55 protein-coding genes and 2 pseudogenes (2 of these 57 only partly in view) are annotated in these 57,671 nt (G+C 44.1%); 35 read left to right on the forward strand and 22 right to left on the reverse strand.

What is annotated here, in order from left to right; all coding sequences use genetic code 11:
- Positions 1–587, reverse strand: the 5' portion of a protein-coding gene (locus ACLD71_RS01655; protein WP_411992638.1) for a metallophosphoesterase. It extends 214 nt beyond the left edge of the window; the window shows 587 of its 801 coding nt (coding positions 1–587); the start codon lies at positions 585–587; the stop codon falls past the left edge of the window.
- A gap of 262 nt (positions 588–849) precedes the next feature.
- Here ACLD71_RS01655 and abiEi point away from each other — a divergent pair, with 262 nt between their 5' ends.
- Complete coding sequence (gene abiEi, locus ACLD71_RS01660) at positions 850–1,374, forward strand: type IV toxin-antitoxin system AbiEi family antitoxin (RefSeq protein ID WP_411992640.1); 525 nt, start codon at positions 850–852, stop codon at positions 1,372–1,374.
- A gap of 104 nt (positions 1,375–1,478) precedes the next feature.
- Here abiEi and ACLD71_RS01665 read toward each other — a convergent pair.
- From ACLD71_RS01665 to ACLD71_RS01695, 7 genes and pseudogenes are all read right to left on the reverse strand, one after another.
- Positions 1,479–2,580, reverse strand: a pseudogene (locus ACLD71_RS01665) (IS3 family transposase).
- 164 nt (positions 2,581–2,744) lie between these two features.
- On the reverse strand, positions 2,745–3,149 hold the full coding sequence (locus ACLD71_RS01670) for a hypothetical protein (protein WP_411992642.1): 405 nt from the start codon (positions 3,147–3,149) through the stop codon (positions 2,745–2,747).
- A 12-nt stretch (positions 3,150–3,161) separates the two neighbouring features.
- Positions 3,162–5,396: a hypothetical protein gene (locus ACLD71_RS01675; protein WP_411992644.1), complete on the reverse strand. Its 2,235-nt coding sequence runs from the start codon at positions 5,394–5,396 to the stop codon at positions 3,162–3,164.
- A complete protein-coding gene (locus ACLD71_RS01680) occupies positions 5,393–7,006 on the reverse strand; it encodes a hypothetical protein (RefSeq protein WP_411992646.1) in 1,614 nt (537 codons plus the stop codon). Before ACLD71_RS01680 ends, ACLD71_RS01675 begins: the two co-directional genes overlap by 4 nt.
- Positions 7,007–8,254 carry a site-specific integrase gene (locus ACLD71_RS01685; RefSeq protein WP_411992648.1) on the reverse strand — a complete coding sequence of 416 codons (1,248 nt, stop codon included), beginning with the start codon at positions 8,252–8,254 and terminating at the stop codon, positions 7,007–7,009. It lies immediately after the preceding gene.
- A 153-nt stretch (positions 8,255–8,407) separates the two neighbouring features.
- Positions 8,408–8,491: pseudogene (locus tag ACLD71_RS01690) on the reverse strand (aminoacyl-tRNA hydrolase); the annotation flags it as partial.
- A gap of 65 nt (positions 8,492–8,556) precedes the next feature.
- Positions 8,557–11,001, reverse strand: coding sequence for an EAL domain-containing protein (locus tag ACLD71_RS01695; protein ID WP_411992650.1), 2,445 nt, complete (start codon positions 10,999–11,001; stop codon positions 8,557–8,559).
- A gap of 296 nt (positions 11,002–11,297) precedes the next feature.
- Here ACLD71_RS01695 and ACLD71_RS01700 point away from each other — a divergent pair, with 296 nt between their 5' ends.
- The 6 genes from ACLD71_RS01700 to ACLD71_RS01725 are packed head-to-tail and all read left to right on the forward strand — an operon-like array spanning position 11,298 to position 16,186.
- Positions 11,298–12,047: a DUF3450 domain-containing protein gene (locus ACLD71_RS01700; RefSeq protein ID WP_411992652.1), complete on the forward strand. Its 750-nt coding sequence runs from the start codon at positions 11,298–11,300 to the stop codon at positions 12,045–12,047.
- Positions 12,034–13,353 carry a MotA/TolQ/ExbB proton channel family protein gene (locus ACLD71_RS01705; protein WP_411992654.1) on the forward strand — a complete coding sequence of 440 codons (1,320 nt, stop codon included), beginning with the start codon at positions 12,034–12,036 and terminating at the stop codon, positions 13,351–13,353. Before ACLD71_RS01700 ends, ACLD71_RS01705 begins: the two co-directional genes overlap by 14 nt.
- Positions 13,350–13,898 (forward strand): MotA/TolQ/ExbB proton channel family protein, encoded by a 549-nt coding sequence (locus ACLD71_RS01710; RefSeq protein ID WP_411992656.1) that lies wholly within the window; start codon positions 13,350–13,352, stop codon positions 13,896–13,898. The genes ACLD71_RS01705 and ACLD71_RS01710 overlap by 4 nt, the downstream gene beginning before the upstream one ends.
- A 1-nt stretch (position 13,899) precedes the next feature.
- Entirely contained in the window at positions 13,900–14,310 is a 411-nt protein-coding gene (locus ACLD71_RS01715; protein WP_137674031.1) for an ExbD/TolR family protein, read from the forward strand.
- A complete protein-coding gene (locus ACLD71_RS01720; RefSeq protein WP_411992658.1) occupies positions 14,310–14,993 on the forward strand; it encodes an energy transducer TonB in 684 nt (227 codons plus the stop codon). The genes ACLD71_RS01715 and ACLD71_RS01720 overlap by 1 nt, the downstream gene beginning before the upstream one ends.
- On the forward strand, positions 14,990–16,186 hold the full coding sequence (locus ACLD71_RS01725; RefSeq protein ID WP_411992660.1) for a hypothetical protein: 1,197 nt from the start codon (positions 14,990–14,992) through the stop codon (positions 16,184–16,186). The genes ACLD71_RS01720 and ACLD71_RS01725 overlap by 4 nt, the downstream gene beginning before the upstream one ends.
- On the opposite strand, the gene focA is transcribed toward ACLD71_RS01725, so the two are convergent.
- Entirely contained in the window at positions 16,183–17,709 is a 1,527-nt protein-coding gene (gene focA, locus ACLD71_RS01730) for a formate transporter FocA (protein WP_137674028.1), read from the reverse strand. The two genes, ACLD71_RS01725 and focA, sit on opposite strands and share 4 nt — an antisense overlap.
- A gap of 189 nt (positions 17,710–17,898) precedes the next feature.
- On the opposite strand from focA, the gene ACLD71_RS01735 reads away from it, so the two are divergent.
- Positions 17,899–18,804, forward strand: a complete 906-nt coding sequence (locus ACLD71_RS01735; RefSeq protein ID WP_137674027.1) for a LysR substrate-binding domain-containing protein — start codon at positions 17,899–17,901, stop codon at positions 18,802–18,804.
- 87 nt (positions 18,805–18,891) lie between these two features.
- Positions 18,892–19,143 carry a hypothetical protein gene (locus tag ACLD71_RS01740; protein WP_411992662.1) on the forward strand — a complete coding sequence of 84 codons (252 nt, stop codon included), beginning with the start codon at positions 18,892–18,894 and terminating at the stop codon, positions 19,141–19,143.
- Positions 19,144–19,145: 2 nt separating this feature from the next.
- Here the strand turns inward: ACLD71_RS01740 and ACLD71_RS01745 are convergent, their stop codons facing one another.
- The gene (locus ACLD71_RS01745) at positions 19,146–20,237 is read right to left on the reverse strand and encodes a glycosyltransferase family 4 protein (protein WP_411992664.1); all 1,092 of its coding nucleotides are present in this window, start codon (positions 20,235–20,237) and stop codon (positions 19,146–19,148) included.
- A gap of 113 nt (positions 20,238–20,350) precedes the next feature.
- Here ACLD71_RS01745 and ACLD71_RS01750 point away from each other — a divergent pair, with 113 nt between their 5' ends.
- Both ACLD71_RS01750 and ACLD71_RS01755 read left to right on the forward strand, forming a co-directional pair.
- Positions 20,351–21,448: a glycosyltransferase family 4 protein gene (locus ACLD71_RS01750; protein ID WP_411992666.1), complete on the forward strand. Its 1,098-nt coding sequence runs from the start codon at positions 20,351–20,353 to the stop codon at positions 21,446–21,448.
- Positions 21,449–21,459: 11 nt separating this feature from the next.
- Positions 21,460–22,464 (forward strand): glycosyltransferase family 2 protein, encoded by a 1,005-nt coding sequence (locus ACLD71_RS01755; RefSeq protein ID WP_411992668.1) that lies wholly within the window; start codon positions 21,460–21,462, stop codon positions 22,462–22,464.
- A gap of 41 nt (positions 22,465–22,505) precedes the next feature.
- Here ACLD71_RS01755 and ACLD71_RS01760 read toward each other — a convergent pair whose 3' ends face one another.
- The 3 genes from ACLD71_RS01760 to ACLD71_RS01770 form a co-directional block, all read right to left on the reverse strand.
- Positions 22,506–22,841 (reverse strand): DUF3634 family protein, encoded by a 336-nt coding sequence (locus ACLD71_RS01760; RefSeq protein ID WP_161985173.1) that lies wholly within the window; start codon positions 22,839–22,841, stop codon positions 22,506–22,508.
- Between the two features lie 318 nt (positions 22,842–23,159).
- Positions 23,160–23,738 (reverse strand): YceI family protein, encoded by a 579-nt coding sequence (locus ACLD71_RS01765; RefSeq protein ID WP_137674021.1) that lies wholly within the window; start codon positions 23,736–23,738, stop codon positions 23,160–23,162.
- Between the two features lie 21 nt (positions 23,739–23,759).
- Complete coding sequence (locus tag ACLD71_RS01770; protein ID WP_411994818.1) at positions 23,760–24,311, reverse strand: cytochrome b; 552 nt, start codon at positions 24,309–24,311, stop codon at positions 23,760–23,762.
- Positions 24,312–24,723: 412 nt separating this feature from the next.
- On the opposite strand from ACLD71_RS01770, the gene ACLD71_RS01775 reads away from it, so the two are divergent.
- Positions 24,724–24,891, forward strand: coding sequence for a PA3496 family putative envelope integrity protein (locus ACLD71_RS01775; RefSeq protein WP_411992670.1), 168 nt, complete (start codon positions 24,724–24,726; stop codon positions 24,889–24,891).
- A gap of 64 nt (positions 24,892–24,955) precedes the next feature.
- On the forward strand, positions 24,956–25,369 hold the full coding sequence (locus ACLD71_RS01780; RefSeq protein WP_137674020.1) for a VOC family protein: 414 nt from the start codon (positions 24,956–24,958) through the stop codon (positions 25,367–25,369).
- Positions 25,370–25,374: 5 nt separating this feature from the next.
- Here ACLD71_RS01780 and ACLD71_RS01785 read toward each other — a convergent pair whose 3' ends face one another.
- Complete coding sequence (locus ACLD71_RS01785) at positions 25,375–25,806, reverse strand: DUF3859 domain-containing protein (protein ID WP_411992671.1); 432 nt, start codon at positions 25,804–25,806, stop codon at positions 25,375–25,377.
- A 167-nt stretch (positions 25,807–25,973) separates the two neighbouring features.
- Here ACLD71_RS01785 and ACLD71_RS01790 point away from each other — a divergent pair, with 167 nt between their 5' ends.
- Positions 25,974–26,423, forward strand: coding sequence for a DUF2059 domain-containing protein (locus ACLD71_RS01790; protein ID WP_137674018.1), 450 nt, complete (start codon positions 25,974–25,976; stop codon positions 26,421–26,423).
- Positions 26,424–26,468: 45 nt separating this feature from the next.
- On the opposite strand, the gene ACLD71_RS01795 is transcribed toward ACLD71_RS01790, so the two are convergent.
- Positions 26,469–27,122, reverse strand: coding sequence for a 7-cyano-7-deazaguanine/7-aminomethyl-7-deazaguanine transporter (locus tag ACLD71_RS01795; protein WP_137674017.1), 654 nt, complete (start codon positions 27,120–27,122; stop codon positions 26,469–26,471).
- A 277-nt stretch (positions 27,123–27,399) separates the two neighbouring features.
- Between ACLD71_RS01795 and ACLD71_RS01800 the strand changes: the two genes are divergently transcribed.
- From ACLD71_RS01800 to ACLD71_RS01820, 5 genes are all read left to right on the forward strand, one after another.
- Entirely contained in the window at positions 27,400–31,125 is a 3,726-nt protein-coding gene (locus ACLD71_RS01800; RefSeq protein ID WP_411992673.1) for an ATP-binding protein, read from the forward strand.
- Positions 31,122–31,781, forward strand: a complete 660-nt coding sequence (locus ACLD71_RS01805) for a condensin complex protein MksE (RefSeq protein WP_411992675.1) — start codon at positions 31,122–31,124, stop codon at positions 31,779–31,781. Before ACLD71_RS01800 ends, ACLD71_RS01805 begins: the two co-directional genes overlap by 4 nt.
- Entirely contained in the window at positions 31,778–32,992 is a 1,215-nt protein-coding gene (locus tag ACLD71_RS01810; protein ID WP_411992677.1) for a phosphoenolpyruvate carboxylase, read from the forward strand. The genes ACLD71_RS01805 and ACLD71_RS01810 overlap by 4 nt, the downstream gene beginning before the upstream one ends.
- Positions 32,993–33,169: 177 nt before the next feature.
- The gene (locus ACLD71_RS01815) at positions 33,170–33,850 is read left to right on the forward strand and encodes a MaoC family dehydratase (RefSeq protein ID WP_137674013.1); all 681 of its coding nucleotides are present in this window, start codon (positions 33,170–33,172) and stop codon (positions 33,848–33,850) included.
- Between the two features lie 56 nt (positions 33,851–33,906).
- Positions 33,907–34,905 (forward strand): alpha/beta hydrolase-fold protein, encoded by a 999-nt coding sequence (locus tag ACLD71_RS01820; protein WP_411992679.1) that lies wholly within the window; start codon positions 33,907–33,909, stop codon positions 34,903–34,905.
- Here ACLD71_RS01820 and ACLD71_RS01825 read toward each other — a convergent pair.
- Positions 34,902–35,243, reverse strand: a complete 342-nt coding sequence (locus tag ACLD71_RS01825; RefSeq protein ID WP_137674011.1) for a 5-carboxymethyl-2-hydroxymuconate Delta-isomerase — start codon at positions 35,241–35,243, stop codon at positions 34,902–34,904. The genes ACLD71_RS01820 and ACLD71_RS01825 overlap by 4 nt on opposite strands.
- 184 nt (positions 35,244–35,427) lie before the next feature.
- Here ACLD71_RS01825 and ACLD71_RS01830 point away from each other — a divergent pair, with 184 nt between their 5' ends.
- Entirely contained in the window at positions 35,428–36,036 is a 609-nt protein-coding gene (locus ACLD71_RS01830) for an acetate uptake transporter (protein ID WP_137674010.1), read from the forward strand.
- On the opposite strand, the gene ACLD71_RS01835 is transcribed toward ACLD71_RS01830, so the two are convergent.
- Positions 35,966–36,919: a DUF6279 family lipoprotein gene (locus ACLD71_RS01835; protein WP_411992681.1), complete on the reverse strand. Its 954-nt coding sequence runs from the start codon at positions 36,917–36,919 to the stop codon at positions 35,966–35,968. The genes ACLD71_RS01830 and ACLD71_RS01835 overlap by 71 nt on opposite strands.
- A gap of 153 nt (positions 36,920–37,072) precedes the next feature.
- Here ACLD71_RS01835 and ACLD71_RS01840 point away from each other — a divergent pair, with 153 nt between their 5' ends.
- Genes ACLD71_RS01840 through ACLD71_RS01850 form a run of 3 tightly spaced genes read left to right on the forward strand, consistent with a single transcriptional unit; the run spans position 37,073 to position 38,595 of the window.
- Positions 37,073–37,528: a hypothetical protein gene (locus tag ACLD71_RS01840; RefSeq protein WP_137674008.1), complete on the forward strand. Its 456-nt coding sequence runs from the start codon at positions 37,073–37,075 to the stop codon at positions 37,526–37,528.
- Complete coding sequence (locus ACLD71_RS01845) at positions 37,525–38,136, forward strand: SCO family protein (protein WP_411992683.1); 612 nt, start codon at positions 37,525–37,527, stop codon at positions 38,134–38,136. The genes ACLD71_RS01840 and ACLD71_RS01845 overlap by 4 nt, the downstream gene beginning before the upstream one ends.
- A 12-nt stretch (positions 38,137–38,148) precedes the next feature.
- On the forward strand, positions 38,149–38,595 hold the full coding sequence (locus tag ACLD71_RS01850; protein WP_411992684.1) for a copper chaperone PCu(A)C: 447 nt from the start codon (positions 38,149–38,151) through the stop codon (positions 38,593–38,595).
- A gap of 35 nt (positions 38,596–38,630) precedes the next feature.
- On the opposite strand, the gene ACLD71_RS01855 is transcribed toward ACLD71_RS01850, so the two are convergent.
- Positions 38,631–39,824: an HD-GYP domain-containing protein gene (locus tag ACLD71_RS01855; protein WP_137674005.1), complete on the reverse strand. Its 1,194-nt coding sequence runs from the start codon at positions 39,822–39,824 to the stop codon at positions 38,631–38,633.
- Positions 39,825–39,985: 161 nt separating this feature from the next.
- Positions 39,986–40,408, reverse strand: a complete 423-nt coding sequence (locus ACLD71_RS01860) for a GAF domain-containing protein (RefSeq protein ID WP_137674004.1) — start codon at positions 40,406–40,408, stop codon at positions 39,986–39,988.
- A 256-nt stretch (positions 40,409–40,664) separates the two neighbouring features.
- Between ACLD71_RS01860 and ACLD71_RS01865 the strand changes: the two genes are divergently transcribed.
- Positions 40,665–41,309, forward strand: a complete 645-nt coding sequence (locus ACLD71_RS01865; protein ID WP_411992685.1) for a sterol desaturase family protein — start codon at positions 40,665–40,667, stop codon at positions 41,307–41,309.
- 99 nt (positions 41,310–41,408) lie between these two features.
- Entirely contained in the window at positions 41,409–42,317 is a 909-nt protein-coding gene (locus ACLD71_RS01870; protein WP_411992687.1) for a lysine exporter LysO family protein, read from the forward strand.
- 41 nt (positions 42,318–42,358) lie between these two features.
- Here ACLD71_RS01870 and arcB read toward each other — a convergent pair whose 3' ends face one another.
- On the reverse strand, positions 42,359–44,704 hold the full coding sequence (arcB, locus tag ACLD71_RS01875; RefSeq protein ID WP_411992689.1) for an aerobic respiration two-component sensor histidine kinase ArcB: 2,346 nt from the start codon (positions 44,702–44,704) through the stop codon (positions 42,359–42,361).
- 176 nt (positions 44,705–44,880) lie between these two features.
- Here arcB and folE2 point away from each other — a divergent pair, with 176 nt between their 5' ends.
- On the forward strand, positions 44,881–45,807 hold the full coding sequence (gene folE2, locus ACLD71_RS01880; RefSeq protein WP_411992691.1) for a GTP cyclohydrolase FolE2: 927 nt from the start codon (positions 44,881–44,883) through the stop codon (positions 45,805–45,807).
- A gap of 58 nt (positions 45,808–45,865) precedes the next feature.
- Here folE2 and ACLD71_RS01885 read toward each other — a convergent pair whose 3' ends face one another.
- Together ACLD71_RS01885 and ACLD71_RS01890 are read right to left on the reverse strand one after the other, a co-directional pair.
- On the reverse strand, positions 45,866–47,680 hold the full coding sequence (locus ACLD71_RS01885; RefSeq protein ID WP_411992693.1) for a diguanylate cyclase domain-containing protein: 1,815 nt from the start codon (positions 47,678–47,680) through the stop codon (positions 45,866–45,868).
- Between the two features lie 110 nt (positions 47,681–47,790).
- The gene (locus ACLD71_RS01890; RefSeq protein ID WP_411992695.1) at positions 47,791–48,696 is read right to left on the reverse strand and encodes a TIGR01212 family radical SAM protein; all 906 of its coding nucleotides are present in this window, start codon (positions 48,694–48,696) and stop codon (positions 47,791–47,793) included.
- Positions 48,697–48,869: 173 nt separating this feature from the next.
- Between ACLD71_RS01890 and ACLD71_RS01895 the strand changes: the two genes are divergently transcribed.
- The 9 genes from ACLD71_RS01895 to ACLD71_RS01935 form a co-directional block, all read left to right on the forward strand.
- A complete protein-coding gene (locus ACLD71_RS01895; protein WP_411992697.1) occupies positions 48,870–49,247 on the forward strand; it encodes a DUF2750 domain-containing protein in 378 nt (125 codons plus the stop codon).
- 122 nt (positions 49,248–49,369) lie between these two features.
- Positions 49,370–50,656, forward strand: coding sequence for a tyrosine--tRNA ligase (gene tyrS, locus ACLD71_RS01900; RefSeq protein WP_137673996.1), 1,287 nt, complete (start codon positions 49,370–49,372; stop codon positions 50,654–50,656).
- A 225-nt stretch (positions 50,657–50,881) separates the two neighbouring features.
- Positions 50,882–52,210, forward strand: coding sequence for an RICIN domain-containing protein (locus ACLD71_RS01905; RefSeq protein ID WP_137673995.1), 1,329 nt, complete (start codon positions 50,882–50,884; stop codon positions 52,208–52,210).
- A 60-nt stretch (positions 52,211–52,270) separates the two neighbouring features.
- Positions 52,271–53,716 (forward strand): aldehyde dehydrogenase, encoded by a 1,446-nt coding sequence (gene aldA / locus ACLD71_RS01910; protein ID WP_411992699.1) that lies wholly within the window; start codon positions 52,271–52,273, stop codon positions 53,714–53,716.
- A 502-nt stretch (positions 53,717–54,218) separates the two neighbouring features.
- On the forward strand, positions 54,219–54,647 hold the full coding sequence (locus tag ACLD71_RS01915) for a GNAT family N-acetyltransferase (protein WP_137673993.1): 429 nt from the start codon (positions 54,219–54,221) through the stop codon (positions 54,645–54,647).
- A 63-nt stretch (positions 54,648–54,710) separates the two neighbouring features.
- Positions 54,711–55,409: a 5'-methylthioadenosine/S-adenosylhomocysteine nucleosidase gene (gene mtnN, locus ACLD71_RS01920; RefSeq protein ID WP_137673992.1), complete on the forward strand. Its 699-nt coding sequence runs from the start codon at positions 54,711–54,713 to the stop codon at positions 55,407–55,409.
- A complete protein-coding gene (locus tag ACLD71_RS01925) occupies positions 55,409–56,356 on the forward strand; it encodes a cobalamin biosynthesis protein (RefSeq protein ID WP_137673991.1) in 948 nt (315 codons plus the stop codon). Before mtnN ends, ACLD71_RS01925 begins: the two co-directional genes overlap by 1 nt.
- Positions 56,357–56,402: 46 nt before the next feature.
- Positions 56,403–57,242 carry a cobalamin-binding protein gene (locus ACLD71_RS01930; protein WP_411992701.1) on the forward strand — a complete coding sequence of 280 codons (840 nt, stop codon included), beginning with the start codon at positions 56,403–56,405 and terminating at the stop codon, positions 57,240–57,242.
- Positions 57,243–57,579: 337 nt separating this feature from the next.
- Positions 57,580–57,671 carry the 5' portion of a peptidoglycan DD-metalloendopeptidase family protein gene (locus ACLD71_RS01935; protein WP_411992703.1) on the forward strand. Its footprint extends 1,558 nt past the window's final position, so the window shows 92 of its 1,650 coding nt (coding positions 1–92); the start codon lies at positions 57,580–57,582; its stop codon lies beyond the right edge, outside the window.

Below are 57,671 nucleotides of genomic sequence, written 5' to 3' on the forward strand. Positions count from 1 at the left end.
ACATAGTGATTTTTTCTCTGTTTGAAATCTTTCCTCCCAGCTAATAAGGCTTTCTGCTCATCTGAACTTAACGTTTTACTCTCGAGAGAGCTGATTAATTCTTGCCAGTTGTAGGGTGACGGTACCTCTGCATGGCATACACCAATTTTGTGCATAGAAGTATGGATAGTCAGTGCTAACGGTCTATTAGCAGCAAAATCAACCATGTCTTTTAGGTGATACTTGTCAACTTTATCTGACCATTCACCACCATTGTATTGCCACAAAATGGCTTGTTCTTTATTTCCTCGACATGCTGCACTTGCCATAATTTCATGGTTACCGGCAATACTAATAAAGGCAGGGTTGAAACGAGCGGCTCCTAGCATCTCCAACGATTGGTCACCGCGGTCAATTAAATCCCCACCGATAACCAAAATATCTCGAATTACCCCACCTAAAGGAAAACGAAAGCCTAATTCAATTAATGCCTTCATTAGAAGTGCATATTCACCATGAATGTCAGAGACAAAGTACAATTCGAATTGCTCATCGAAGTAGATATCCTGATGCAATGGACTAACTGAAGTCTGTGATTTAATCTGCATGCTTCCCTCATTACCGCACCAAGAACACAATACCAGCACGCCATTCAATTAACTGAGTTGAGCTCCTGTTGGGAGCGATACACTAACTATTGTTCCAATATACTGATTCACGGACTTTAAATCATTTTTCCTAACGGATTATTGTATCTAATAAGGAGTTTAAAATAGCTATGTCTATCGTCACTTTATAGCACGACATTGATTTGAAAATACGTAAGGTCTACAATTTATTACTTAATGGGTAATAAATTGTAGACCTTACGTGAATAAGAAAGAGCGATTATTATTGGTATTTGCTAGTGCGGTTAAAGCTGGGGCCGGTATTCACACCGCACCAGAGTTGGCCTTTATGCTCAAGGAACAACACACTCCCGCATTCACTAAATTTCTCGCCGATTGCGTAAATAAAGGCCTGCTACGTAGAGATGCAGCTGGGATATTTGAAAGTGTACTCACACCGCCTGAGCAGGCCACAGCAATCTATGACATAATTGGTAAGCTCCGCGGAGATGTTCTTAGTTACATTAGCTTAGAAAGTCAGCTGAGCTATACGGGGGAGATATCTCAGGTACTCATGGACAGACTAACGGTGATGACAAAAGGGCGAAGTGGAACTTTTTCGACACCCTATGGCGTTATTGAATTTACACACACAAAAAAATCTATCCACAAGATTGCCCCAAATCTGTATTTCGATTTCGATATTAAGATGTTTCGAGCCGAAACTGCACAGGCTATTATTGACCTAAAAGACTGTAATAGAAATCTACATCTACTGAAGAGTTAGAATGTGAATACGTCGGCTATAGGCCTTAATAAGACGAGAACATCTAATGCAAATAGCCCTAACGGATTTTAATACCTCACTTGTGGTTAGGCATAGTGTAGTGGTCAACTAAATTTGGCCACTCCGTTATAAGTTCCAAAGTATTGTTGCTCAGCTTTTAAGGGGGACGCTCCACTATTACGCTGATGCGGCCTATGCTGATTGTAATAGCCAACAATGTACTGCGTTATTGAACTTGCTGCCTCAGTAAATTTCTTATATCCAACTCTTGGCATCCATTCTGTTTTGAAGCTGCGAAAGAACCTCTCCATGGGGCTATTATCCCAGCAATTACCTCGTCGACTTAAGCTCTGGCGTATGCCATAACGCCAAAGCTGCTGCCTGAATGATTGACTAGTGTAGTGACAACCCTGGTCACTATGAAATATCAGCTTACTTGGGCGTTGTCGGCTTTCGAATGCCATCCTCAATGCCTTTTTCGTTAACTCACTGTTAGGACTTGAAGAGGTTGCCCAACCAACCACCTTGCGAGCATATAAATCCAGTACTACCGCAAGATAAAGCCACTTTGAACCCGTCCATACATACGTAACATCACCGCACCATACTTGGTTGGGTGCGTCTGGAGTAAATTGACGCCCCAACACGTTAGGGATACTCAAGTGCGCTTTCTCTGCTTTAGCGTATTTGTGAGTAGGTAATTGTCGACTCACAAGTCCTTCTTGTTTCATCAGCTTGTTGACCAACCATCGGCTCACCTTGAAACCTGATACCGCCAATAACGACACTAAGGTTCGTTCACCAGCTGAATCATGACTAATACCAAACCATCGCTTTAATTCAGCAATCAGCTTCACACGCTGAGGTTGTAGCGTTGGTGGGTGCTTGTGCCAATATTTGTAGCTACTGCGATGAACGCTAAACAGATGACATAACCGCGCTACACCCCAGCTCTCTTGAAGGTTGCTAACTAGCGAATACCTTTGATGGAGTCCTGCATCAAGAGAGCTGGGGTGTAAGAGGGGTTGCAGATGAGAGTTTACCGCTACGCTCATCACGTAACTGGCGAGCCCATTTATCGATAGTGGATTTACCTAGCCCTAGACTCTCGGCAACATCTCGAATGGTACGCCCTTCATCCACGACCTGTTGAGCCACTTCCAATCGGAACTCAAGTGAATATGTTGGTCTTATTCGTTTTGTCATAAATTTCCCTACCTAATAATGGTGATGATATCACCTCTAATTAGGTGGCCAAATTCAGTGCGTCACTACAGATGTCATCATCGGTGATGAGTGGACATATAAACTTCATATAATCGGAAATTTTTTCACCGAATGTTTCCATTTTTTTTCTTTCGTCGGCCATATCAAGAATCTCTAACTTTCAGTAGTTCTGATATATCTAGGTTCGGAATTTCTCTTGCATTTTCCATTATTCGTTCAATCATAGCTAACTGCTTTATTTTTGTTCTTTCAAGCATTTCCACTTCTTTCTTAAGCTTATAAATCTCATTCTGTAGGTGTGTAACAGGTGCTGGATCTGCTGTTCTTGATACGACAGTAGCTCCTCGCAGCTCGGACTTCTTAAGATCGTATTCCTGTTTAATGGCAAAGTATTCCGATAGGGTCTGGCGCGTGGTCCTAATCCCCAGGTCATCATTAATTGCGTCGACGAGTCTTTTCCATGTAAGCTTATTTTTCCAGCCTACAATCAGCTTACAGATATTTCTTATATCTCGATTATTTAAGCTTTTTTTTCCAGTGTTTTTCATTGGTAGTCGCCGTTAATATTTTTCTAGTAAATTAATCATGTCTAAAACATCAGCATCTACTTCAGGTGGTTTAATTGTTTTTGTAGTATCAATGTTTGAAGGCAACGATTTTATTGGTACGTACTCTATTGAATTTGATCTCATATCTGATATTAGGAGCCTGTTAGATGATCCTTCATATCTAATTATGCTTCCGTTTGGAATTTTTTCATCTTCCATGAGATCAATTAAATTAATATACATCTCAACTTTTTTACTATGAAGGTCGAACCATCGTTTAGATATAACATTAGTATCTGTATGAATAAGTAGTGGAGCTTGTTTAAGCCTGAGTTGTTGTGATTTTAAATCGGCCTTCATTAATGATAGAGCGTTGTTATCCCCTTTTATATGGCATGACTGGTGACAGCCAATGCAGTGTTCTTCACAGTCTGATAAGTGAGTGCAAGGTGACTGATGAAGTGGCTGAACACAAATTCCAGTTGCCATTTGTGTAGCGCACCTGCCTGTTTGCTTCTCGTACTCTTCAGCTGTTATAGGGTTAATGCTAGTAGTGTAATCGCCTTGATAGATCTCTGAAAGACGTGCGTGTTTTTGATCTTCAGTTGTATGATCATAAACGGCATTTTCGTTAACTGATTCTCGTCCAGACCAATGTGCTATAACGGTGTCAGATAATCTTAACTCTTGAGCGGAAGTGTTTAGGTAGTGCCTTGGCTGGTGAGGTGTTAATCTAAATATATCTGAAAATCCATGTCTTGAAAATATCGATGTGCCATTATTTGAACGAGCTAAATCTTTTTGGAATACCTCTCCTAAATCACATGACTCTACTGAAAATGGCGAACCTCCAAAAGAAAATCTAGAACCAGCGGACCCTAACTGATCTCCTCTGAAAACGATCAAAGCAGTAGACAACCTAACTTTATTCGTTTCTGTTGTATATCTATACGGAAACTCTTTTAAGTTTTTAAGAAGATATTCAATCCAATATTTTTCATAATCCCTTAATGTTAAATTTTCTTTTCTGAATGATTCAGGTAGACGAATACTATCGCGATGAAGAAGCCCAAAAAGAGAGCTTTTTAAAACATTCGATGTGGGTATATAGCTCATATCTGGATTAAAAGGGAATCCATCTATTTTCTTGTGGCATATATTGTCACCATTATAAAGTTCTAATATTCCTCCAAGCTGGTATATATTCACGGGGTTATCTAGAGATAGATTGTGCGTATCTAAATATTTCAGCTTTCCCAAAATCGATGACAAAGGTGCGTTTGGGTTCTCATAAAATCTACATAAGGCCCTTGCAGGTTCGCATACATCAGAAAACCACCTCATGGATCTATCTACATAAGGAGCCATTTGAGAAAGTATGTGATTCCTATTGTCCTTATAACCCTTAGATCCCTGCCAATTAATCCAGTATATATTTTTAGCATTATCCCCGATATTTACTGTCTTCTTTTTTAGCTTTTCAATAACAATCAAAAATGCTTCAGCCTGCATTCTATTTGGGCTTGCAAATGCAATTGAGAGTAGCCCCGCAGTAAATCTATCTCGAACTTTCGTCGTCAGATCAGTATCGTCTCCAATAGCGGGCATTACCACGTTAAATATCGAGCCGCAGGCTTTTACAATATCATCTTCAGGGAGTTTCTTTTTCCTATTTGCTAAAGCGTTAGCGGTTGATTCACTGGCTTTTCTTTCTTTGCTAAATGGGTGATATATTTTAAATTTTGATTGAAGGTACTTATTGTCATTACACCATTCTAAGAACTTACATGCCTCTTGAGCATGGTGGATTATGGATTTACCGTTATAGTTATGCTTAACATAATCATAATAAGAGAACAATGAATCACTACAAACAGCTGACAGCAATATATTTTTTTGCTCAATAAAGCCAATAAACGGTCTAATATTTACTACTGCTCTTATTTTTCCTTTCGTTGTATGTGGGTCAAGCAAAGTGTTTATGATGTAAGCTTTATAGATATCGCAATAGTATTCGCCTAAGAGATATTTATTTTCTAAGGGTCTATTACGAGGTGGTTGTTTAGGCGCCAAAAGATTGGAGAAGTAAAAAGACATGTGTCCAATTTTTAGATTAACTTTCCATTTGTAAGAATCATAATTTTCATTAATCTGGTAGATCACACCCTTAGAATACGATTCAGTAAAGAGTTTTTTATTTTCCTCTATTAATTTTGATAGTTTTCTTTCTAGGTAATTAATAGTCACTTACCTCTCCCCATTAGAGACGTTCTCGCTTGCGAACAGGCTTGAATGGTTGCCTTTATTTTGATGATTGTTCTTCTAAGCCCAGATAGCGCGATAATAGAATTGCCTGATTTCTTTCTCTTTTCGTAAAGGTTTTCCACTTCTAACAATTTGGATTTATGGTCAGCTGTAATTAGCGGCCTAAACGAATTGCATCCATAACAACCGATAGGCCTAGCTTTAGTGCATTTCTCACAGGTATCTGCCCTTGTTGATTTACCTAGCTCCCTAAGAGACATGTCTTCAATAGCCACCTCTCCAGCAGTTATTTCGGAAGTCAGCGAGCCAGAGAAGGATTTTGACAGGAGTGTATTAGCCTTAAAGGCTTCATCTATACTTACTCTAACTTCGTCAGACATATCCACATAAAACCTAGCTGAATAAGGAGTATTACCAAGTGACTGCGCGATTGATAATGCGTCGTAACCTTGCATCGCAAGAGTTGTCCCCGCTGTATGCCGAAGTCGATTATTGCCAATTCGGTAGTTTTCAGGCGATAGCCTGTCGCTTTCGGGTCTAATAATATCCATCATTCTGTTAAATCTAGTCTTAATGTTGTCGCTAGTTAAATGAAATGATGGGGATTTTTCACCGAAAGAGGTTAGAAATTTCTCTTTACTTTTAACTTCAAGATCGAATAGTTTTTTTTCTGGAAATAAAGGAAGGAGAGACATGATCTTATCTAAATCTACCTCTTTAATATTGTTTCTCTCAAGCATTGTCTTTAATTCTTCGAGGTAAAATTTTCGATAATTAAACACCTCTATGGCCAGATCGTGAAGAAGTTTGAGGGGGGTTACTTCAAATGCCTCTCTGAAATCATCACCCTGCTTTATCATAGGGACTGATAGCTCAAGCTCATCCCCAAGCTCAGTTTGTGTGATTGATAAATCGCACCACTTAATAGCAGCAATTTGACTAGGGCGGCGAGAAAATATCACCGTAAACCTAGCCACCAATAATCTTTCACGCGTTGAAAAACTTGTGTGGTGCCTACTAGTTCTGAGGCTATCGGCTTCATCATGCCATGTATCCACATTGCTGCTATAAATGTTTAATTTTTCTGTTAGATCTCCAAATTCATATTCACTTAACGCACCTGTTTCAACATCATAGATTGAAGATACGTCGTATCCTTCGCTAATTCTCAATGAGAAAATTTCATCATGAAAGTTAGCGTAATAATCTTTATCAATCTTTTTCAGCTCTCTCGCTATAGCTTTAAGGCTATCTACTTGTGAGACTCCAATTTCTGACTTTATGTTAGTTACACCTCCTGATGTTAAAGACTGAATGTTGCTATTTATTACGCCGGATAGAAACTTATTTACTGAGCCATAAGGCCTAGTTGTAGCAATGACGGCAAAAGCGTACCTAAGATCAGTCAACTCTCTTTCAGTTAGTTTCAGGTGGTCTAGTCTTGAAATCGTTAGGGTTCTTTTTCTGTCGACATCCCAGTTAGGCGTATCGATATTAAAAGTAAACCCTGACTTTGCCGTGAATGATGATTCGCGAGAGGGATTGTTGCTAGCCCCTCTTTCTCTATGAACTCTTCTGCTGTGCGTAACCATTTACGTCGTCCTGCTCATTATTTCAGCTTGTCGCTTCTGTTGAACCTCACTCACTTTTTGAGCCATTTTGAATCGGTTGTATAACTCAGCCATGTCACTATTACGACCCCACCCCATTGCGTATTTTCTAAGCGAAGATGCTTCTTCGCTTGACAGGTCGCTAGTGTCTTCTGAAAACATCTCGTTCCATTTGTGCCTTAACAAGTGTGGGTGTACATTGAAATTTATGGCTCTAGATAAAACTTTAAAGAGGTAATTAATTGAGCTAAGAGATAATGGATCACCGTCTGTTCCTCGCGAGTCCATTTCAGAAATGAATACAAATTCATGCTTCGCTGATTCAGGGTATCTAGATCTCTTGCTACTTATGTAATAATCAATCTTCCCCATTAGTTCTGGATCAACATACGAAGTGTGCTGAACAGTTTTTTGTGACGGTTTTACAGTCCTGAAATCCTCTTTATCATCGGGAGTTCTAGTAATCCGTATACGATTAGAGTCCCCAGTAAATACGCAGTCACTAATTTTGAGCTTTGCGACAGCTCCTCTTCTTATACCAGTTACAACAAGTATCTTAATGATCAATGAATTTCGAAGCTTCGAGTGCTTGAATGGGTTCTCCGGTGACTCAGGATTTATAATGTCTAAGAATTTATAAAATATTTCATTCGGAATTGGGGATTCTGCTCTTTTAGCTTGCTTACTTGCTCTCGCAGCTGAAGAGTGCTTTCTTTTACCCTCCATGAGCTTATCAATTGTGCTATTCAGATTTGACTCTACAAAATCTGGAGTCCTGCCTAGACCGTGTACTTCCCTACTAATAAAATCTATATACTCAACAGTTGTGATGATTCTACTGTTTGTAACGGATGGCGCTACTCTCGCTCTTTCGATTGATTCAGCAAATATTGCATTACTTAAGTGCTTGTCTGACAAAGGATTCATCATGCTTACTTTCTCAGAAAGAACAGTATCCGCTCTTATTTTTGCAGCCTGATTGAAGGCGTTACATTCAGCTAGTGATAGATACTCGCCTTGTTCTACTCGCTCAACAAGATCAATCTTCTTTAGTTTTAGCCAGCTGAGAAAAAACTTCAGCTCATAAGCAATTTTTTGCTTGGTGTTAGTCGAACTACCAGACTTGGATATGTTTAAAAATATCGTGGAGTGATAGGAAATTGGAATCCAGCCTTTATCAACTAAAGAAATCCTTGTGCTACCATTATTAAGGTACCGAACAACTTTCAATCCATTTTCCTTTACAAATTAGATTACCTACATATAAACTATGCAGGTAGAGATCCTCTGTCAATTTTTTTTGAGCTTAAAGGTAGGAAAAATAAAGGGTGTGGCGCTTTATTGGGATGATTAGCCTTTACAAAAAAAAGTTTCATCTCTTTTTTGGCCACCCGCGCCCTGAGCACGAATAGCAGTGAGTTCGATTTCCCAGTCGGCAAGGCTAACACTATTAGAGATTTCGAGCATAACTGCAGATTACCAAAATGAATGAAGATTTAGTGTAACAAACTCAAGCCAGCTTATTAACTGGCTCAGGCATTATGAGGTAACAACATCGCCTCGCCGTTCAGCAATGCTTCAAAGTCATCTTTAGCTAAAGGCTTGGCAAACCAATAGCCCTGAGCAAAATCACAGCCTGCTTCGCGCAGCAAACGGGCTTGATGTTCAGACTCAATGCCTTCAGCAATTACCTGAATACCCAACTTATGAGCCATCACAATAATCGCCTTACACACAATCAAATCATCACCATCTTCAGCCAGATTGTGAATAAACATACGGTCAATTTTTAGGTATTCAATGTCAAATTTCTGCAAATAAGCTAGCGATGAATAACCAGTACCAAAATCATCAAGCGCCACTTCTACCCCGGCTTCACTAAACGCTAAAAGTTTTGCGTTTACCACAGGGCTGTTTTCCATCAGCAGTCCTTCGGTGATCTCCATCACCACATCTGCGCTTGATAAGCCCGCCTCAGCCAACTGGCTCAACCAATGATTCACATCACACTCGGCTTCATAATATTGTTTTGGAGAGGTATTAATACTGAGCTGGATAGGTCGTAGGCCTTGTTCTTTCCAGTGTTTAAGTTGCGCTACAGCGCTGCTGAATACCCAGTTACCAATTTCTACAATCACACCTGTTTCTTCGGCAACATGAATAAAGTCATGCGGGCTAATCCAGCCTTGAGTAGGGTGATTCCAACGCACCAGAACTTCTGCTTTAATCATTTCGCCAGAGGCTAAATCCACAATCGGTTGGTAATGCACACATAGCTGTTTTTTGGCGACGGCTTGACGTAAATCGTTCGCCAACAAACGACGCACCTGAGCTTGTTCTTGCAAGGACGCAGTAAAGTAACTGAGTCGATTTCTCCCCTGCTGCTTGGCAACATACATAGCTTGGTCTGCATGTTTTAGTAGATCATCTATTTTATCGCCGTCTTGCGGGGCAAACGCCACCCCAATACTAGTAGAAATGTAAACCCGCTCTATGCCCAGTTGAAATGGTGTACTTAAGGTTTTAAGCACTGCGTCGCCTAACTCGGCGACCCGCGAGCCTTCTTGGTTTTCACTCAGCAAGATAATAAACTCATCGCCTCCCAAACGGGCAACATGTTCGCCTTGCAAAATACAATGCTGAATACGCTGGGCGGCAATTTGTAACAACATATCACCCATGTCATGGCCAAGCGTGTCGTTAATGCCTTTAAATTGGTCTAAATCCAATAGCATTAAACACACGCGCTCTTCAGCAAGGCGAGTCGCCAAGGCATCGCTGAGCAAGCGGTTTAACATTCTCCGATTAGGTAAACCGGTGAGTGGGTCAAAGTTGGCTTGTTGCCATACTTGTTCTTCCGCTTTTTTACGCACAGCTACTTCCTTGCTTAGCGCAGCGGTGCGCTGCTTAACGCGCTGTTCGAGTAGGGTTCTACTGGTATAAACCTCGCCAGCCATGGCATTGAACTGCCCAACCAAGCTGTCCATTTCAATAGAAACAAAGCGCCGTTTCGGTGTGATAAACTTGCCCATTTCACCATGAGAGATCCCTTGAGCAGCCTCTACTACTTGGCTTATTGGTCGCACGATAACGCAAGACAAATACCAAGTAATCACCCCTACTACCATCACACACAATATGCTCACCAAAAAGGCGTACTCTTGTAAGCGCATTGATTGAGATTGCAACTCAGCAATGGGCTGTGGAACAATCACGCCCCAACCTGGTCCCTCTACTCTTGAGTAACCGGCGATCATATCGGCCTGCAAAGCCGGTGAATAAAACTGACTGACCCCAAAAGGTTGGTCACGCATTTGCACAATAGGGTCCAGCCCAGATAAATCTTTAGCCCGGGTTGCCCATTGTTGATTAGGATGAGCCAGCACTCGGCCAAACTGATCAAATAAAGCAACATGTCCTTGGTCACCAAAGCGCACTTCAGACTGGCTTTCTAGCAGGTAATCGGTTGTTAGCGCCGCCAACAAATAGCGGTCTTGACCCTGATAAGTGGTTAGAAATAGAGTGGGCTTGGTTACCCCTTCTATAACAACACCGCTGTAAAATGCTTGGTCTTTGTATACTCTAGCCAACTCCATGGCCACCTGGATTTGCGCAGGAATAGTTTCAAAAGGCGTGATATCTTGCTCAGAGAAATAAAATCGCTGACCACGGCCTACCTGCCATTCAAATAGGGCATAAATATTGATGCTTTTTAATAAAGGTCTAAGTTCGGAGTGGAAGCCATGATGCGAGATTTGTTGGTTTACGTTGTTAAAAATGGCCGAGGTATCAGCCGCATAACGCGATAACGCGGTGCTTAAGTTACGGGCAATCAAAAGGTGTTTATCTTGCACCAAGGCGGTTTCGTTTTGTTGTACTTGATGCTTCAGCCACGAGCTAACCATTAGAGCAGGCAGCAGTGCAGCAGACATGCAAATAACAAACAATATGTAACGTAAAGAGATCCGCCTATTCATCCTTGAGCCAGAACTTTAAAAAAACAAGCGGCGATTTTACATCATATTCACTGGCTTATGAGCTTAATTTTGTAAAAACAGTAATAAATCACCTAACAATCTTTATAGGCTTAAACACACTTAAAACTTAAGTACTTAATCATGCAACGAATTCACTTTGCTATTTTGCTTTTGCCTTATAATAAGCCTTAGTTAAAATAAACTAGGCAGAACAACCAGTGATAAACGGCTACTCTCAATATAATAAGTATGCCGCTTAGCTTAGTGTTTCATCAGCATCAGGAAGCTTCTACACAATGCGGCGTTACTTACTTCTGACAATATTGGCGCTAATCAGCCTTAGCACCAATGCCAATCAAAGCATCGAACAACAACTTCAACGTCAAGCGCTTAACCAGCAATCTCAGCAGCGTATTGATGATCTCGATGCTAAGCGCCAACAAGCCAGCCAACAAACCCGAGGAGTTAAGCAGCAACTCGCCTTAGTGGAGCAATACAATCAACATCTTGGTGCCATGGTGGCGCAACAGCAGCAAGAGCTCAGCCAGCTACAGCAAGATATAGCCTCTTTAGATGACACCGAGCAACAAGCACTGCCGCTGGTTCACTCCATGTTGCAAGAACTTAAGCTTTTCATTACTCAAGACTTACCTTTTTTACACCAGCAACGCCTGCAAAGCATTGCCCGCCTTGAATTACTGTTAGATCGCGCCGATGTCAGTTTGGCAGAGAAGTATCGCCAAGTGCTCGAAGCCTATCAAATTGAAATGGAATACGGTGAAAGCATTGCCGCTTACCAAGGGCCTTTAGCCGAACAACAAGTTAATTACTTTCGCTTAGGCCGCACCGCTTGGTATTACCAAACCTTGAACGGCCACACCTCTGCACTTTGGAACCCTAAGCAGCAACAATGGCAAACCCTAAACCAAGCCGACAATTTAGCATTAGCAGACGCCTTGGCGATAGCTTGGCAACAGCAAGCCCCGCGCTTATTGAGCTTGCCGTTAAATCTGCTTGAACAAGGAGCGACCGATGCAAATCCTTAAGTATTTGTGTTTTAGCCTTTGCGCTTGCCTGGTTAGCAGCCTGAGCTGGGCAAGTGAATTAAACACAATTGAGCAAACACAGCTAAGCAATCAGCAGCGCGAGCAAGGCTTTATTGATGCACTGCAACAGCAGCAGGTCGCTTTGAAGCAACAACAACAGGCTCTGACTAATGCGCAAAATCAGCAACAAGAGCTCAAGCAACAGTTTAGCGACTACGAACAAGCGCTAGTTAAGCAATACCAGCAACTACAACAGCGCAGTGGGCAGTTAGGGCAAGTGCTAGAGGTAGTGAAACTGAAAGCACAAGAAAGCCAGCAAACCATTGCTAGCTCTATTCTCAGCGCTCAGTACCCAGAATCGGGGACTCAATTAGCCTTTGCCGAACAAGCGGCTCAGCCTAGCGCCACTAACATTCAAGACTTAGCCGCCGCTTTGCTCAATAATTTACAGCAATCTTCAACTATCAGTTTTTTTGATGCGAAAGTAATAGATAAACAAGGTGACCGCCAAACCTTGCCGTTAATGCGAATAGGTAGCTTCAATATTATTAGCGAACAAGGCGAGTATGTAGAATGGTTACCGGCTAACCAACTACTCCAGTTATATGCGACTCAACCTAGTGAAACCAGTGCTGCAGAGGCTTTTTTTAAGGGCCAACAAACTCGTTTACTCATAGACCCTTCTCGCGGCCAGCTTTTAAGCCTACTTGATCTTGAGCCCTCACTGAAACAACGTGTTCAGCAAGGTGGGGCTGTCGCTATTGTTATCATCATTGTGGCAGTGCTTGGTTTAGTGGTGGCCTTATATCGCATCGCTCGTTTGCTGCATATAGAGCGCGCGGTGCGCCAGCAACTTAAAGCTTCAACACCGTCTAACTCCAATCCGTTAGGGCGAGTATTGTTATCTGCTCAACATGCTCATCAATCACTAGAAGAACTAGAACTGCGGGTTGATGAAGCTATTTTGAATGAACTCCCCCAGTTGGAGCGCGGCCAAAGCTTAGTGAAGTTGTTTGCTGGTATTGCGCCTCTGCTAGGGTTGCTTGGCACAGTTATCGGTATGATAGCGACTTTTCAAAGCATCAGCTTATTTGGCAATGGCGACCCTAAATTGCTGGCTTCGGGTATTTCTCAAGCCTTAGTCACCACCGTACTTGGCCTAGTGGCCGCAATACCGCTGCTATTTTGCTCAAGCTTAATGAGCTCTCGCAGTAGAGTTTTACTGCAACTGCTGCAACAAAAAAGCTTAGCAATGCTGGCCGATCAACAATACCAATCCACCAGTAAACCAGAGGCCAAAGCGTGAATGCCCTAAGCCAAAGCTGGCAGCAGGCTTGGCTCACTTTGGGCCAGCTGCTGTATTCAGGTGGCTGGGTATTAGTGCTGCTGCTGGTGATTACCGCTTTGTTAAGCAGCTTACTACTAGAGCGCTATTGGTTTCGTTTTGTTTCCTATCCCCAGTTATTGATTAACTACCAGCGCCGACTTATGCAAAAGCAGTCAGCTAAACATCTCCAAGCAGCCTACTGGCTAAGCCTACGTTGCGATATGGAATTGAAGTTAGACCAACACCTTAGCTTAATTAAAAGCTTAGTTGGCCTATGTCCACTGATTGGTTTGCTAGGCACTGTAACCGGGATGATTCACGTGTTTGATACCATGGCCTTAGCCGGTAGCAGTGACCCTAAATTAATGTCGGCGGGCATTGCTCGAGCAACACTTCCTACGATGGCGGGGATGAGCATTGCCTTAATTGCTGTTATCAATTTTACTTATTTGAAACGCTGGAGTAGCCGCAGCAAGCTTTTTCTGCAACAGCGTCCGCAACATTTAGCGAAAGGAAACAGCTAATATGAAGCGACGTGATTTGCTTAATCGCCCAGAAGAAGAGGCGGAGATAAATCTAACGCCGATGTTAGATATCGTTTTTATCATGCTGATTTTCTTTATTGTTACCAGCAGCTTTGTTAGCCCCAGCAGTATTGACGTAACAACACCGGTGGCGCAAAGTGCCGAGCAAACGAGTAATAACGCGGTTCTACTTAGCCTTTCCGCCGATGGCAGTGTGCTGTTAAACGGTCAAGCTAGCGATGTACGCTTAATTAAAGCCAAGCTAATACAACTTAAGCAACAACAACCACAACTAGCGGTGTTGGTTCAAGCCGATCAGCAGTCAAGTACTGGCCAGCTGGTGGCCGTTCTCGATCAACTCCGCTTAGCTAAAGTGCCTTATAGCCTAGCCGCTCAAGCGAGCCAGCCTTAATGTGGCGAATTCTGCTCGCGCTTCCTACTGGCACAGTATTAGCTGCTAGCTTGTTTATTCTACTGGCGGAAGTATCAGGGTTTAACCAAGCCTCTCCTCCCTCAGCCCCCAATATTAGTAATTTACAACTGTTTAGCCTGCGAGAGACTAGCGAACCACAACATAGACAGCGTTTATTGCCAGAACCACCGCCTTTATTAGCGCCCCAAGACTTGCAAACCCCGCTTGATGCTGGAGCAAGCCAAAGCGATAACAATATTATTGATACAAGCTCAACACCTTCAATATCTAAGCTTTTACAGCCGTCGCTAACTCCACTCAGTTTAAGCTTACCGCATATAATTACTGATACCTCTAGCAGCCAAACTAGCGTTAGTTCAGCAGGTTTAGGCCAAGGTCCTCAGCTAGATCTGTCTATTCAAGCCAGTTATCGACATCGTCCTGAATATCCAATGTCGGCTCAACGGCGCGGGATAGAAGGAGAGGTTGAGCTAGAATTCACCGTTAATCACCACGGCAACGTTGTCGCTAACAGCATTAAAGTGATTCATGCAGAGCCTCAAGGCTTTTTTGAACAGGCCGCAATACGCACCATTGCCCAGTGGCGCTTTCCAGTGAGAGCACAAGGCAATAACCCAGGCTTTGTTAGTCGGCAGGTAATCGAGTTTAAGCTTAAGCAATGATTAATACCTTATGGGCACTATTAGCTTTATTGATAGCATTTAACCTTGCAGCCCAAGGTTTAAGTGAAAGTGAGGCAAGGCAGCTTAAAGCAGGGCAAGCTTTAATCCAACAGGGAGAGTTACCACAAGCAGCGTCTCACCTGCAGCAACTTAGTCAGCAATACCAGCAACAGCAGCGCCAGTATGCCTTGGCGGTTTCTTTGCAATACCAAGCGCAAGCAGCCATAGAGCAACAGCAATATTCGGCCTCGCTTAACTATTTACTTGAATCCTATCAACTCAAGAAACTGCCTGAACCTCAGCAACAACAGGGCTTGTACAGCATTGCGCAACTGCAATTGCAGCTACAGCAATGGGCAAAGGCCATTGATTCAATAAGTTCTTGGCAAAACCAGCAAGCCGCTAGCGAAGTTACTGCAGAGTCGTACTATTGGCTGGCGAGCGCCCAAGCTAATTTAAGCCTTTGGCCAGAAGCAAGCCACAGTATTGAGCAAGCACTACAACGGCAATCAAGCCCGCTCTTAAGTTGGTGGGAACTTAGCGTAGCATTGCATAGCCAGCAACAACATTGGCCAAAGGCCATTGAAGGCCAGTTACAAGTATTGAAGCTAGATCAACAAAATATAGATGCCTGGACCCAACTCGCGTCTTTGTACCTGCATAATCAGCAAGCTAATTCTGCTCTCGCCTATTTACAGCAAGCCTACAATAAAGGACTATTTGTTCAGCCTTCGCAGTTTACCATGTTAATTCAATTGCTCACTCAGCAAGGCGCCCCCTACCAAGCAGCGCGCTTGTTAAACACTGCTCTGCAACAAAAACAGCTAGCAAATACCCTTCAACAGCAGTCCCGGTTGTGCACACTTTGGTTACAAGCAAAGGAATACTCCTTAGCCGAACCCTGTTTAAACCAGCTTAACCAGCGGCAAGCGTCTGGCACAAACTACCAACTACTGGCTTTTAGCCAAGCCCAGCTTGGGCAATTGGCGGCGAGTATCAGCAGTTATCAACACGCTAACCAATACCCTGATGCCAACCAAGCACAAAACTATTTGGCCCAAGGTTTGTTGTATATTGAGTTAAATCAGTTAGAGGTTGCCAAGCAAGTACTAAAAAAGGCGGCTACCTTTTCAGATACCGCCTCTTCGAGCCAACATGCTTTACGCTACATTGAGCAGCGCCAACTACATTAAGCTACTGACTCAGCAATGTGTTCTTCAGTAGCATTTAGCTTTACTGGAGCACCCAGCGCAGGGCGTAATGCTTTAAGCACTTGGTGACGCGTAACCACACCGACTAACTTACCATTTTCTACCACAGGGAATACTTTAGGGCGGTAAACACTGCTGTTACGTAAGCGCTCTTCAAGCGGTTGGTGAGTAGAGCTTAACAAAACGCCAGAATCAGACACTGGGTATACCTGGGCTACATCAACACTCATGTACTCAGCTAGTTTCAATAAGTTGTGATTAGGTGCCACGGTCATAATATCCTTTTGCATAATGCTTGCTACAGTTGTTGTGCTTGGTTTGCGGTAATCTTCTAGCCATAGTTTGCGTAAGATTTCTAACTCAGAAATAAAACCTTGTAGTTCGTTACTCTCGTTAACAACCACTGCACCAGGCGCTTCTTGCGCTAATAAAGCATCACAGGCACTTGCAATGGTCATGTCAGGGCTAAGAGCATTATCGGCAGGCGACATAATGTCAGCGACAGTCATAGTTTTAAGATTTTGCATAGTAGGTTCTCCAACAGGACCAGAAGTTTGATTTGGTAAAATAGTAAATGTTGCGGCAGTTGACGTTGGTTTGTTTGGGTTACTACGGCTATAAACAGACCAGTAACCAAGACCAACAATAATTGCGCCGCCAATGATGTTGCCGATAGTGACCGGCAGTAAGTTTTTCCAGGCAAAGGTTGCCCAGTTTAAGTGTTCATAAGCGCTAGCTTGCGTACCGATTTGCGCCCAAAATTCAGGTTCTGCCCAGCTCTTAATGGCAATACCTAAAGGCACCATAAACATGTTAGCCACTACGTGCTCGAAACCGGTGCTCACAAACATGGCGACAGGTAAAATCACCAATGCGGCTTTAGCTGCACTGGTTGTAGCGCTAAAGGTCATCCAAACTGCTAAACACACCAACAAGTTACACAGCATGCCTAGTAATAAGGCTTGCATGAAGCCATGCTCCAACTTGTGATTAGCGATAGATAAAGCGTTTAAGCCCCATTGGCCGTGGTCTAGCTGGTACAACTTGGCACCGCTTACCACTAGCACTAACAATAGCGCGCCAACAAAATTACCGAGGTACACTTTGCCCCAGTTGGCAACCATGGCGCGGGTATCTAGCTTGCCACTGGCTCTAGGAATAATAGACAGCACACTACTTGTGAATAGCTCTCCTCCACATACCACTAACATCACTAAGCCCATGCTGAACGCCAAGCCGCCTAACAAGCGGCTAATTCCCCAGCCAACACCCGATGAGCCGGTAGTTACCGTGATATAGAATACGAAAGCTAAGCCAATGAATACGCCGGCACTTAAGGCCAAGCTCAGTGTTTTAGCACTGCTATTGGTGGCTTTCTTATATGCATACTGCTCAGCATACTGAGTCATTTGGTCGGGACTTAAAGCCGCTAATGGTGAGCTAGCGGCGCCACCGCCAGTGACCATTTTAGGAGCGGGTAAGCGCTCAACTTGAAGATGATTCATTTACACTAAAACCTGTAATAACAAGCAACTAAAGTCGCTAGTGGCTAAACGTGTTATTACCTTAGCGAGAATAACTTTCGCTGGTAAGCGGATAATTTTTATGACCACTATCAATACTTTTGATAGCGCCTATGCTTACTATGGTCAGCAGGCAAACTAAGCCCTTAACTTTTCTCTTTGGAGCGACTAATGCGTTATTCTTTAAAACAGCTCACCGTTTTTGAAGCAGTGGCCACCCATGGGAGTGTAAGTGCAGCCGCAGACCACCTAGCCCTTACCCAATCGGCGGCAAGCATGTCTTTAGCTCAGCTAGAAAAGCTATTAGGTAAACCGTTATTCGATCGCCGCGGAAAGCGCATGGTGCTTAGCCAGTGGGGTTTATGGTTACGACCAAAAGCGAAACAATTATTGTTAGATGCCTTGCAGATTGAGGAAGGGTTTGCCGATCAGCATTTAGTGAGTGGTGAACTGCAATTATGTGCCAGCCAAACAGCTGCTGAGCACTTAATTCCAGATCTTATCAGCATAGTTGATAGTAACTTCCCGCAACTTAGAATTAGCTTCTCCGTAGAAAACACCGCTGAAGTAATTAATGGTTTATTAAACTATGACTATCAGTTAGGTGTAATTGAAGGCCGCTGTGACGACGATAGAATAGCCCATCAGGTATGGTGTAACGACCACTTGGTGATTGTGGCAGCTGCTCACCACCCTTACGCCAAACTAGAACGGGTAAGTGTTTCTCAGCTAGAACAAGCCAGTTGGGTATTGCGAGAACAAGGCGCAGGCACACGCCGAGTATTTGATAGCGCCATTCAAGGCACCATTGAGTCTTTAAAAGTACACCGCGAATATGAACACGTTCCGGTATTACGCTCGCTAGTAGCAAACAACAACTACCTTAGCTGCTTACCTTATTTAGATGTGATTAAAGCCCTAGAGTTAGGAGAGTTGGTGCGCTTAAACGTACCAGAGCTGAATATTGAAAGGGCGCTATCGTTTGTATGGCGTAACGATACCTCGGAGAACCCATTGCGTGACTTGGTGATAACGGAAGCAAAACGAATGTTTAAAGTACAACAACTACATATGTAAGCGCAGACGTGACATAAAAGACTTGCTTTATATTACCAAACACCTTAAGTTAAATGATAACAATTATCATTTAACTTAAGGCTTATTATGCGTTTATCAATGATGCTTATTGCAGCGGCAAACTTGGCCCTTGTTAGCCAAGTACAAGCTGCAAATACCAGCAATGCACTAAGTGAACTCGAACATATCGCAGTGGCCTTATCGATTTTTACCACCGCGGCATTTTGTTTGTGGTCCCTTCGAAAGATTAAACGAGCCTTAAACACGCCCTTGCCAAATACCTTTAGCAATAAATCGTCTGCAGCTAAAATCACTAAGCCGTCTCTTAGAGCCGTGTAACGCTAAATACTAGTGCCTACGTCTTGATAGACTTTTTGATATTGGTTTTGGGTGCGCTGTAATGAAAATTCTTCAAGCACCCGTTCTCGCCCTGCTTTGCCATAGTCGATTAAGGTCTCAGCATGCGCTAAGGCTTGTTGAATAATTTGAGCCAAGCTGTCGCTATCATCAAAATCAAATAACCAACCGTTTAACTGCTCTTTCACTAATACACCATTGCCACCCACTTTACTGGCCACTACTGCGCGTTTGTAGGCCATCGCTTCCATAATCGCTAACGACATGCCTTCAGTTTCTGAGGTAACAGCCAGTAGCTCAAAGCGGTTATAGATCTTGCTTCTATCACTCTCTAAACCATGAAATACCACGGTAGACTGTGCTAAATGCTGTTGACTAAAGGTTTGCAGCTTAGGCATTTGGTCGCCAGTGCCAAAAAAGTGCACTTCCACCTTCTGCTGAATATCTTCAGGTAATAGAGCAACTGCCTGCAACAGGCTAATTTGATGCTTTAAACTCACCATTCGCCCTACTGATCCAATGCGCAAACGACCATCTTGTGGATGGGGAACGACTTCTTGCTCTCGCGGCATTGCTATTCCGTTATCAATCACCGAAGAATCAACATGCTCCCAGCCATTCACATCGTGAAAAATCTGCTGTCCTTCTTCAGACACAAAGCAAATACTGTCGATATAACGGCGGGCAAATTGATGCACCCTACGCCAGCGTTTAGTCGAGAGCTTAGCGGCACCATGTCGGGTATACACAATTTTGCGCTCTAGACACAAAGGCAAAATAGGTAGCGATACCATTAATACAGCAGGAGAGTGAATATGAATAATCGGCTGGTTGCGGTAGGCCTTCCATAAGCGCCATTGCACAAGGCCCTTCATTCCCCTAACTACGGTGACTTTGATACCTAAACCTTCCGCCACTGCAATCAAAGGGTCGTCGTGATGGCCTAAAGAAATAATGTCTGGCTCTAAACCTTGTTCACGCTGTTCGATACATAAATCGATAACAAATCGCTCTGCGCCACCCACCTGTAAACTGCTCACCACATGAGATATCTTTTTACTTAACGATTTATTCACAATACTATTACTTACTTGACTATCCTTAGTGCCTGTATGATAAGTCAGTTACGAGTGAAGGAACACTCACTAACTCAAAGAAATTGTTAATTTTTTGTCGAAGGATTGAATAAATGAATGAATCGCTGCGAGTGTTGGAGGTTGTACAAAGCCTCGAACGAGGTGGTCGTACAGTAAGATTCATGACAACCGTTGAAGGCTTGCAAGAAAACGGGGTTTTTGTGCTGCCTGTCAGTTTTAAAGCTGCAAAGCTGGAGTCTTGCCAACCAGAGGGTTTAGTGGTGCTTCACACCAAAGCATTCGATGGCCCCTGTATTATGTACAATTTGATAAAACTCATTCGCAAACACCGCATTAATCTGATTCACTGCCATTGCGACCGCAGTATGATTTGGGCTGGCTTTGCCGCTAAAATATGTGGCGTGCCTACGGTTCTTACCTTTCATCGCTCTATATTGCGTTATTACCAACGCAACAAAGTAAACCGTTTGCTCATGCGTTTAACCAGCCGCTTTATTGCCGTGTCTGAGCAGCGCCGCCAGTTACTCATCAGTAATTTAGGCTTAAGTGAGCAACGTTGCTTGGCTAACCATGGGGGTATTGATACCCAGATTGAACATGTTGGCTTTGCTCGTGCTCGCCAGCAACTCGATCTGCCTAGCGACCAAATAGTGCTATTTAGTGCTGGCCACCTCGGACGAATTAAAGGCCACCAAGATACCCTCAAAGCCTTTAAACAGATCAGTGATAAATACAACTGCCAGCTTTATATTGCCGGTAGCGGCTCAGCCAAAGACACCCAGGTAATTCAGCGCTATAGAGATAAAATGGGTCTGCAAGAGCAGGTGCATTTTCTAGGACAAATTAGTAACTCTTCTTTGTGGATGGAAGCTGCTGATATATTTGTACAGCCGTCTCTTGAAGAAGCCTTTGGTCTAGTATTCATCGAGGCGGGTTTGCATCATACTCCGGTAGTAGCAACCAACGTTGGCGGAATCCCTGACATTATAGTGAACGGGGAAACGGGTTATTTAGTGCCAGCCGCTAACCCTGAGGCTCTAGAACAAGCTTTAGTTAAGCTCATTGAGTCAAGCCAGCTACGTGACCAGTTTGGCGCGGCGGCCAAACAACGCATTGAGTCGAAGTTTAATAAGCAACATATGATCGACAAATACCTAAATACTTTTCATCAACTCATCATGGAAGAATAAGCGAGAGCGATATGGATAATTCCGCGATTACCGTTGTCATTACCCCGCGAGATAGATATTCGGGCATCATCAGTTGCATTCGTAACTTATACCTTTGTACTGAGCATCCTTTTGTATTGAAAGTGATTGATCTGGACTATCCAGCCTCGCTAAGAAAACAAATAGTGAAAGAATTGGACCAGCGCGACAACGCTGAGCTATTAAGTTATGGATTAATCTCGCCAATTCAAGCCATGCAAAAAGTACGTCCGCTTATCGATACGCCTTACGTGATGTTTCTTGATAACGACTCTAACGTTACCCCTAATTGGCTGCCACCACTATTAGAGATCGCCAACTCAGACTCAAGTATTGCGGTTATCAATCCGGTTACCTTGGAAAAAGAAGGGGTAGATAAGGGTGCGGAGTTGCGCAACCACTTATTCACTAACGCAGTGCATACCATTGACTATCAAGGTGAAGATTACTTAATTGAACATAAGTCCTTCCGCCGCTCCCTGCCAGAGGAGTTGCCACAAGGTATTCAAGACAGCGAGATGTTTGAGTTACATGGCGTACTATTCAGTACTAAAGCATTATTGGATATAGAACTGCCTGATATGGTAATCCGTGAACATATCGATATTGGTATTCAGCTTAGACAAAAAGGCTACAAAATTGTCACTCAACCAGACTCCGTGGTTATTTTTGACAACTTAGGAACTCGCATGGCGTGGTACGACATGAAGTTTTTCTTTTTCCGTTGGCACCCTAAATATACAGAAGCCTCTTCGCGCTTATTTGAACAACGTTGGGGTTACCGCTTTTACTCAGAGCAAGCTATGTACTTGTGGGTTTTTCGTCGCAAGGTATTTTTATTTTCGCGTTGGATATACATTCCGGTCAATGGCGCGAATATGGCGGTACGTATTGCCACTAAGTTGCGTTCATTTATTAAACCGGTGTGGGACCCCATTAAAGGTGTAGAGGAAAAAGCCTCACCAGCTCCGCTCAGTATGTTTTCGAAAGCCAAATAAAAAAGCCCGGTTGAACCGGGCTTTTTTATTTTAGCTGTTATCTAGTCTAACGAGACACTACCGTTTATATCTGAATGTTTGCTGCTATATAGCTTATGTGGAAACTGTTTCTCTAAATGTACTTGGTCTGATTGGGCAATAGAGCGAGAGAAGCGTAAGTGCATCTTGCCATCAGAATTAAGACCTTTCACTAAACCAACCACCTTGCGGCCGCGCATCATTTGACGACAATCATGAATAAATGAACTTGGAACGTGCCCTTTAATTACATTGACCTTGCCCGAGCGTAATTCACATACAAAGGTATACTGAATATGTCTTAGACGAAAAACCAATACTGCTAATGCAACCAAGCCGATGATTATGCTGATAGTCAAAAAAACACTCCCTGTGTTCAGTTAGTAGGCACCATTACTCAATACCTCAACAGATATTGAAATGAATAAACTCAACAAGGGTAAACTTTGTAGTATCAAATAACTAGGGCTAAGCTCAAATTCAAGATATCAATCAACCATTTATATTCAATCTGATAACTTGATCAACATAATTATGAAACATCTAGCCCTGAAAACAGTTTCAGAGAAAACTAAACAAAAGCTAATATAATCATATTTACGGGCTGCAGAAAGCGTTAGGAGGGAGATAACTGTAAAGCATAAAAAGCTGCCCAGATGGACAGCCTCACACATTGCTTATTTTTTGATACCTTCAATCACCAAGTCCATCGCAACCGTGGTTGAACTTGGACCTAAGTTTGTAGGAATGCCAAAGTCCTTCATTACCAACTCTGTAGAACCTACAAATCCAGCGCGGTAGCCACCCCATGGGTCTTTACCTTCTCCAACTTTAGTGACGTCAATCACTATCTCTTTAGTCACACCACGAAGGGTAAGTTGGCCGTATAGCTTGCCGCCATCGTCACCGTTGGCTTGGTACTTAGTGCTACTAAAGCTAGCTTCAGGGAATTGATCTACCGCTAAAAAGTCGTCGCTACGAATGTGCTTATCACGCTCTGCGTGATTTGAGTTGACTGAAGTGGCATCAATTTTCACATTAACCTTAGTCGCTTCTGGCGCTGTTTGGTCATAGCTAAAATCACCGCTAAAGGTATCAAAACGCCCCACGACAAAACTGTAGCCTAAGTGATTCACTTTAAAATTGATTGAAGCATGCGCGCCACGAGTATCAATGGTGTAATCGGCAGCGCTGGCCGGTAAAGCCAATCCCATTGTGCTAGCAAGTAGCAAAGCGGCTTTTAACTGTGTTTTCATTTTTTGTCCCTTTTAGTCGATTTACTTAGTGGGTTTTAACATCCGAACTAAGGTGCTGTCTTTGTCTATAAAATGGTGTTTAAGTGCTGCTAACCCATGGCCAGCAACTAAGGCGATTAATGTCCACGCTAGAATTTCATGAACATCTCCAGCCAGTTCTTCTTGTTGATTGATTCCAGTCACGGTTGCAGGGATCTCAAACCATTCAAATACTGAAATGGCGCGCCCATCGGCTGTTGAAATCAAGTAGCCCGAAATCATTAAACAAAACAGTATTAAATAAAGTAGGAAATGGCCTACTTTAGCGCCGGTTTTTTCCCACTGCTGATGATTCTCTGGGCTTACTGGGTGCGGATTAAGCCCACGCCACAGCAAACGAAACAACATCACCATAAATAACAATATACCCACGCTTTTATGGATCATTGGCGCAGTTTGATACCAGCTAGAATAGTAATTAAGGTCAACTATAAACAAGCCTAGGCCAAAAAGCCCAAATACACTCAACGCTACCAGCCAATGTAAGCCAATAGCTACCCAACCATAGCCTTGTTCAGTATTGCGAATACTCACCAGCTCTCCTTGTACATTGTTCAACAATCTCTTCTTTTTATAGCATCGCTTAAAAAAGTGTCGAAAAAAATTGAATTTTATGTGAAAAAGCTTTCGAACAATTAGAAAGAAAATCGCTTTAAAATTTACTTTTACAGCAAAAAACCAACAATAAGTGAAGATAAGCTCTACTTGTTTTCAGTTTTATCGATTTCTAAAGCTAGCAGCCAGTGGGATTTTTGTCTTCTAATCAAGAGCTAACTGACAAGCGCTTAAGAGAGATTGTGGGTCACTTTAGCGGTAACACTGCAGTAACAAAATATTCATTTTACCTACTATACTTTTTACTGCACATTTTGCGTGTCTCGCAACCGCGAGAAAATCAAGAAGTTGGGCTGATCAGTCCCGATGAAATAAGGCTTGGAGCAAGCTTATGAAACGATCACGCTATGACGATATGGACGAATGGGAAGAAGAAGACCTGATCCATAACGCAAAAAGTCACAAAAACCAACGCGACAAGGCCCGTGCCCGTCGTCGCATTGATGAATACAACGAACGAAAGCAGTTAGAACGATACATTGATGAAGACTATAACTAGTCTCAACTAATACCAAAGGGAGTATTTACTCCCTTTCTTTTTACTGCGCATTGGAGAAATGCCTATGCAAACCATCATTCCCTACCTTAATTTTGCCGGCAAAGCCGAGCAAGCTTTGGATTTTTACCAGCAGTGTTTCGATGGTGAGGTAATAGCCTTAATGCGCTTTGGCGATACACAAACCGATATGCCTATTCCCAGCGAGTTACTTAACAACATAATGCATTGTCATTTTAAAGCCGGAGAGCTGGAGTTTATGGGTTCTGATGGCATGCCCGGTGAGCAACTAAAAAGTGCCGGAAATATAGAGCTAAACCTAAATTTTAGCGATTTAGCCCACCAGCAAGCGGTGTTTAACAAGCTCTCGGAAAATGGCGACATCATCATGGGGCTACAAGATACTTTCTGGCAAGCGCGATTTGGCCGAGTGTGCGACCAATTTGCTATTAACTGGATGCTTAACTGCCCATTAGCCTAAGTACTTTACATACCGCGTTTACGGTAAAACTGCGCTGGGTCTCCAGGGCTATCTTGAAATAGCTCGAAAGACTTATCCGCAATCAGCTCGCCAGCTAACTCCAAAGTCATTCGCCAGGTACCTAACTTATTACTAATCGGTGGCCAAATAGTGTCACCTAGGTAAAAGTCCCAATCATTGCTGCGCACATATTCTTCCCCATCAAAGGGAGCCATGATTTGACCATCGGAATCAGGAATATCAGGGTGGTAAATGCAGTAACGCACCTTTTGACCTTTGGCTTTTTTAATGTTCACAATAAGGCCAAATTCTACATCTATTTGCGCTTCAACCTGAGTAGTAAACTCAGTAATCTGAGGCAGCGCTTTGGTATCGCTGTCCCACTTATTATAAATTCCAAAGCTGTGCAGCTTTACTTGGTGCTTTGCTTTCGCCATATAACAATAACTCGGTTTATCCCTTAACAAGCCCACTATTTTAACGCAAGCGCAGCGTGTACTGCTATTACAATCCTTTCCCCACCATGACAGAAGGTGTAGGCTAAACACCTAAGATTTGAACTATTGATAAGCCATTATCAACACGTGCCTTCAAGGAAGAACCTATGAAAAAGCTATTTGCTGCCAGCTTAGTACTTGCCAGTTGTTCACTACAAGCTGCCCCTATCAATGATTTGCTAGAGCTCAATAACAGCGAACAGCAAATGCAGATTATTCGCACCAATCTCAATAAAGCATTGATTCGTCAAAACCCACCGCTGAGTAAATTTGAACCGGTACTTAATCAATGGGCCGAGACTTACCTCACTTGGGATGAAATGAAACCAAAAATTGCAGAGGTATACTTAAAGCACTTTACTGATGAAGAGTTGGAGCAATTGGTGGCTTTTTACAAAACCCCTGTGGGGCAAAAGAGCCAAGCGCTTAATGCAACCTTGATTCGTGAAACCGCCTTAGCCAGCGCAATGGTCGCTAAAGGTCATCACAAAAAACTAGAAGAGATGTTGCAACAAGCCGCCGCTCAAGTGAAACAGCAACAAGAAGCTGCGAACTAATTGGCAAGCAACCAACCGCGCTTGTTGGTTGCTTTATTCTTTTTTTTACGCCGCCACTTTTGTTCTTTGTAGGCGGTTTTGTAAGAAGTGCAGTAGCATGCCGTATAAAGGTACAAACAAGGCGATATTCACCGCAAGTTTAAAGCCGTAATCTACCCAAGCAATTTCTAACCAATGTTCCGCCATAAAGGCATCGCTGCTGGCATAAAAGGCCACAGCAAAGAACAAAATGGTATCGACCAAGTTACCAAATACACTCGAGCCAGCAGGGGCTGCCCACCAGTATTTTAATTGGCGTAAGCGATCAAACACCTTCACATCGAGTAGCTGACCCACCGAATAAGCCAGAAAGCTTGCTAAAGCGATACGTGCCACAAACCCATTCCAAGCTAATAATCCCGCTAAACCTTGATATTCGCCCTGATAAAACAATACCGAGACCAAATAGCTCACCAACAAGGCGGGGAACATGGCTGTGAAGATAATTTTACGTGCTCGGCTCGCGCCAAACAAACGCACCGTAAGATCTGTTGCTAGGAAAATAAACGGGAAAGTAAACGCTCCCCAAGTGGTATGAAAACCAAATATGGTGAAGGGTAATTGCACTAAGTAATTGCTGGCAGCAATGGCCACAATGTGAAACAAAGCCAAAATAAGAACACTGCGGCGCTCGGCCTCAGTTAATTGTAAAAACCACATATTGTTACGACCTATCTTTTTGATGATTGGGGTAAGAGAACCCAAGGGCGCAGGAGTATTCCACAAGCGCTAACAATCTGCAATAGTTAAACAACTAGTCAAGAAAACAGCACAACATTGTTTTTTTGGTGATAACTAACAGTTTTTGAGCAAACACTCTTAACAAGACTTCGCTCCATGCCCTTTCTTAGTTAAACTGCGCTATTGCCCTGCCTAGCGGCAGCGCCTACTCACTTATTAAACAGTAGGCTTATCTAGCTTATTAAAAGGATGCATTTTGTCTGGCTTATTGCGGATCATCTTGATCGATACTCACCTTAACGGTGTAGTAGAACTAAAACTCGACCAACACAGTAACATTTGTGGAACCAATGCCTCGGGTAAAACCACCCTGCAGCGTCTTATTCCCGTGTTCTATGGTGAATACCCTAGCCGAGTTGTACCTAGCACCCGTGATAGTTTTGAGCGATGGTACTTGCCACGAGAAGCCAGCTACATCATTTACGAGTATGAGCAATATAACGGCCAACAAGCCCAAGTGGTATTATCCTCCGGTCGTGAAGACCAAGGGGTAAAGTACCGCTTTATTCGCAAACCTTTTGTTCTCGAAGACTTTGTTGAGAAACAAGACGAGCAAGGCACCTGGTTTTTAGCCCCCGCGAAGCTTGGCCAACATCTTAAAAAGCTTGAATTTAATGGTGCTCAACTCGCCACTACTCGCTTTTTAAATACTCGTGAATATCGCGCCATTATTCAAAATGACCGCAGCCTACAAAATGCTGGCGATAGTGACCTAAAAGCCTACGCCCGCCAGTTTGCCATGTGTGACCCTAAACACGGCTTACGTCATATCGAAAAATTAGCCAAAGCGGTGCACTCTAAAGAAGGCAAGATGGAAACCATCAAATCGATGATTGCCGCCATCTTAGAGGAAGAAGGCGTGACACTAAAACCCACTTGGGTTGACGCCAACAAAGCCCAAGCCTGGATCCAAGAAACCCGTCTGATTCAGCAATTCGAAGTTATTCGCCCTAAATTTGTAAAGCTTGAGCAAATTCACCAGCAGTTACTCGCTAGCGAGGCCCAACTCCTACAACTAGATACCAGCCTACAAAATGACGAAAGCGAGCTATTTGCCCAAAATGAGCAAGCGCAACGTCAGCTCAATCAGCTGAAACATGAACTCAGTGAATTAGAGCAACAATGGCAAAACCAGCGTGAGCATTTAAACCAAGCCGTCTCTAGCGCCAATGCCGATGTGAGCAGTTTCGACAAGCAACTTAATCACATCGAAGATGACTACCAAGCTTGGCAAGACAAACAGATTGAAGAGGCACTTAAAGCCGTTGAGCAACTGCCTCAATGGCGTGAACAGGTTCGCGAAGTAAGCGAGCGCCACCAGCTACTCACCGAGCAACATAGCGATATTGAAGCCCACTTTAATCAGCGTAAAAGTGAGATTAACGAGCAGTTAAACACCGCGTTAAACAAGCTGCACAAAAACAAAGACCAGTTACAGCAGCAGTTAAACCAAGAGAAACAACAACAGCAAGCAGAATTGAGTAGCGAGCAACAACAGCAGCAAGCACAGTTAAGCCAGCTAGAAACCAAATTTCAGCAACAACAGCATCAACACCAGTTGGAACTGGCCCAGCTAGAAGCTGGCACCTTGCAAATGGGTTATACCGAAGATGAAAGCCGCCAGCTTAACATCATGGATAATCGCCTTGATGAAGCCAGCCAGCAACAGCAACTATTATCTAGCCAATTACGCCAGCACTCAGAGCAGCTGCAAACCCTTAAGCAGCAACGCCAACTAGCCGACCAGCAACTTACTAGCGCTAGCCAAAATAGTCGCCAACTAGAGGGTAAACTTAGCGTCTTAAAAGATAGCTTACAGCCGGCCGATGGCAGCTTATTGGCTCATTTACGCAGCGAACACCCTCAGTGGGAACAAAGCATTGGTAAGTTGATCAATCCAGAGCTGCTAAACCGCCGTGATTTAAAACCTCACAGCGATGACAACAGCAATAGCGTATTTGGCTTAGCGGTCGATTTAAAAGCCATTGAAGCGCCAGAATGCGCCGCCACCGAAGAACAAATCAAGCAACAACTTGAGCAAGTTCAACACGCTTTTCAAGAGGCACAAAAAAACCTGAAGCAAGCTGAAGCCGAACTGAGTGAAGCCAACAAAGCGGTGCAACAGCAAGATTTAAGCGTTGCCGAAGCCACTGCCACTCATCACAACAGCGAAGATAAACTAAAACGCTTACAAGAAGAAAAGCAGCTACTCAAAGAGAGCTTTTCAAGCGCCCTTAAACAGCGCCAAAGTGAAGCGCGCGAGCAACAGGCTAAACTTAAAAGCTACCTGCAAAACGCGCAGTCTCAGCATCAAGAGTATCTCGAAGAGATCCGCGAACAACATCAAGAAGCCAAGTTAGAGAAAATGGCTTGGTGGGAAGAAAAAGTAGACGCCCTAGCCGAGCAACTAAGCCAAGCACAAGATGCCGTAAGCCAGCGCCAAGCTCAGGCTAAACAAGCCTTAAAGCAATCTGAACAGTGGTATCGTGGCGAACTACAAGCGCAAGGTTTAGACGACCAATTAATCGTTGATTTAGCCAAACAAAAACGCCAACTTAGTCAGCAAATTCAAGATGCTGAGCAGTATCGTGATGAAGTGAGCGAGTACAAGATTTGGCACCAGCAAGTCTGGCTAAATCAAAAGCCTCAGCTTAATGATGCACTGGCAAAAGCTCGCCAAGAACAAAGCACCGCTAAACAAGCCCTTAATGAGCAACTCGCCACCTACAAGCAACAGCGAGATACTCAGCAAGCTAGCCTAAGCCAGCTCAAACAACAGCTTGAGCAAGTGCAGCAGCAACATGCACACACTCAGAACCTATTACGCAAAATAAAGCAGTTGGCCTTAGTTGCTCATCCGCAGCATAAAGCTGAGGGCGACGGCAACGGTGGGTCTGCCGCAGAACGAACTCGCCAAGCTGAGCAGCAAATTCAGCAACGTAACCAACAACTAGAACAAGTAAATGAGTCGGTACGTCACTTCGATAGCCTATTAGCCCAGCAAGCGGGCTCTGATCTTAGTGAAACCTGGGAGCGCTCGCGTGCCGCTTGCCGCAGGCACAGCGAAGACGGTGAACCAACTCTCGCTTATCGTGAGTTGGTGCCGCATTTATCAGAACTGCTGAATGGTTTAGTACCACAAAAAGTACAAGGGCTGATCGACCATGGCCGCAACCTAGGCATGAGCATTAGCAGTTTCTACCAGAACTTGAGCGACATCGACCAACGCATTCTTAGCCAAAGCCGCCGTATTACACGCGAAATTGGTGAAGACTTAAGCCTTGATGGGGTGTCTGATTCTGCAGTAATTATTCGCTCTAAAATTAGCGAACTAGAGTTTTGGGACGAGCTAAAAGCTTTTGTAGATAACTTCCAGCGCTGGCAGCAACAAGGCTTTAACCAATTGCCAAACGAAGACTACGCCAACAGCATGCGTGTTGCCTTAGACATTATTGGCCGTAGCGCGCTTAAAGAGGGCGTTTCTCGCTTATTGCTGATTGAACTCACCTTGCGTGAAGGCAACAGCGATTTGGTGATTAGAACCGACCGCCAACTCAACGAATCCAGTAGTCATGGTATGGCCTACCTTATTTTGTGTAAGTTTTTATTGGCCTTTACTCGCTTATTACGTGGCAACGCTGATACCTATATTCACTGGCCGATAGATGAACTAGGCACCTTGCACCAAAGCAATGTGAAGAAGATCTTCGATGCTTGTGATCATAACCAAATTCGCATTCTAGGTGCCTTCCCTAACCCAGAATCTGAAGTATTAGATTTATTTACCCACCGCTACATTATTAACCGCGAGAAGCGTCAGCTTCAGGTGGTGCAGCCACGGGTCAACTTACTAAAAGAAAAAATTAAAGCTGCGCAAGCCGCTAAAGCCACCCAACAAGCTGCTAGCGAGGCCGAACTATGAGCAAACTAAGCGCCACCGGCATGAGCGAAACTGGCCGAGTATTAGAAGCCTTGTTAAGCGGGCAGTTTATTTGCCAAATTAGCGATGAAGATGGTTATGCCTTTTTGGCACAAGAAGCCAACCGCGAACGTATCGACAGCCACTTGCATGTACTTAACCGCCGTTTAGCTAGCGCTTGCGAAGGCGAATTGTATTTTTGCGCCTATCGCGAGTTAGGCGATAGCGAACACAAAGTGATTAGCCAACAATTTAGTGATATTGCCGGTAGCTTATTGCCGCTCACCGAGTGGCTAATACTGAGCCAAGAAGCACAGGGCCAAGACGCCCCCATTAGCACAGGTGTCGCTTTACGTTTAAGTGAGCTGCAAACTGTAGTGGAAGATACGCCAGCGCTGCGAGAGCAGTTAGCTAAAATTTCCCAATATAGGTTGTTTGGCTCTACTAGCACGCAAGTTGACGGCCAATTAAAACAGATTTTTAAACGGCTGTGTGAGCAAGGCTATTTGGTGCGCCCTAACCAAGAAAAGCAAATTTATATTGCAACAGCAAAAGTGGATTACATTTTTGAAGTGATCAGCTTTATTGATGAAGCCGAAGGTTTAGGCTTAGAACAGCAAGCCATGGATGCGATTGGTCAGCAGGAGCCACTACTGTGAACCAACACCTGCAACAAGCCGGGTTAAAACTATTTAAGTTACTGGCTCGCCATGGCGAGAGCTTGATGCATGCTTATGTGAACGGCAAGTTGGATGAAGCCAAACTTGATAGCAAACAAGTTGAGTCACTGCTTAAAACCGGAGTTATTTGGCGTCCTTCTGCCGACGAAGGTTTGATTTTAAGCTCTAACCTGCGCTCATTGCTCGAAGAAGCACTAAGCGATACTCGTAATCGCCAAATTGACGCCAACGTTGGTTCGCGCCTAGAAACAATTAAAACTCTCGCCGCGCATTATAAAGAAGCCCTGCACATTGGTGACTTAGCCGCTGCAGACGTTTATCTCAGTGATTTGAACGAACATAGCTATAGCCTTACCGAAAGCTTGCGACACAGCTCAAGGGTGCTTTGGAGCCGTATTAACAATGAGTTTGGTTATGTACCAAGCTTAAGCGCAAAAATTCGCGAGAACGAACTGGCTCAACAACAAGTAGGTGAATTGCTCGACAGTTTATCGCTACTAAACTTTGATACCTTGAGCCAAATTGCTGGTGATATTCGGGAACTGCGCCGAGTATTAGCAATTAACTTAAGCCAAGCAGTATTTGACTGTACGCAAGAACTGGCGGTGGTACAGACGCGACTGCTGACCTTATTAGGACGTTTTCGTGAGCTACGCGGTAAATCTCGTTTACTAAAAGGCTTGCAGCTGTTTCATGCGCAGCATCCAGATTTTAGCCCGCAAGACCCCACCAATCAGGTAGACGTTGCGAGCTTATTCAACCAAGCACCAGCCTTACTTAACAGCGCCAGCGTTGATATTCACAACCCTGAACACGAGCAAGACTTACTGTATGCAGTAAGCCAAATTCACTTACAGCGACAACCCCATAAACCTGATGGTGAGCCTGAGCATGCCGTCTCTCTCGCCAGTGTTGATGAATTCTCTTTGCAAGAGCAAAGGATTAAGCAAGACGTTGAGGATTACTTACTCGGCGTTATAGAAAGCGCTGCAGGGCAAACTGCATTAGAGTATTATCAGCAGCAGCAATTATCTTGGGATGCCGAAGCCTGGCTCTATCAAGTGTGGGGCAGTTATCACGCCTTGCCAGAAGAACAACGCGATTACTTTGCGCTAGACCCAATCGAAGATCCACATCCCATTTTTAGTGGTAATAGAATTGTTCGCGACCTGCAAGTTTGGCTGAGATAATCAGCTAAACTATTGTCTACTGTGACTAATTTGCTTAGTTACAGCCTTGCCGACTAGATCGACTGTGCCTATATTTGAATACAGTTACTGACAGATAGCCGACAGATTTATTTGACTGATTAGTCGATTATCTTAGAATATGCCCACAGTTGAGCCTAGATGTATTAGGAATTAAAGATGAAAGTAGTTGATTTTATTAAGAAAAAACGTGAAATGTTGGCTCAAAACCCATTTGAACTTAAAGATTGGTTGTCTCCAGCCATTCGTGATTATTGGATAGAGTTTCTTAATAAAGCCCATCACCATCAATTAGTTAACTGGGTAAAAGAGCACCAGCTAAGCTCCAATGGCGAGCAACAAGCTAGCTTTAAAGAAACGATTGAGTTACACCCAAAAGCTGAAGCACTGCTTGAAGAGTTATCGATGCAGTTAGGCGAAGAGATTCATATTGGTGAGTGGCTAAGTGTCACTCAAGACCGAATCAATCAATTTGCCGATGTGACAAAAGATCATCAGTGGTTACATACCGATCCTCAACGCGCAGCTGAAGAATCCCCCTTTAAATCAACCATTGCCCACGGCTTTCTCACTCTGTCTTTATTGCCGGCCTTAACCGAGAGCGTGGATCCAGACAAGCCGCTTTACCCTTCAGCTAAAATGATGGTGAATTACGGGATTAACCAAGTGCGTTTCCCTTACCCAGTAAAGGTGAACAACCGCATTCGTGCCCGCACCCGTTTAACCCGTGTATCGCCAATAAAACGTGGTTTAGAGTTGGTAAAAGAGATTACCGTTGAAATTGAAGGTTGTCGTCGCCCTGCTTGTGTTGTGGAATCAGTGGTTCGTCTCTATTTTTAATCCCTTTATCTCGCTATGATGGTTCACGTTAGGTATTAAGCAAAAAGGAGCTTAACGTGAACTCAGCGCATTCTCATACTCTCTCGGTTCAGCAACATACTCATCAGCAGCGTCCTTCCTACCAATACCTTGTAAGCCAACCTAGCCAGTTAGACTCTAATACCGCTTATCCTTTAGTGTTGTTTTTGCATGGTCGCGGTGAAATAGGCCAAGACATACAGCACTTATTAGAATTTGGGCCAAATGCCTATCTACAGCAGCACCACCTAAACGCCATTTGCATCACCCCACATGTACCCGAGGGTCGAGAAGGCTGGGCGATTGCCGAGCTCATTAGCTTGCTCGATGAAATTGAACAACAATTTAACATCGACAAAAGCCGCATCTATTTAAGTGGTTTAAGTATGGGGGGATTTGGCGCAATGAATCTAGCCCTCGCTCAACCAAGGCGCTTTGCCGCGCTAAGTGTGTTGGCCGCAGGAGATCCAAACCGTTTGGCACCTTGGTCGCTAAAAACGCCACCGCGACCAGTATGCGAAGAGCTCTACCAACGCCTTAACTACTTACCTATTTGGTTAGCGCATGGGCTAAAAGATGAAGTGATTCCGGCTGAGTTTTCATTGGAATTAGCCGAAAAACTCGCCCACATGCCACGCCAAGCCATGCTGCAAACCACTTGGTATCCGCAGCACCCACATAACATTTGGCAAGACCTCTATAACAGCCCTAGTTTTTGGACTTGGATGTTTGAGCAGCACAATAGCGATTACCACTTACCCACCAACCAACAACTAGACCTTAGCGCACTCGCTGGAGACTATGGCAATCAGCAAGACTACGTCACCATCGCAAACTGCGAAGCACAAGGCCTCCGTTTGTTATGCAAAGATTTACAAGACAACGAACTTAGCTTTAACCTCTATCCAGTGGCTAGTGACCTGGCGTTTTGTGAAATTGGCTGTTTGCGTTTTATCAAGCAACAGCAAGGCCCTACCCAACTGGCCTTAACTCGCCTCACCTTGCTCGACAAATTTACATTAGACAACACCAACTAAATAACTCGCTTGCTGTAGCTTTCGCGCTGAATATCCACCACTTCAGCGCTTAAGCTTTTCACCATGTTTAGCTGAGGTGACAAATGTTCAACCATTGCCTCGGTTAACGCCCGCTTTTGTGCAGTACTTCGCCCCGATAAAATATGCAGGCGAACATGTACAAAACTATGTTCATCTAAACCGCTGAGTAAATCTGGGTAAGCGATAGCACGCAGTTTTATTGATGCTTCTTCAAACTCGGCACTGTCTTTTAATACCTCGAACAAGCTCAAAAGTACCTGCTCTATATCGAATGTAGTGGGAAGATCTTTGGAATACTCAACGATGCAATGTGGCATATTTTAGGCTAAGTCCTTGTCTGTATTTTAGGGTTTACAAAAGGTGGAATTAATTAGTCATACAATTTAACAAAAAACCCAAGAAAAGATTGATCTAGATCACATCGATAGATTAAGCTCGCTCAGATAATGCACACCCGTTTAAGCCGAGCGCTTTTTCACCTTTTTATTGGAATCACATACTATGAGCAATACTACTACCGCTAACCCAGCACCACTTGGATTAATGGGTTTCGGTATGACCACCGTTTTACTGAACATTCACAATGCTGGCTTTTTCCCGATTGATGCAATGATTTTGGCCATGGGCATTTTCTATGGTGGTTTGTCACAAGTAATTGTTGGCATTATGTGTTTCAAACGTGGTGATACTTTTGGTACTACCGCATTTACTTCTTACGGTTTATTTTGGCTAACCCTAGTTGGCTTGTTAATCATGCCTAAGATGGGCCTAGCAGAGCCCAGCCCACATGCATTTATGGGTTGGTATTTAGCACTATGGGGCTTATTCACTGCGTTTATGTTTGTTGGTTCATTGCGTTACCCAACCGCTAAACAAGTTGTATTTGGTAGCTTAACCATTTTGTTTGCATTGCTTGCACTACGTGATTTTACTGGCAGTGAACTGATTGGCACTATTGCTGGCTTCGAAGGTATCTTCTGTGGTTTATCAGCTATCTACTTTGCAATGGCTCAAGTGCTTAACGCAGAATACGGCCGTACTATTTTACCTGTTGGTCGCCCAGTGCAGTTTCGCCAAGACAACAGCTCGCCACTAAAAGTGGCTGCTTAACAGCAAACTGTTCAATTAAACCTGCTACCACGGCAGGTTTAACTGGCTCCGACTTGTCTTCAAGCAGTGATTGCACGTCGTCAATATAAGCGTCTATCTTAGCCAAGATATGACGCTTTTGTTTTTTATTAGCCAACGCAAGAACCTCGCTCATACTACCCGCCCACAATACTTGATTTTGCTTGAGTCTTTCCGTTAATCCTGGTGGCCACAGCTGCTCAGAGTTAACCATTAATACATAAAACTGCTGTTCAAAATTATCACTTGTACGCTGTTGCCCCAAAGAAAAGGCTAGGTACTGCTGCCATTTACTTTGCACCGTATGCCAGTCTGGTCGGGTATCAATCAACTGCATAGCCACGTGCTGAATAACTTGTTCTTGCTGGGGGCTTACACTACCTAACCAACGATCAACGCTTTTAGATAAGTGCTCAACGCGGTAGTCGTAATGGCTTTGTTGACGATCCGCATCATCTCGCTGCTCAGCCAGTTTGCTCATAAAATCGTTAAGTTGCCGCTGAGAAGCCGTTTGCGCCAGTTGAGCAACATCAAGATATACGTAAGAGGCCAAAACGCGATAGTGTTCACGCCACGCATCAACTTGCTCAAGCAATTGCGGCTGACTAATGCCGTTGTTTACTTGCGCCCTAAACAGCTTCAATTGGGCTAAGTAAATCGGTAGTTGTTCTCCACGGTGCCAATCTAACCACTGGCTAAGCATGGGTTTGAATACTGCGCGTTGCTCGCTATTCATATCCACATAATCGTCGATATACCAATAGGCTAACCAACTAAGGTTGTTGTACACAAAACGCATACCGCAACCCGCTAGCAGAAAGCTCAGTAACAGCACGCTAGACCAACGGAAAAACTTGTTTTGCATAAACACTCCCTTTTATTAGCAGACCCAGTAAATCATAAATAGTTCTCACTCTAAGGCTATTTAATTATTAAGGCTTGAGAGATTAATTCAAGCAGAGTAGATTAGCTCTACCTGTAGTAGTGGCGTAAACTTAGCGGCGCAATGGAAGCATAAATGACTGGTTTAATTCAAAAATTGTTACTGGTATTAGCAGTAATTACTGGCGCATTTGGCCTTGGATTAGGTATTAGTTACTGGCAACAACAGCAATTAGCAAGTGTTGAGTTTAGTCACTGTGAACAATTGCAAAACGCAAGCTGTGAATGGCAAGTCGCCGATCAACAATGGCAACTACAACTACCAACGAATAGCTTGCCAGCAATGTTAGTGCAACAAATACAGCTCAGTACTAGTCAGTCAAACCCGCCACCATTAACGCTTAGTTTGCAAGGCGTTGAGATGTACATGGGTGAAGTCAGTGTCAGTTTAGAGCCCAATGACAATGGACTGTACCAAGCCGACTTGCTGCTGCCCATTTGTAATACTGGAAAAATGCGCTGGCGCGCTGAAATTGTGTCACTTGATCCTAAACGTCCTGTGGCCCTAAGTTTTGAGGTGGATAGTCAATGAAATACCTAGCATGGATAGCAGTGATAATAGTCAGTGGTTTAGCTGGTGTAATGAGCTTTCAATGGTTCTCAGCCCCGCCTGAACCCTCTACACAAACTGCTTCAGCCAGAGTGATTGCAACCGTACCAACCAGTCTATTTAAGATTGAAAGCAGTGATGGCCGTTTTAGCCAGCTTAGTGCCGACAAAAAGCTCTATATCGCTTATTTTGGTTTTACCCATTGCCCTGACGTATGCCCTACTTCACTGGCAATATTGAGTGCAGCTTTACAAGAAGTGTCTGAAGAGCAACGCCAGCAACTACAAAGCTTGTTTGTTAGTGTTGACCCTAAACGAGATGACCCTGCTACGGTAAGCACTTACGCAGGTTACTTTCACCCAGACATTGTTGGTTTAAGCCCACAAGAAGGGCAACTTTTAGGGTTAACTCAAGCCTTAGGGGTTTATTACAAATACGTAGAAACCCCTGATTCACAACTTGAATACAGCGTAGACCACAGCTCTTTCTTTTATTTTATCAATGCGGATGGAGAACTGTTAGCCAAAGTTCCTCATACCTTAGACCCAGCTCCTGTTGTCGCCAAAATTCAGCAGTTACTCCCTCAATAACAAGGACTATTTATGCGACCATTCTTGCTAATTTTCAGCCTCTTATTCAGTGCTTATAGTGTTGCTGCTGAAAGCTCAATAGTAGTTAAAGAGGTTTATGCCCGCGCCACCCCGCCAAATGCTCCCACAAGCGCTATTTTTCTGAGCATGCATAACCACGGAGACCAAGTCATTAGCTTGGTAGCTGCAGCGACGCCTGCCGCAGGGCGGGTTGAACTGCATACAATGTTAATGGACGGCGATGTGATGAAAATGCGCCAAGTAAAGGAAATAAAAGTAGCAGCCAACACAATGGTGGAGCTTAAGCCCGGCGGCTTACACCTAATGTTGTTTGATTTGCAGATACCGTTTAAAGAAGGTGAAGAGTTGCAGCTAACTCTCGATTTTTCTGATGGTAGCCAACAACAACTGCAAGTACCAATAAACAAAGTGATGCATAAGATGAAGCATCACCACTAATACTAAAAGGGTTAGCCTAGCAGCTAACCCTTTTTCTATTCTGCAAGAAACCGATCTAAAGAAATACCATAATCCCTGGGCGATACTGCGCCCTCAATTTCTTCATGGCTGTACTTACTTAAATCTATAAGTTTAACCTCAGTATGAGTATTGGTCGCGGCATTAAAAACCAGTTTAATAATAGGCTGTAAGGGTTTCAGCTCATTACGCTCAACCACCACACCCAATTTCTTGGATTTGAGTTTCACTAAAGTGCCTACTGGGTAAACCCCCATACAGCGAATAAATTTCTCAATTAACACTTTATCAAACTGGGTGCCTACTCCACTCAGTAAGATACGGAACGCCGCTGTAGGTGGCATACCACTTTTATAAACACGGTCAGCGGTGAGAGCGTCGTAACAATCCACAATATTAGCCATACGGGTGTAGCTAGACAACTGCTCACCTTTCAGCTTGTTAGGGTAACCTAAGCCGTCTAAACGCTCGTGGTGGTTGCTGGCGATCTCCAGCATGATTTTGCTAATGCCTTCCTGCACCTTAAGAATATTATGGCTGTGTACAACATGCTCACGCATGATGACAAATTCGTCGTCGGTAAGTTTGCCAGGTTTATGCAGGATTTCGTCAGGCGTATTAATTTTACCTATATCGTGCAGCATTCCACCCATAAGCAATTGCTTTTGTACCGACTTACTCATCCCTAAGGAGCGACCAAAATACGCCAGTAACATGCCTACATTTAAGGAGTGCTCCATCAGGTATTTGTCTTTGGCCCTAATTTTAGCCAAACACAACATCGCACCACTTTGGTTTTCTAAAGAGTCAATTAAGCCTTCTGCGGCACGCTCCATCGGCTCAATGTCGATGGGTTCGCCTTGTTGTAGCTGCCTAAAAAATTTAGTTTGTAAACTTTTGGCTTCGTTAAACAACTTTTTGGCGGCAAGCTTTTCGCTTTCGCCGCTAAGTTTTTTAACCTTACTACTCGCGGAGTTAATTTCGGTGGTTTTTGCTTGGGAACTATCGTCTTCAAAAACGCTACGAGACCAATCTACCGACACCACTTTTACCCCTTTGCGTTTAAGTAACTTTACTTGTTCGGCTTGGGTAATTCGGCCTGATTGGGCTACGCTGGTTTTTCCAGATTGACTGGTAATAGAGACCACATACATGCCTTTTTTTAAGGCATCAATCTCGATAGTTCGAATATCGGTTTTTGGGCTCGTCATACGGCTCAGTCATCACTCATATAAATACTATGTTCTTCCCTGAAGCAGGATTTACGATTACTTAATAATACTAAAGCAAACAAAGAAAATAGCCTGCTCTAAAAGTGTAGATTGTTATCGCTATCAAAAAAGGGGAACAAAATGTAAATTCTTTAACAAGTTTAATCAACTTGAGAATTAGAAAAATTTAGATATTCAGCCGCTAGTTGTTGAATTTTTTCCCTATCTTGCTCTGAGAATCCTTGTTTTCTGGGCTCTAGGGATGAAAAGTTAAGGGTACCGACGATACAATCATCAACCAAAAGTGGCGTGCCTATATAGCTTTCTAAGTGCATAGCTTGGTAACAAGGGTGCAAACACATCTCGGTCATTGCCCCTACTTGATGATAGGCCATTATTTGGGCTTTGCTAACTACATCAGCACAATAGGTCATATCCACTGGAAACTCGTCACCCGCTTTAACTAAATCTAGGCTGGAGTATGCGGCTAACACTTCATAACGGTTGTCTTGAATACGGCTAATAATGCCAAGTTGCATATCGAAGGATTGAGCTGCGGTTTTTAACCAATTTTGTAAATCCATGTTGCTCTCCTCAAATAAGAGTCAATTCCCTTATTTTGATTATTGTCATTTTAGCGTAGCTTTACTTGTTGTTTCAATGACGCTTAGTATACTTCGGCTTATGCAATCTCTCGATCTGTGGCGACTCATGATATTCGCCGGTTTATTAGTTCTTTTTATGCTGCTAGAAGTCTTCTGGCCTAGGCATACTCGAGTTATTTCTCGCAAACAACGTTGGCCAGCCAATTTAAGCTTAATAATGATTAATGGCTTAGTGATGAAACTTATTTTTCCCATCGGAACGCTAGCCCTCGCCCATTGGGCCGCTCAACACCAGTTTGGTTTACTCAATCAACTCCCCTTATCTCCTTACTTAAGCATTCCCATAGCCATTGTATTGCTAGATTGCGCCATTTATTGGCAACACCGTTTATTTCACGCTATACCGCTACTTTGGCGGGTACATCGCATGCACCATGTCGACCCCGATTACGATGTCAGCTTAGGCCTGCGCTTTCATCCCATTGAAATAGTGCTATCAATGCTGATTAAACTTGGCTTTATTGTGTTGCTGGGTGTACCAGTAATGGCGGTATTTTTGTTTGAGGTCATCCTTAACGGCATGGCGATGTTTAATCACAGCAACTTAAAACTGCCGCTTAAGTTAGATGCCGTTGTCAGAAAACTACTGGTCACTCCTGATATGCACCGAGTACACCATTCGCGGTTTCGCCATGAACACAATGCAAACTACGGCTTTAACCTTTCCATTTGGGACCGCCTGTTTAATAGCTATGTGGCACAGCCTCAGCAAGGCCATTCTGGTCTTCGTTTTGGTTTAAGCCATTGGCCAAAGGCTGAGGATAACCAACAACTTAGCGGTTTACTTAGCCTGCCTTTTCGTTCTGCTAATAAAAAATAACCCTCTACAAAATACTGTCGACACTATGCGCTAGTTGTTCACTGGTGAGAGTTTCATTTTGCTGCTATATTTCAGCTCCGCTTGAGTAAGGACACAGAGATGTATAGCAGCTTATTAATGATTTTAGGTGCATTAATTGTAGGGTATGTCATTCCTGTAAAACATCCCGCCATTTTGGCCTCTGTTCGCCGACTAAGTAGCTGGATGTTGTACCTGATCTTATTTTTAATGGGCTACGGCTTAGCCTTTATCGAGAATCTTGGGCAAAACATTGTTCAGTTATTTAGCCAAGCAGCCACCTTAGTCGGCTTGCTATTGGTGTTCAACCTTTCTGCTTTGTATTTTGTGGGTCGCTACTTAGCCATGCCTAAGGCTGAGCCTCAGCATCGAAAAAGCAATAGCAAGTTGGCCATGTTTAAAGAACCACTAGTGCTGATTGCATTATTAGTGGTTGGTTTATTAGCAGGCATAAGCTACCAACAAACCCTACCCGCCCAATCAGTATTGGCAGAATACGCGTTAATCATCTTAATCTTTTGCATCGGTATTGAGCTGCGCAGTGCTGGCATTAACTTGCGTCAATTAGTACTCAATCGGCGTGGTTTAATCATTGCGCTAGTGGTAGTGGCGAGTTCATTACCCGCGGGAGCAATAACCGCTTACCTATTCGAACTGCCGATCAATATAGGTTTAGCCATGAGTAGCGGATTTGGCTGGTACTCTTTATCGGGTGCATTGCTGAGCAAAGCCACAACACCACTGATTGGCAGCACCGCTTTCTTTGCTGATTTGAGTAGAGAGTTAATAACCTTGCTGCTTATTCCCAGTTTAATGCAGCGCTCGTCAGCGGCGACTATCGGTTACGCCGGTGCAACCGCTATGGACTTTTCATTGCCTATGCTACAACGTGCGGGAGGCAACCAATTGGTGCCTGCCGCCATCGCTAGCGGTTTTATCTTAAGCCTACTCTGCCCAGTAATGATTTTACTGCTAGTGAACCTAGCCTAGCGCTTAATGCCTGTTAGCGCTGTTAACTAGGGCATAGTGAGTTAATCGACAGATGTGGAATAGTCACCAATGGCTTTATCTAGTAGCTTTAGGTCTTCTGGGTAATCATGGCTTAATTGAAGTATCCAATCTTCTACGTTATCCCACCAAGCCGGTAACTCTGGCGATTGAATCTTATTGGCTAAACGTTGGATCCTCGCTAAGCCAATAGACCCTGCCGCACCTTTAATTTTGTGCGCTTCCGAGGCAATACCATCTTGGTCTTTGGCAAATAAATTACTTTCTAAGATTTTCATGTAATCAGGCATCACCTGCTTAAACAGGTTAATACTATCGTTCAGCACTTTCACCCCAATGGTATCGCAAAACTGCTCCACCAGATCTAAATCAAGAATCGGTAATGAGCTGCGGCTCAAGGCTTGCTTGGGGCTAATTATTTCTTCGACGACTGCTTCTTCACCAATCGCAAATACCTGATTAAAACAATGCACCACTGCATTTTGGTTAATGGGCTTGTGAATCACATCTACCATGCCGGCTTTAGCAAACTCATTTTTGCTGTTTACCACGTTAGCCGTTAGCGCCACTAATGGCGGCAAATCTGCTGCCTGATATTGCTGCTGCCATTGCTTAGCAATATCAAAACCGGTCATATCAGGCAATTGAATATCGAGTAAAACCAAGTCAAACATGTCTGGTTCAAAGGCCGCTAGCGCTTCTTTACCGGTCATGGCAACCACGACATAGTGGCCAAGTTTCTCTAGCAGCGCTTTAGCAATAGTGACGTTTAGCTCTACGTCTTCCACCAGCAAAATTTCTAATGGTGGATGATCAATTTGTTCCGCTTCATCGGGAATCGCGTCAAGCTTCACAACTAAACTCACGGTAAAACAAGAGCCTTCACCCTCATCGCTCGTCACAGAAATATCTCCGCCCATAGCCCGAACCAGTTGGCGCGACACCGACAAACCAATCCCTGTACCAGTGGCCGATTTGCTGCCTTCAACCTGATAGTACATGGCAAAAATTTGTTCTAATTGATCTTCAGGAATACCCGGTCCTGTATCTCGAATACTAATATCTAGCTGTACCTGTTGCTCATCCACTGCCTGAGCTTTCACGGTAAGCTCAACCTCACCTTTTTCAGTAAACTTCACAGCATTATGCGTAAGGTTCCACAATACTTGGCGCAAGCGGGTTGGGTCCCCCACTATGCTTGAGGGGATAGGGCCGATTTGTTCAAACACAAAATCTAGGCCTTTGCTTTGCAACTGCATCTCGGTCAAGGTTTCGATGTCAGTGACCAGAGCTTTAAAGTCCATAGGCTCTAGCGAAACGGCAAAACGGCGACGGTCAAGCTTATCTAAATCAATAATATCGTTGAAAATATTCCCTAAGGTAGTGGCACTAAGCAAAATAGTATTTACATGTTTGCGCTGCGCATCATCGAGCGGGGTGTCGAGCAACATTTGGCTTAAACCCACAACACCATTTAATGGTGTGCGCAGTTCATGACTCAGTGTTGAGATAAACTGGGTTTTGTCGCGGTTGGCTTTTTCAATATTAGCCTGATGGGCCATTCGCTCGGTAATATCGCGACCAAAACCCAGTAAGCCTAAGCGATTACCGTTGCGCCCATAAAACGGTACTTTACGCAGCTCAAAAAAGGCTTTTCGGCCATCGGGATATTCCAGCCATTGTTCGTAAGTAAGCTGCTCATCGTTATCAAACACTTGATGGTCGGTTTCGACAATCTTGTCCGCGATATCTTCTGGATAAACGTCATAAGGGGTTAAGCCGATGAGCTTTTTCTCCGAGCGCCCTACTAGCTGCTCTAGCGCTAGGTTACAGCCAGAAAACTGACCTTGTTCATTTCGGTAATAGACTAAGTCTGGCGAGCTATCAATGAAGCTGCGCAGCAAAGCGGAATGCTCTTCTAGCTCTTGCTGAGCTTGTTGGCGTTGCTTAACCTCTTGCTCAAGGTTGCGAATGGCTTGGCCACGTGCTGCTTCGGCTTTTTCTCGCTCATCAATTTCATTGTTAAGCTGGCTAATGTTGGCTTTAAGCTTATTGGTTAGCTGTAAATCACGCGCCCGCATTTTCTCCAATTTGCGGATCATCTTACTTAAGCGCTGCCGTGAGTCCTCAATTTGCTCCACCACCACCGACATAAAAAACACCGCCCAAGGAGTAATAATCAAACCAAAAAACACCGAGCGAATAAGATCAACCGCCGAAACTTGTCCGGTAAGCGCAAAGGTCACACTCATTTGTATCGCTAAGGCGACCAAAATAACCGCGCTGGCTAAGCTGATACTAAATTTAACAATGCCGAGTCGAGATAATAGATGAACATAATAAGTGGCTAAGTTCTTAAGAGGCGTCATTCCAGCCGATTCCTTTTCTTACAGGCAGTAACCAAGGCTACTGACATCAAATCCATAGGATAAAGATGGTTAATATTAAACTAGGTTTTATGGTATAACAGCCCATCTTTTTTTCGAGTAAACCCAATGCGCTAACTGAGTTGCCTTGCGCATTAAGCCTGTGGAGTACTAAGTGCATGTCTACTGTAATGCCTGACATAGCGAATTCAAGCCGCGCCCAAACCGAAGGTAAATTGGATTGGGTAGGCATGAGTCAAATTGAAATGCCGATTATGTTGGCATTTGAAGACCAAGCGCCTAGTCGCGTTAGTGCTCACATTGAAGCCTTTGTTAGCTTGGATGACCCACAGGCGAAAGGTATTCATATGTCGCGCCTTTATTTGATACTGGACCAACTGTCTAACCAAGACGTATTGGATTATGCGGGATTGGGCCACGTTTTGGATCAGTTTATTGAGAGTCATCAAGAATTAAGTGACCAGGCGCAAGTTAGCTTCAAATTTGACTACCACCTGCGTCGACAATCTTTACTGTCGGGCAAAACGGGTTGGAAAGCCTACCCTACCCAAATAAAAGCCACTCGCCGCCAAGGCCTTACTGATATTGAATTATCAGTAGAAGTTCCTTATTCATCCACCTGCCCGTGTTCGGCAGCCTTGTCTAGACAACTCATTCAAGAAGCCTTTGCCGACAAATTTGGTAAGCAACAGGTATCTGGCGAAGCAGTACATCAATGGCTAGGCAGTAACGAAGGCATAGTAGCCACGCCTCACAGCCAGCGCAGTATTGCTCAAATCAAAGTGAAGCTAAGTGAACAAGCCGGTGACTTGCCGCTCATTAGCTTAATTGATGCGGTAGAAAACAGCCTAAAAACGCCGGTACAAGCGGCTGTTAAACGTGAAGACGAACAAGAGTTTGCTCGCCTAAATGGGCAAAACTTAATGTTTTGTGAAGATGCGGCTCGCCGCTTACAACACACGCTAAATCAAACTCAAGACATCGCCGATTTTTGGGTACGAGTGAATCACTTAGAAAGCTTACATGCACATGACGCAGTGAGTGTAGTCACTAAAGGCATTTCCCAAGGTTATCTGGCTTACTAAAACAACAAAGGCATTTCTATTTGAAATGCCTTTGTTACTTCACCGACTAAGTGAACGATTAAGTGTTCGGTAAGCTCTCACTACAACTGTCTCCAACGCTACAATACCTTGCCTTACCTTGGTGTTTAGCCCGATACAATTGCAAGTCTGCCACTCTTACTAGCTCGCCATAATCCATACCTTGTTCAGGTATTGCCGTGGCCACCCCTATGCTCACGGTAACAATCTCTTTTGCTTCCGAATACTCATGTGGAATTTTTGCTTCGGCCATATACTTAAGCACATTTTCGGCGATGTTTCTCGCTCCCTCGGCACCGGTGTGTGGCAATAAAATAGCAAACTCTTCGCCGCCGTAGCGCGCCACTAAGTCGGAGCCACGTTTTACCGAGCGACTAATCAGTTTAGCTACTTGGCGCAGCGCTTCATCACCTTGCTGGTGACCATAGTTATCGTTGTATTGTTTAAAGCAATCGATATCAAGTAATAGCAAACTTAACTCAAGGTTCTCGCGTCGATGAGTCAGCCAAAGTTGGCTGAGTTTTTCATCAAAACTTCGGCGGTTAGCCACCTGAGTTAGGCTGTCGATAAAGCTTAATTCTTGCAACTGCATAATCGCATCAGCCAGTTGCTGCTCTGTGGCTTTACGCTCGGTAACATCACGCGTGATGAAGATAATCCCGCGTTCGCCGCTCACATCATCAAAGTAAGGGCCTTTAATCACCTCGTACCAAATTTGATGGCCATCATCTAGATACACCAACTCTTCGTAACGGATTGGTTTGCCATCAGTCAAAATCTGGCTATTTTGGTGTTGATGTTGCTCTAGCTGTTCTTCGCTCAGCACTTCGGTAATGTGTTTACCCAGTAAATCGTCACTGGTGTAGTTAAACATTTTAGCGAACGGTTCATTACCACCAATAAAGTGGCCTTTGTCATCAATAAAGCCGAGTGGATCGGGAGTGGAATTAAATACCGTGCGAATCAGGTTGTTTTGTCGCCCTAATTCCCGCTCTGAACTCACCCGGTTTTGGTTTTCTTGTTCTAACTTACGGTTTAACTCATGCCACTTAGTCACGTCGTAAGAAACGTTCAGCACACCGGTCACTTCGTCTTGTTGATTACGCAGCGGATAAACATGGTTTTGTAATAAAATTTGTCGGCTATCGGGGGCACTAAACCACTCGGTGTGTTGGCATTGTTCTCCAGCGAGTACTTGTCGATCGTAATGCTGAGTACGCTCTAACTCGTTACGGGTTAAAAAATCACTCAAGCGCTTTCCAGCCAGCTCTCCGGGTTTTAAGCCATGAAAGCCCGCCCAAGCTTGGTTACAACCGAGTAAGCGCTCGTTTGCGTCTTTAAAATAAATGAACTCGGGGATAGAGTTAAGCACGTTAGCAAACAGCTTTTGCTCTTGCTCAATTCGGTTTAAGTAGGAATATCCTTGAGCATTTTCGTATGCATTAATAAACCATACTTCGCGACCTTGATGCTGTTGCAGCACAGCATAAAGCAGCAATACTTTAGGCTGGTCGTTTAAGGTAACTAACCAGTTTACCCCTTCAACGTCGCCTTTAGCCTTAAAGGGCCGCATCACACCAAGTAGCTGCTCTAGATGTTCCGGATCGGAAAACTGCCAGTTGTTGCCGTTATTTGAGAGTAACAACAACTCGCAAAAACGCGGATTGGCAAACTTCACTTGTTTGGCATGAAGATCGAGAATTAACTGAGCCGCGGGTGACTTTTCCATGGCAGCGCGCTGGGCAGACACCTTCCTGCGAGACAGTGCCCACATAGCAATAACCACCACCAACAATACGCTAAGTAAGGCGATAGTGGCTTGCATCCAGATTTCTGGATAAAAACTTCCTTGCATTGATTGTCCGTATATTTTGCAACCGCAGCTACTTTACCCGATTATATTACTTAAGAAAATAATCATTTACTAAACAGGTAATTAGCTCACATTCACGAACAAAAATTTACTTAAAGAGAACTGCCTTGCGAACCTTCTGCCGCCAGTTTTTTAGCAATGTCGGTTAGTGCTAACCATTTGTTTTCACACCAACTTGGCGCGAGTAACATGGGTGGACGAGCATGCGCACTGACCCGATGGTAAACCACATCGGTAGGTGTATGGCGAATCAAACGAACGGCTTGCTCAATGTACTCTTGGTGATCCAAGGTCGTTAAACGCCCAGCACGCCACGCTTTCGCCATAGTGCTGCCTTCTACAACATGTAGCGGGTGTAACTTAATACCAGCAATTTGCTCACCCAACACTGCATTCAAGGTCTGCATATAGTGCTCAGGCACTTCGCCCGGCAAACCTAAAATAAGGTGTGCACACACTTTTAAACCATGATGATGAGCGCGCGCTACGGCTTGTTGAAACGCGGCATAATCGTGGCCTCGATTAATTCGCTTTAAGGTCTCATCATGTGCGGTTTGCACACCCAGCTCTAGCCACACTTCTTTACCTTGGGCTTGGTATTCAGCCAACATTTCCAGCACAGCTTCTGGCACACAGTCGGGTCGAGTACCAATGCACAAGCCCACCACTGAGTCGTCAGCCAAAGCCTGTTGATACATGCTTCGCAAATATTCCACTTCTGCATAAGTGCTGGTATAAGCTTGAAAATAAGCCAGATAACGAATGTCTTTATGCTTTAGCTCAGCTTTGCGCGCATCCAGTTGTTCGCCAATTGGCATCATTTGCTGTTCGGGTTTAACAAAAGCATCTACGTTGCAAAACGTACAGCCGCCCTTGCCAATGCTGCCGTCACGATTAGGGCAGGTAAAATCACCATCCACACTTAACTTACGCACCTTGCCACCAAAGCGTTGCTTAAGATGACGCCCTAAAGTGTTTACATATAAATCTAATTGCACAACAACCACTTACTCTAAATCGCTGAAACCAGCCTTAAAAAACCGCCGCCAGTCTACTGTGTGGGCCGCTAAGCTGCGCCGCTTTAGATCAAGAGAGGGTAAGATTTAAGCACTATTTTGCTGCCGCTAAGCTGTTATACTACGCGCCGCCAATTTAGCACTTAGGATTGCCCATGAGCCCCCCATCATCAGTTGAAGAAAACAGCCGCCTCACCACTAAACAGCGTTACCAGCAGTTTATTGAGCAGGCCCGTAAAACCCAGCAAGTTTGGACCTTAAGCGACGAACAAGGTTGCCTAATCATTGAAACCGGTGACGAGAAAGTATTGTTGCTATGGAGCGAACAAGCACTAGCCGAGCACTGGGCCAGCAAAGATCATTCAAGCTTTAACGCCTTAGCGATATCTTTGAGTGACTTAACTGAAAAATGGCTACCAGGTATGGCCAACGACGGTTTTGATTTAGCAATAGCGCCTAGCTTTGCTGGCGAAGGCACCATTGTTGCGCCGCTAGATTTAGCCGATGAGCTTAGCAGTGGAAAAATCCAATAAGCCGAGCATTTAAAAGCGCTTAAGTCTACTAAGCAGTTTTTTTAGCTAGTACTTAGGTGTAGAATCTTCGCCTCAAAATTGTTTACGCCCATTAGGGTACAGAAATACAAACAGGTTAAATTATGACAACAACGGTTAATCCATTAATAGAAGATCTTAAGGCGCGCGGTTTAGTTGCTCAATGCACAGCCGATGAAGAACTGGCCGAACACCTTTCTAGTGGAGCCCGCACCCTGTATTGTGGTTTTGACCCTACAGCCGACAGCCTGCACATTGGTAGCCTAGTCCCTTTGCTTATGCTTAAGCGCTTCCAACTTGCTGGTCACAAACCGCTTGCCTTAGTAGGCGGCGCTACCGGTCTGATTGGCGACCCAAGTTTTAAAGCAGCCGAACGTAAGCTTAATAGTGACGACATTGTGACTAACTGGGTAAGCAAGTTACAAAAGCAAGTTAGCCAGTTTATTGAATTTAGCGAGCAAGCTAACTCAGCGAAAGTGATCAACAATCTAGATTGGATTGGTAAAGTTAACGTTATCGACTTCATGCGTAACGTGGGCAAGCACTTCAGTGTAAATACCATGATCAAAAAAGAATCGGTGAAACAGCGTATCGACCGTGATGAATCGGGTATCTCGTTCACCGAATTTAGCTACATGTTGCTTCAGTCTTACGACTTTGCCGAGCTGAGCGATAAAGAAGCCACTACCTTACAAATTGGCGGTTCTGACCAATGGGGCAACATTACCGGCGGTATCGACCTAGCGCGCCGCATGTACGGCAACAAGGTATATGGTTTAACCATGCCGCTAGTCACTAAAGCTGACGGCACTAAATTTGGTAAAACCGAAACTGGTACTATTTGGTTAGACCCAGCACGCACCTCGCCTTACGCGTTTTACCAATTCTGGATTAACTCTGCTGATGCCGACGTGTATTCATTCTTACGCTACTTCACCTTTATTGATGTTGCTGAGATTGCTGAAATTGAAGCGCGAGATAAAGCCGCTCAAGGTCGTCCAGAAGCACAAGGCATATTGGCGAAAGAAGTGACCCGCATTGTTCACGGCGAAGAAGGTTTAGCCTCTGCAGAGCGCATTACTCAAGCTCTGTTCTCTGGTGACTTAGCCTCTCTTAGCGAATCAGATCTAGAGCAACTGGCTCAAGATGGCCTGCCAAGTACTAAGCTTGAACAAAGCGAAGCTGGTTTAGTAGAGCTACTTACAATGGCTGACTTAGCTAAATCAAACAAAATGGCGCGTGAGTTTATTGGCAACGGCGCGGTATCGGTTAATGGTGAAAAACTCACCGACCCGCAACTTACTTTGCAAGCCAGCGATGCTCTTTACGGTAAATACTCAGTAGTTAAGCGCGGTAAGAAACTATTCGGTTTGGTGATTTGGGCTAACTAAGCCGTTAATCGCTAACTGCTAACTAAAAGGCCAGCTAAGTGCAATAGCTGGCCTTTTTTACATCTCGCGTTTATCAAAAAGCATAACCTTTCAATCTTTTCACAAACCTTCTTCTGTTTCACTACAAAATAGATCAACCAATTGAAATAAATGTTAACCAGTTTGCAGATTAATTGCCAAATAACTGGCAGAATTGGTTTACACATTTTAACTGTATGAGCCAACATGCTTTTTAGAAACACCGCCTTAATTGTCGCCACCAGCTTATTGTTTACTGTTCAAGCCAAAGACTGGGCTGACTACCCAGTGCCAGCCGATCCCGGCTTTGGTAATACTTGGGAGCTAGTTGAAGCCTTCTCTGATGATTTTAACTACCAGGGTAAAAGCCAACAATTTAGCGATAAATGGAATGACCACTATCACAATGCCTGGACCGGCCCTGGTTTAACCGAATGGAGCTCAGCCCATTCTGATATTGTAGATGGAAAACTGGTTATCAAAGCCGCCAGAAAACCCAATTCCGATAAAGTACACTTGGGCGTAGTAACCTCAAAAACGCCTATTATCTATCCTGTTTATATGGAAGCAAAAGTAAAAGTAGCCAACCAAGTATTATCTTCTAACTTTTGGTTACTTAGCCCTGATGACAAACGGGAGCTGGATATTCTGGAGATATACGGTAGCGATCGTGCCAATCATCACAAGCATTCTCGGCATGCAAATACCAACTATCATGTCTTTATTCGCGATGAAGAAAGCAACTTGATCATTAAAGACGTAGGCTCTCAGCAGCATCACTTTCTGCCTACAGAAGCGCCTTACCGCGACAACTTTCATCGTTTTGGCGCCTATTGGATAGATCCTTGGAATGTTGAGTTTTATATCGATGGTCGCTTAGTGCGCCGCCTTACCAAAAGCTCGTTAAAAGATCCCGAAAGCCTCGGTCTAGACCGCGAAATGTTTATGATCATTGATATGGAAGATCATGATTGGCGCTCTAGTGTTGGCCACATTGCTAGCGACGCAGATTTAGCCGATGAGACCAAAAACAAAATGTTAGTGGATTGGGTTCGTGTGTACAGTCCCGTAAAGGCAAAACAAGGCGATCAAGCATTAACGCCAGTCACCTTACCTAGCGAAGCGGCCGGTTTAAGTCTTCGACATAGCACCAAATGTTTTGAGATTAGAAATCCGCGTTCAGAAAAAGGGGGACGCTATCGTCAGAATTATTGCGATCATCGCAGCCAACAACAAAAATTCAACTTTGTTGAGCAAGCAGCAGAAGGCCAGCAAATAAGCATCAAAAATGCAGCCAATAACTACTGTGTTGCAGCCCGCGAAGGAAAACAAGACCTGCGTCAGCAAACGTGTGATTCGCAGTCTACAGCTCAGTCTTGGATAGTCACTAACCAAGGGCAACAATGGTTCAGCATTAAAAACCTCGCCACCGGTGAATGTTTAGAGATGGCAAAAGCATCGAAGAAAAACGGTAAGCAACTGTCATTAGGCAGCTGCGACGGTTCAGAACATCAAAGCTTTAAATTTATTCAGTAACTTAGCGGTTGGGCAGATAAACCTGCTCAACCAAAGATCCCTTTTATAGATAGGTCGTTCATGAAGAATTATCAGATGTACATTAACGGGACTTGGCTTGATGCCAATTCTGGCGCGCGTGTTGAGGTGATCAATCCTTCAACTGAAGAAGTGATTGCAACCGTCGCCAATGGCGATGAATCCGATGCAGAACTCGCTATGAATGCAGCGGTGGCAGCGCAAAAGCAATGGCGAAAACTGCCGGCACGTAAACGTGCTGAAAAGCTGTTAGATCTAGTGGCTGAAATAAAAGCCCATCGCGACGAGCTAGCCAAGTTACTAGTAACCGAGCAAGGCAAGCTACTTAAAGTCGCCCGTATGGAAGTAGATGTAACCTGCTCGTTCATCGAATATGCCTGCGAATGGGCGCGCCACATTGAAGGCGACATTGTTGAATCAGATAATCCCGACGAGCATATTTGGATCCACAAGGTTCCGCGTGGAGTGGTGGTAGCCATTACCGCTTGGAATTTCCCGCTAGCCTTGGCCGGGCGGAAAATTGGCCCTGCCTTGGTAGCCGGTAACGCGATTATTGTAAAACCAACCACAGAGACGCCACTGGCCACACTTGAGCTGGCTAAGCTGGCAGACAAAGCCGGATTACCAAAGGGTTTATTAAACGTGGTTACAGGCCCCGGCCGTACCTTAGGGGATGCCTTAGTTCGCCACCCTAATACCAGCATGATTTCAATGACTGGTAGCACCCCTGCTGGCCAAGCCATTGTGCGTGCAGCGTCTGACAACCTCGCTCACGTACAGTTAGAGCTGGGCGGTAAAGCACCATTTATTGTATTGGAAGATGCCAATATTGATGCCGCAGTAGATGCAGCACTAGGCTCAAAATTTGATAACTGTGGCCAAGTGTGTACCTGTAATGAGCGTTTATATGTACACCAAGCCATTTACGATCAGTTCATGGAAAAATTTGTTGCCAAAGTGAAAGCCATAAAAGTTGGCGACCCGATGCATGAAGATAGCGACATGGGTCCTAAAGTCAGCGCTAAAGAGTTGGCCAATATGGAAGCCATGACTGCTAAAGCTTTAGAAGAAGGTGCAACTTTAGCCTGCGGTGGTAAGCGCATAACTGGCCCAGGGTTTGAAAAAGGCTACTGGTTTGAACCCACCGTATTTACCAACGTAACGCAAGATATGAGCTTGGTACACGAGGAAATCTTCGGCCCTATTCTTCCGGTGGTCAAATTTGACGATTTTGATCAAGTTGTTGCTTACGCCAATGATTCTGAATATGGCCTTTCGGCAATGATCTTCACCAACAAAATCAAACTGGTGATGGACTTAGTCAACGATTTGGAATGTGGTGAGATTTACGTAAACCGTGGCCACGGAGAACAACATCAAGGCTTCCACAATGGTTACAAACTAAGTGGTTCTGGTGGCGAAGACGGCAAATATGGCTTCGAGCAATATCTAGAGAAGAAGACCTTCTACGTAGACTTCTCTAAATAAAAATAGCTTTCCTTAGGAAGGCATTAGAGCAGCTCGGGGTGAATTATAACTTAGAGCTGCTCTGTTACCACGAAATAGGGAACACTTTAGCTAAAGGCCATAACGGGCCACCAATAACGCCCCCCAAATAAAGAGGATCAATAATGCTCTATATTGGATTTTTTCTTGGCTTGGTTATGTTGTATCTAGCCTATCTAGAGTTACTTGCCCGATGCAGAGCCAAGCATTAGCCCTCATACTGGGTCATTTTCCTCAAACTGCTTTAGCACCCATTCGCCCTAATTTTATAATATTCGAATGCGTTAGTTTATTAACGTAGAGATTTAAGTGCCTGTTCCAATGATGAAGCAAGGCCAATTTTGACTAAACACTCAATATAATCCTGCCTTTTGTCTTAAAAAAGTCATAAATCTTACCTAAGCTGCTTGCAGTTCACTGCCTATGTCGGTAACTATGGTTGTATAAAACCATTGGTTGGTTTTAACACATTTTAAGGAATGCTATGCAGATTCGTCCGGTACATATCGAGGACGCGGCAGATATTGCGAGACTAGCAAAACAGCTAGGCTACAATCCATCCGCGCAAACTGTATTACCCAATATTCACGGTATTTTGGAAAACTCCACTCATCAAGCTTTTGTTTACTTAAACGAAGAAGAGCAAATTGTTGGCTGGATACATGTATTTATTGCTCTACGTTTAGGCTCTTTACCCTTTGCCGAAATTGGCGGTATGGTGGTTGATCAAGACTCTCAGCAGCAAGGCATTGGCCGCAGACTGGTTAAACAGTGTCGCCATTGGGCTGCCAGTCATGGCGTTGGAGATATTCGAGTACGCTGTGACACCACTCGCGAGCAAGCTAATCAATTTTATCAGCACATTGGCTTTAAACAGCGCAAATCACAACGGGTATTTGTGCGCGATCTCTAGCTGTTCCTTACCCCTGCTTGTGGTAATATTCCGCTGATTTTTCCTTTTGATAAAGAGACGGTTATGACTACAGCAATTATTGGTGCTATGGAACAAGAAGTGGTTGCACTTCGTGAATTGATCGACAATTGTGATACCTATAGTTTTGCTGGTTGTGAGTTCTACAGCGGTGAAATAAACCAGCACCCAGTGGTTGTAACTCGTTCAGGTATTGGCAAAGTAGCTGCCGCCATTGCCACCACTGTATTACTGCAACGCTACCAGCCAACCCAAGTGATTAACACTGGTTCTGCTGGCGGCTTTGACCCCTCATTAAAAGTAGGTGACGTGGTTATTTCAGATGAACTGCGTTACCACGATGTAGACTTAACTGCATTTAGCTATGAAATGGGTCAACTCCCTGCTAACCCAGCAGCCTATAAAGCCGACGCGAAATTAATTGAGGTAGCAGAACAAGCCGCCACTCAGCTTTCTGGTCACCAAATTGTTCGCGGACAAATTTGTACTGGCGATATCTTTATGGCCGACCCAGAGCGTGTAGCCAAAGCTCGTGCAGACTTCCCAAAAATGGCAGCAGTTGAAATGGAAGGCGCTGCAATTGCCCAAGTTTGTCATTTGGCCGATGTTCCCTTTGTGGTGATTCGTTCGCTGTCTGATATTGCAGGTAAAGAATCACCATCATCATTCGATGAGTTTTTAGAAACTGCCGCTAAACACTCAACCGCATTGGTATTAGCCATGTTAGAGAAACTCACTAAATAATGGATGAACACTCCTGGCTGTGGTTAAGCCTAAGTTTACCGTTGTTGGGTATTGCCCTAGAACGTTTATTACCTGGTCGAGGATTTGGCCAGGTAATGTTATTGATTCGCTGGTTTGGCGAACAACTAGCAAATAAAGTCAATCGCAGTACCAACGGCCCCAAACAACAACGCTTAGCAGGTGCTATTGCCTTGCTCACAGTGTTAACTCCTCTTGCCTTAGGCATTGCCTTATTCAATCAACTTAACCCTCTGAGTGCCTTGTTAGACGCACTATTGCTACTGTGTTTATTACAGTGGCAAGCCCCTATGCATAGCTTTCATCGAATTACCTTGCTACTGAATAAGCAACTACATCAGCAAGCCCGTGGCATTTTAAGGCCTTGGGTATTACGCGATTGTGATGGCTTATCGGCAGTAGGTGTGGCTAAGGCCTCGGCAGAAATGTTGCTACTGAGGTTGGCAGCCAATTGGTTTGGCGTGATTTTTTGGTTTATGTTGGGTGGCATTGTGCCAGCCTTAATCTACAGAATAATTAGTGAGTTACACCTAGCCTGGAATCCAAAACTCTCCCAGTATCGCCAATTTGGCAACAGTGCCAGCCGCTTTTATCAGGCACTGAGCTGGCTGCCTTTCCAGTTATTGGCGCTAATTATTTGTTTTTACGGCAAGCTTTCGCGTAACAAAGCAGCCTTAAGCCAAGGTTTTCGCTGGCCTTACAGCGCCAGTGGTAAGTTAATTAGCGTGAGTGCTAGCAGCTTACAAAGTGAATTAGGCGGCCCGCGCCACTATCAGCAGCAAAAAGTAGAACAAGCGCGCTTTGGCCCCGCCAAACAATACCCAGAAGCAGCAGAGCTTGATCGCTTAGCCTTAAAACTCAATATGAGTGCGCTGCTGTTCTTATTGATCTTAAGCCCAATTTACCTTGTTCGTGTTATCTACTTATAAGCGTTTTATTGTCGCAAACTTAGCCCTATTCCTGGCGGCTGTATGCTTGCTTTTTAGTTCCACCTTGCACGCCAAACCACAACGTATTATTGCCTTAGCGCCACATTTAACCGAGCAAGTTTACGCCCTTGGCGCTGGCGATAGGCTGATTGCCACGGTAGATTACGCAGACTACCCGGAAGCCGCTAAAGCCCTGCCACGCATTGGCAATTATCAATACATCAGCTTAGAAAGCATTATTTCATTGAAACCAGATTTAGTGTTGGTGTGGAAACAAGGCAACCAAGAAAGTTTGGCGCAAAAGCTAAGAGCCTTGAACATTGACGTGTTTGTCTCTCAGCCCAAGCAACTGGCTACGCTACCCAAGCAACTCGCCACGTTAGGCGAAATATTGGGCGAACCAGAAACAGGCCAAAGGCTTAGCCACTATGCCGAGCAGCAACTGGAACAACTAGCCCAACAGTACCAATCGCAGCGCCCTGTGAGTGTGTTTTATCAAATGTGGTACCAGCCATTACGGAGTATTTCAGCCAAAAGCTGGATAGACGATGGTATTCGCTTATGCGGCGGGGAAAACATTATGGCCGAAGCCGTTGCCCCTTACCCGCTGCTATCTGAAGAGTGGGTATTAAGTGCAGATCCTGAAGCCATTATTGTTGCCCAGTGGGAATTTACTCATTCGTGGGATAAATGGCCACAATTGCAGGCGGTAAAACATAACAATATTTACCAACTAGATCCCGATAAGGCGCATCGCCTCACTCTTCGCACCTTAGAAAGCGTAAACACACTGTGTAGCATGCTAGATAAAACCCGAAAAAAAACCCACTCAGATAAACCGAGTGGGACGAGAGCATATACGAGTGAAGAAAAATCTTCGTTATAAGTAATGGAATTCTTGTGCCAGCTTTGAGCTAATTTAGCATTCACATAGTCATTCGATAGACACCACCACCCCTAAAGAGGTATTTGGTTATTTATCTTGTTAAACAAGCCACTGTTTAATCATTCACCAACATTTATTCTTTGGTGACTTTTCCTTAATAAAACTGCGGGTTAAGCAACTAAAATCGATATTGCACCAGTACTTATCAAGCTGCGCCAAATTGGCCACCCGCTGCGCTGTATCCCTTATAGCTCACGGCTTGCGATGTAGAATCTGGCATTCTCCTCAGCATCTGGCTACAATCGCCGTAATCACTTGTTTGTATGTTGGAAGTAGATTGCAAAGCTTATTACCCAAACGCCACCGCCGAATCTTAATCATTCTCTTTCTTGTAGTAGTGGCTGCTCTTCTTTTCCCTAGCGAGCAAAG

The sequence above is a fragment of the Agarivorans sp. DSG3-1 genome (assembly GCF_046774965.1).
Classification (GTDB): domain Bacteria; phylum Pseudomonadota; class Gammaproteobacteria; order Enterobacterales; family Celerinatantimonadaceae; genus Agarivorans.

Coding starts and splice junctions, on each gene's coding strand:
- ACLD71_RS01785 (WP_411992671.1), bottom strand. CDS start 25,806: ATGGCGAAAGCAAAGCACCAAGTAAAGCTGCACAGCTTTGGAATTTAT.
- ACLD71_RS01855 (WP_137674005.1), bottom strand. CDS start 39,824: ATGACGAGCCCAAAAACCGATATTCGAACTATCGAGATTGATGCCTTA.
- ACLD71_RS01865 (WP_411992685.1), top strand. CDS start 40,665: ATGAAACTTATTTTTCCCATCGGAACGCTAGCCCTCGCCCATTGGGCC.
- ACLD71_RS01720 (WP_411992658.1), top strand. CDS start 14,310: ATGTGGCGAATTCTGCTCGCGCTTCCTACTGGCACAGTATTAGCTGCT.
- ACLD71_RS01765 (WP_137674021.1), bottom strand. CDS start 23,738: ATGAAAACACAGTTAAAAGCCGCTTTGCTACTTGCTAGCACAATGGGA.
- ACLD71_RS01740 (WP_411992662.1), top strand. CDS start 18,892: ATGCGTTTATCAATGATGCTTATTGCAGCGGCAAACTTGGCCCTTGTT.
- ACLD71_RS01715 (WP_137674031.1), top strand. CDS start 13,900: ATGAAGCGACGTGATTTGCTTAATCGCCCAGAAGAAGAGGCGGAGATA.
- ACLD71_RS01750 (WP_411992666.1), top strand. CDS start 20,351: ATGAATGAATCGCTGCGAGTGTTGGAGGTTGTACAAAGCCTCGAACGA.
- ACLD71_RS01840 (WP_137674008.1), top strand. CDS start 37,073: ATGACTGGTTTAATTCAAAAATTGTTACTGGTATTAGCAGTAATTACT.
- ACLD71_RS01755 (WP_411992668.1), top strand. CDS start 21,460: ATGGATAATTCCGCGATTACCGTTGTCATTACCCCGCGAGATAGATAT.
- ACLD71_RS01725 (WP_411992660.1), top strand. CDS start 14,990: ATGATTAATACCTTATGGGCACTATTAGCTTTATTGATAGCATTTAAC.
- arcB (WP_411992689.1), bottom strand. CDS start 44,704: ATGACGCCTCTTAAGAACTTAGCCACTTATTATGTTCATCTATTATCT.
- ACLD71_RS01860 (WP_137674004.1), bottom strand. CDS start 40,408: ATGGATTTACAAAATTGGTTAAAAACCGCAGCTCAATCCTTCGATATG.
- focA (WP_137674028.1), bottom strand. CDS start 17,709: ATGAATCATCTTCAAGTTGAGCGCTTACCCGCTCCTAAAATGGTCACT.
- ACLD71_RS01795 (WP_137674017.1), bottom strand. CDS start 27,122: ATGTGGTTTTTACAATTAACTGAGGCCGAGCGCCGCAGTGTTCTTATT.
- ACLD71_RS01805 (WP_411992675.1), top strand. CDS start 31,122: ATGAGCAAACTAAGCGCCACCGGCATGAGCGAAACTGGCCGAGTATTA.
- ACLD71_RS01885 (WP_411992693.1), bottom strand. CDS start 47,680: ATGCAAGGAAGTTTTTATCCAGAAATCTGGATGCAAGCCACTATCGCC.
- ACLD71_RS01895 (WP_411992697.1), top strand. CDS start 48,870: ATGAGCCCCCCATCATCAGTTGAAGAAAACAGCCGCCTCACCACTAAA.
- ACLD71_RS01790 (WP_137674018.1), top strand. CDS start 25,974: ATGAAAAAGCTATTTGCTGCCAGCTTAGTACTTGCCAGTTGTTCACTA.
- aldA (WP_411992699.1), top strand. CDS start 52,271: ATGAAGAATTATCAGATGTACATTAACGGGACTTGGCTTGATGCCAAT.
- ACLD71_RS01850 (WP_411992684.1), top strand. CDS start 38,149: ATGCGACCATTCTTGCTAATTTTCAGCCTCTTATTCAGTGCTTATAGT.
- ACLD71_RS01830 (WP_137674010.1), top strand. CDS start 35,428: ATGAGCAATACTACTACCGCTAACCCAGCACCACTTGGATTAATGGGT.
- folE2 (WP_411992691.1), top strand. CDS start 44,881: ATGTCTACTGTAATGCCTGACATAGCGAATTCAAGCCGCGCCCAAACC.
- ACLD71_RS01835 (WP_411992681.1), bottom strand. CDS start 36,919: ATGCAAAACAAGTTTTTCCGTTGGTCTAGCGTGCTGTTACTGAGCTTT.
- ACLD71_RS01845 (WP_411992683.1), top strand. CDS start 37,525: ATGAAATACCTAGCATGGATAGCAGTGATAATAGTCAGTGGTTTAGCT.
- ACLD71_RS01670 (WP_411992642.1), bottom strand. CDS start 3,149: ATGAAAAACACTGGAAAAAAAAGCTTAAATAATCGAGATATAAGAAAT.
- tyrS (WP_137673996.1), top strand. CDS start 49,370: ATGACAACAACGGTTAATCCATTAATAGAAGATCTTAAGGCGCGCGGT.
- ACLD71_RS01815 (WP_137674013.1), top strand. CDS start 33,170: ATGAAAGTAGTTGATTTTATTAAGAAAAAACGTGAAATGTTGGCTCAA.
- ACLD71_RS01735 (WP_137674027.1), top strand. CDS start 17,899: ATGCGTTATTCTTTAAAACAGCTCACCGTTTTTGAAGCAGTGGCCACC.
- ACLD71_RS01775 (WP_411992670.1), top strand. CDS start 24,724: ATGAAACGATCACGCTATGACGATATGGACGAATGGGAAGAAGAAGAC.
- ACLD71_RS01680 (WP_411992646.1), bottom strand. CDS start 7,006: ATGGTTACGCACAGCAGAAGAGTTCATAGAGAAAGAGGGGCTAGCAAC.
- ACLD71_RS01825 (WP_137674011.1), bottom strand. CDS start 35,243: ATGCCACATTGCATCGTTGAGTATTCCAAAGATCTTCCCACTACATTC.
- ACLD71_RS01700 (WP_411992652.1), top strand. CDS start 11,298: ATGCGGCGTTACTTACTTCTGACAATATTGGCGCTAATCAGCCTTAGC.
- ACLD71_RS01925 (WP_137673991.1), top strand. CDS start 55,409: ATGGATGAACACTCCTGGCTGTGGTTAAGCCTAAGTTTACCGTTGTTG.
- mtnN (WP_137673992.1), top strand. CDS start 54,711: ATGACTACAGCAATTATTGGTGCTATGGAACAAGAAGTGGTTGCACTT.
- ACLD71_RS01695 (WP_411992650.1), bottom strand. CDS start 11,001: ATGAATAGGCGGATCTCTTTACGTTACATATTGTTTGTTATTTGCATG.
- ACLD71_RS01905 (WP_137673995.1), top strand. CDS start 50,882: ATGCTTTTTAGAAACACCGCCTTAATTGTCGCCACCAGCTTATTGTTT.
- ACLD71_RS01870 (WP_411992687.1), top strand. CDS start 41,409: ATGTATAGCAGCTTATTAATGATTTTAGGTGCATTAATTGTAGGGTAT.
- ACLD71_RS01705 (WP_411992654.1), top strand. CDS start 12,034: ATGCAAATCCTTAAGTATTTGTGTTTTAGCCTTTGCGCTTGCCTGGTT.
- ACLD71_RS01915 (WP_137673993.1), top strand. CDS start 54,219: ATGCAGATTCGTCCGGTACATATCGAGGACGCGGCAGATATTGCGAGA.
- ACLD71_RS01780 (WP_137674020.1), top strand. CDS start 24,956: ATGCAAACCATCATTCCCTACCTTAATTTTGCCGGCAAAGCCGAGCAA.